This window comes from Tardiphaga sp. 862_B3_N4_1 (assembly GCF_051811085.1).
In the GTDB taxonomy this organism is placed as follows: domain Bacteria; phylum Pseudomonadota; class Alphaproteobacteria; order Rhizobiales; family Xanthobacteraceae; genus Tardiphaga; species Tardiphaga robiniae.
On record NZ_JBPWQB010000001.1, the window covers coordinates 1,308,751 to 1,366,421 of the forward strand.

Sequence of the window (57,671 nt, forward strand, 5' to 3'; positions counted from 1 at the left end):
GCGACTACTTCGATCGTCCAGTGAAAATCTACTCGTCCGGCATGGTCGTCAGGCTTGCTTTCTCGTTTTATGTCAGCCTCAAGCCCGAGATACTGATCGTCGACGAAGCATTGAGTGTTGGTGATTTTTTCTTCCAGCAGAAATGTGCGGCTGCGATGCGTGAGCTCAAGGAGCAGGGCACGACGCTCCTGTTCGTTAGCCATGACATGGCTGCGATCCAGGAAATGTGCGACGAAGTCATCTGGCTCGACCATGGCCGCGCCCTTCTGACGGGCGACGCCAATACGGTTGTCGGCAGCTATTACGTGCGCACGTTGGGGCAGAGCGTCGATGAGGCCGATGCGACGCCTGCGGCCGCGCCGGAGGTCGGAGCAGTATCGGCGGCCCACATGACCGAAAGGGTGGCGGAGATCCAGCGCGACGATGTGCTTGCCGACGTTCCGTCGGTTGGAAGTCAGGGGGCCAGCCTGCTGGGTTTGCGTGTGCGGAGCGCGAACGGGACGCCGACACTTAGTTTTCCATCGGGGGAAACGATGACGATGGAGTGCGCCATACAATTTCATCGCGACGTGCCGTGCGGTAATTTCGGCGTGCTCATGACGGATGATGAAGATCGGACAGTATGGTCGGCTGCGAATTCGAATCAGGGCATATGGCTTGAGCCGAAACGGCAGGGAGACGTTGCCATCTTCACGCTGGAGGTCGTTCTTGCGTTGCCTCCGGGACGCTATCATTTCAACATCGGAACTGCCGAAGTCGATCGCTATGACCCGCTTTTTGCGGTCTGGAATGATACACGGATCAAGGCGTTCTCTATCGATGTGGTTGAATCGGATGCGACACTCGACCGTTCGGGCGTCGCTTATCTCGACATGTCGGTCAGCGTCCTATGAATTTGCCTGGGCCAAATGTGCACGACGATCTGCCTGCTCTGGAAGTCTCAGGCATCGGCAAGCGCTTCGAACTCTTCGATTCGCCCGCACAGCGGTTGCGCAAGCGGATTTTCGCGGCCGGTTCGGCGACTAACACCAAGTGGGCTTTGCGGGGCCTTGATTTCAAGGTCGCTCGTGGTTCTGCCTATGGCATTATCGGCCGAAACGGTTCCGGCAAGAGTACGCTGCTGAAGATCATCTGCGGTGTCATGCGGCCGACGGAAGGGCAGGTCATTACCCGCGGGCGGGTTCTTGGTCTGTTGGAGTTGGGTGCGGGACTCAATATGGATTTGACGGGCCGCCAGAACGTGTTTGCGAGTACGAGCCTTCTGGGTTTTCCGCCGACCTACGCACAGGAGCGTATGGCGGAGATCGAGGCATTCGCCGATATCGGTGAGTTCTTCGACAATCCCGTCAAATTGTACTCGTCGGGAATGCTGATGCGTCTCGCATTCTCGCTTTATCTGTTTATGGAGCCGGACATTCTCATCGTCGACGAGGCGTTGAGTGTTGGTGATCAACAGTTCCAGAAGAAGTGCGCGGCGGCGATGAACGATATCCGCGCGCGCGGGACGACGTTGTTATTCGTCTCGCATAGTCTCGGAACGGTCAAGGCGATCTGCGACAGGGCCTTGCTGCTCGACGGGGGTGTCATCACCTGCGAGGGCGAGGTCGACGAGGTTCTGAATACGTATCTGTATCCGGCGCGTAGAAGTCTGCGTCAGAACCCGGAACATAGCCGGTCGTCCAGCGATGACATTGCTGCGGGACATAAACAGACCGCGGCGCAGCTATTGGAAGAGCTTGTCCCGGACTTGCCCGTGGTTGAGCCGGACAGCTGGCAAATCGTTGCGCAAAGGATCCTCAACGAATTCGGCGCGCCGGCGTCGCTGTTTCAGATGGGGAACGTTCTGCAATACCAGATTGTTGCCATGGGGCCGCAGAACTCCCATTTGGCAGAAATCAAGATCGAGCTTTTCGATCGGTTCGATCGTGTCATTACTGGTCGCCGTGTGGATCTTGCCGCAGCGACCGGAATTTCCTGGGGCGCCGGCACCGCGATTGTCGTTGCCGTGCGCATGCCGATGGACGTGATCGCTGGCGATTACGTGTTCAGGCTGCGCCTGGGCTCTGGAGGCGACGATGCGGAGGCAGGCAGTGCCATGTCGGGCGCTGTCAGCGTTTACAATGCGCTGCCATTTCCGCCATTTTATGGAATCGTGGGACTGCCGGCCAAGTTCCAGATCGAGGGCAGGGCTGCGCCGGATATTGGATCTCACCAAACGGCAGGTGGTCGTACAGGCTAATGACGTCTGGAGCTGCCAGCGTTGGCGCGCCTGTGTCGCAGCAGCTTGATCGCGAAATCGGGAACGAATGGGCGTACAACCGCGCGCCAGTTCGGATTGTGGATCGCCCGCAGCGACAATGGACTGAGCACGCGGGAGATCCACGGCTGAAGGGCTGCTCTGCACAAGGTATTGCGAAGCTGAGCAGCTTCAATCCGTTCGCGCAGCAGTGCATTCTGCAAAGCCGCGATCCGGACCTTGTCCCATTGCGGGCTTCGGTAGAGTGAACTCTTGTCTTGTATGACGAAGACTTCCGGCTGTCCCTTGTGAAGCTGCGAGGAGGCGCCGCCCTCCTGAAAGGAACCGATCGTCGCGTTCAGTTGCCTGACGTCGATTGCATCGTTTGCGAGAATTTTGAGAAACCAGTCGTACTCTGCATGGTAGCGATATTGCAGGTCGAAGCGGCCGGTTTTCTCGAACACTGACGGGCGCGCCAGAGTGGATTGATGCGGCAAGCAACCAAGGATCATGAATTCCGGCGCTGCTTCCGGCGGCGGTGGCCGAAATACATAGGCATTTCCTGCGAGGGGCCGCACTTCCAGGGAGCCGTAATAAACGTCCGCACCAGCGTTCGTCTCGATCTCGGCAACCACCTGGGCAATTGTCGAGGCCGTTGGAAACTTATCGTCGGCATTGAGGAAGAGGACGTAGTCGCCGGAAATGAGCGACAGGCCCTTGTTCATGGCATGATAGAGCCCTGTATCGGGTTCGGAGATGACCTTGGAAACATGAGGGAACCGGCCGACGATTTCCAGCGTACTGTCACTGGATTGACCGTCGACGATCACATGCTCGACATGTGGATAGGTCTGCTCCGCGACGCTTGCAAGAGTTGCATGTATCGTGGCGCTTGCGTTGAAGCAGACCGTGACAATGCTAATCTTCATAAGGTTGTTTTGCTGCCGTGATCGGGTGCAAACCTATATTGTGTTCCGGTGTCAGTTATTTAACAGTTCGTCGAAGTACTTGATCGTCTTCAGCAGGCCCTCGTCAAGCTGAATTGTTGGTTCCCATTTCAGAACCTGTCTTGCCTGGGTGATGTCGGGGCGCCGCTGCTTCGGATCGTCCTGTGGAAGTGGCATCCGGATCAGTTCCGATTTGGAGCCGACCAATCGGATCACTGCTTCCGCGAGCTGCTTGATCGTGAACTCATTGGGATTGCCGATATTGATCGGCCCGGTGACCTCGGCGGACGACGCCATCAGACGCAAGGCACCCTCGATGAGGTCGTCGACATAGCAGAACGACCGGCTCTGCTCGCCGTCGCCGTATATGGTGATCGGTTCGTTCTTCAGCGCCTGAACGATGAAGTTCGATACAACCCGCCCGTCGTTCGGGTGCATACGCGGTCCGTAAGTATTGAAGATCCGCATGACCTTGATGGCCAAGTCGTGCTGCCGATAGTAGTCGAAGAACAACGTTTCTGCGCACCGCTTGCCCTCGTCGTAGCAGGCGCGAGGGCCGATCGGATTGACATGACCCCAGTAATGTTCTGGCTGAGGATGCATCGTCGGATCGCCATACACCTCGCTGGTCGATGCCTGAAGGATGGGGCACTTCAGGCGCTTGGCCAATCCGAGCATGTTGATCGCGCCGTGCACACTCACTTTCGTGGTTGCTACGGGGTCGGACTGATAATGCACCGGCGAAGCCGGGCAGGCGAAGTTGAATATGCCATCAACCTCGACGAACAGCGGGAACGTGACGTCGTGGCGCATCGCTTCGAACAGCGGATTGCCCAGAAGGTGAGCGATGTTGTTGCGTCGACCCGTGAAATAGTTGTCGACGCAAAGAACCTCAGCTCCTTCTTCAAGAAGGCGCTCGCAAAGATGGGACCCTAGAAAACCGGCACCGCCAGTTACAAGGATGCGTCGTCCGCTAAATCTTCCTGCCAAAACCCGTTCCTCTTACGACATCGTCGATCTTCGTGATCGATATATCGATCCAACAGAGATTCGAGCATAGTTGCCTACAAGTTGTGTCGGACAATAGCAAAGATAGGGCGCCGAAGGCACCTCCAGGCCATCCATTAGGCAACGCATAGGGTGCTTACAGCCCGACTGTGGCGGCCCAGCAACAGTACTGAAGTCGGGTGGCGGAACTTTTACGAGAACCGACTATTCCCATGCCCCTGACTTGATCCACTTGTGGCGGCCAGCCGATCGAAATACCCAGTTACGGCAGCATCTTGAGTTGGGAGCCGACACGCCGCCTCTGTCGGATATCCAGAATATTTTCCCTTCACCGACGCGCTGGTCCGCCAAGCCGATATAGGCACCCAGCGAATGGGAGGTTTCACGTTTCATCTAGAGCACCGCAATTCGGATACGGCGTGCTTGAATCTATCGTGCAATTTTGCGGCGATTCATTTGTATCGCCTCTCGCGAGAAGCAGCAGCCGGATGCTTGCTAGCCAAGCTATCTCGGACTGCTTCCGTAGTTCGTCTGTCACGACGTGTATAGTTTCGCGCCTCGTATAGCTTCGTGCTTTAATCAGCGCGAGGCGCATAATGTTTGTTCGACATGGCGTCGGGTCGAAGAAGACGAATAACCCCCATCTTGCTCCACATATAACCCGCGGCGCAAAGCGCCAAACTGTAGAACATGACTAACAGGGCAGCGCCTCCCAAAAATTCCCCGGCGAGGGAGAAGGCGTCACGAGTATTGGTCTTGAACGAAATACAATAGGGCATGCGACCATCCTGCCACTGCTTATATGGCTTTATTGTATAGTTAATTCTTCACGAAAGGCAATGTGAGCGGATGGGTTGGCGCGATATGATATTACCGGAATGTTGTTTATTGATCGGTTTCCGTCCCGATAGGTAAGACGTTATGGAGGGAAGCAGGAAAGCCGATTGTGTCTCTCCAGCGCCATATCGACGATCTGCCCCCGGAGGGCGCCCGGAATGCGATTCCAGACCCGATCCGGGCGCGAGCGATGATCAGCCAGCACTTCGAAGTCGCCCTCGCGGTAACGGTTGGACTAGCGATAGGACGTGGCCCGCGGGATGCCGAGCTCGCCCAGCGTGCGCTTGGCCGGCAGATGTGATTGCTCGACCAGCGCAATGATCTTAGCCTTTTTCGGAGCCGGGATACCTCATGCCTCGTTCTCCTCATTCCCCTTCATGTTTTTTTGAGCAGACGGTTCTCCAGGATGAGATCGGCCACGACTCCTCAAGAGTAGTAGCTTCGTGACGAAGGTCTTCACCTCGCCGGCAAAGTACTGTCGGCGCGTCTGTCGCCGGATGTCCTTCAGTACTTGTTGTGCAGCTACTTTCCCGGTCCGGATTTCTGTTTCATCTTCGCTCCCGGCGGCTACGATGGAACACAAATCCTTCCTTTCGGAAAGTCCCCCTAATTCGTCTCAAGGGCGCTGACGCGAACAATGTTGTTTCACGCCTCTAGCGCAGATGGAGCGCTTCAAAGGCAAAATGCAGGAATTCGTCGATCCAAATTGGACGTCCAATGGGCGCGTTCAATACGATCGAATAGGGCAGAATACTCAGATTGGTCATCGTCATCAGACTTTCGAACGTCGCCAATCTGCATAGTGCGGACTCAATGCCGGATCTGGAAACGGGCAGTTCGGTCATGCTCGATAGTTCGGGCTTTTCTGCAAAAATGCTATGCACCGCAGTATTTCAGTAGGCAGTGATATACTGCTAAGATTATCTTCTTAATGCGAAGTTACTGACGGGGCCATTTCGTGCTAGATTGACGGTAAGGTTGCCGATGGCAAGATCATTGATGGCGAGGAAGACGCGAAGGTGATGAATGCCCTTTAGTGTCAGTCGGGCTCAATGCCGATATTGCAGCGTGTTTCTAATAGAATTCGCCGCCGCAGCGCTTTTGGCTGCATTTAATACGCCTTTTGATCGACCGATCTGGATTGACGAGTTTTTACATTTTTGTTTCGGAGCGATGGTTTCGACTTCTGAAGCGTGGGACACAATCCGGTCGAGCACAAAGGGGATAAACCACGGTCAGACCGGTATTTACATGCTGGTAAACTATTGGACGCTTTCACGGTTCGGCGCTAGCTCTCTTATTCTCCGGTTGCCTTCAGTTCTCAGTGGCGCTGTTCTCTTCACTTCCATTTTGTTCATCTTTCGAACGTTGGGGTATTCCATCGCTTGGCGGACGATCGCCGTCCTTGCGACCCTTGGTCAAGCAACGGTCATTTTCTACGTCGGCGAAGCTCGGCCTTATATGCCTTTGGCTGCCGCAACAGTCGCTATCCTCGCGTATTACTTAGTTCCACCAAGGACGCGGACATTCTGGGTCGGCTTATGCGGTGTTTCTGCAGCCATCTTTGGCGTCGCCATACATCCATACTTTGCGATCTATTGGCCGGCACTCTGCTTGGTTGGCTATGTGCATCACAGGCTAAAAGGGCAGATAAATGTCACTATCAGAAGTGCCGTTGCCTATGCGAATGCACCGTTGTGTGCAGTTGGTCTCATTTTTTTCGCCGTGTTATCGTCCGAAACTTGGCTAGTAGGTGGACCGAAGTTTTCCTTCGATCCTTTCCAATGGATTAGCCAGCCCAGCCTGTGGCATCACTTCTCGACGGAGTCTCATTTCCAATTCCTAGGGGGGCATTTGAGGTCGACTGCGGCCGTCTCTGTTCTGATGGTGGGTGCGTTGATCGTTACCCCGCGAGCCCGTCGTGGTGAATTGCTAGGGCTCCTGACGCCGCTCCTGTTACTTGCGCTCGCTTTGATCATTTCTGTGGGGCTAGCCTACGCCTCCTACGCGCGAAATTACTGGATTCTCCCGAGGCAGTGGGTCGCATCAGCAGTTCTCATTTCGATTTCGGTAGTTTGGTTCTGGGCAGAAGTTGCAAAGGTTGCGTCGCGTCTCTCGGTGCTTCTTGTGCCGGCTGTCTGGATTTTTGCGGCAGTTGCTGTGCTCGGCCAGGCCGCAGCTGTTGAGCGAATGCGGTTGGCCGACTTCGTCGATTCTATCTACTCCACCAGGGCTCGGGTGGATGCCTCGAAATGCGACCCTAGCGTGACGGCTCCGGACACGGTAGACATCGATGAAGGCAATAAATTGTGGGTGCAGTTAGCAAATAACAACATCTCGTGCGGCGACGGTGTCTGGCCAGTCTTCAGAAAATACTACGGCCTGAAATAAGTCGAGGAAGAGCTTTGCAAAGGATCGGGATAATTGTTCCTGTTTTCAATGACTGGGATTCGCTGTCTCAGCTGAGGGCGAAACTAGAAGAGCAAGCGTTAAAATTACACTGTTCTGTAGATTTGATCGTCGTCGATGATGGATCTACATTATTGCTAGATTCAACTCGCGTTCTTGATGGCGCGCCTTCCCTCGACGAAGTCATATTGATCTCCCTGACGTGCAACGTCGGACACCAACGCGCCATTGCGATCGGTTTAGCCTATGCCAGCAATCAGGATCGCTATGATTGCGTAATTGTGATGGATAGCGATGGCGAGGATCGTCCTGAAGACATCAGCGAACTCATAGCCATTCATAGTATCCATCCAGGCGCCGTGATAGCTGCCAAGCGGTCGCAGCGGTCAGAGGGGCGGGGGTTCCGAATATTCTACGTACTCTACAAGCTTTGCTTTCTCGTCCTTACCGGTAAGAAGATCGACTTCGGCAACTTTTGTTTAATCCCGCTGCCGCATATATCGCGCCTCACTCATATGGCAGAACTCTGGAACCATCTCGCCGGGACCATTGTAAGATCCCGCGTGCCGCTGATCCGCCTCGATACACGCCGCGGCACCCGATATGCGGGAGAATCGACTATGAATTTTGTGTCCCTCATCATGCATGGTCTTAGCGCCGTGGCAGTTTTCAGCGACGTCTTATTCGTTCGCTTGCTTATGATAGCAATGGGGATCGTTGCGTTCTCGGCCATCGTGGCAATAGTTGTCCTTTTAGTACGGGTAAATACTACGCTGGCGATCCCCGGTTGGGCGACGACTACGATCGGCTTCGCGGCTACCCTACTCATCCAAGGACTTGCCCTGTCCGCGACAGCTGCCTTTATGACGCTCAACAACCGCTCAAATGTTCCCTTCATACCAGCGCTTCACGCTCTTCAGTTCGTGCGCGACGTCAAAAGGTCCAAAGGCGATGTCTGATCCATATGCGTATGAAGGATCCGAATTGACCTTGTTTGCAAAGGCCACCAACTGGAAGGCGTATTGGGGGCAGGCGATTGAGAAGTACATTGGCACACGGGTTTTGGAGGTGGGTGCAGGTATAGGTGCTACAGCGCAGCGGCTCTGCACGGCGAAGCAGCAGCAATGGGTTGCCTTGGAGCCGGACCCCAAGCTAGCTGAGCAAATAAATTTGCAAATAATGGGCGGAAAGCTGCCGTCGAAATGTGAGGTGCGCGTCGGCACGCTGGCGGATATCGAGGCTCAAGAAAAATTCAACACGATCCTCTACATCGACGTTCTCGAGCATATTAATGATGACCGCTCCGAAGTCCACCGCGCGGCAGCACATCTCGAACGTGGCGGCTATCTAGTAGTCTTGTCGCCGGCCCATCAAATGCTTTTTACTGCCTTCGACTCCGCGATCGGGCATTTCAGGCGCTACAACAAGCGATCATTGCTCTCTCTAGTACCCGCCGGCCTTACATTGGAGAAGGTGTTTTATCTCGACAGTGTCGGTCTCGCGGCGAGCCTTGGGAATCGTTTTGTTCTTAAATCGGCAGCGCCGTCGGAAGGTCAGATACAGCTATGGGACAAGTGTATGGTTCCCATATCCCGGATCGTCGATCCACTCATCGGCAATAGTATTGGTAAGACTGTGATTGGCGTATGGCGCCGCGATAGTTGCGAAGAAACATGAATCCATCTCGGTATTTCGCGCTGGTTAACTGCTTCGTTTTAAGCGCCTGTGCAGCCCCTATTCCAACGCCAGTGGCAGAGTTGGAGCCTATTGCACCGCCCGACGCCGTTGCGATGGCGAAAGCATTCACGGTGGCTGCGAAGGACGCGAAACTCTCCGACCCCTTGGAAGTTTCCGCGGCGCGTCCGGCGGGCCCTTTGGCCCCTGGCGCACCGGGCGCCTTTGTCGCGTGCTTACGGGGTGTTCAGGCGGGCAGTGGCCAAAAAGAATATGCCCTATTCTTCAAGCGAAAAGATCCAGTGGTTCAGAGGCTTGCTCTCAATCCGGATGGCTGTATCGATGATGCGTACGTTCCGTTTCATCGTATGCCGGACGAGGTCAAGAAGCCGTTTTAAACGAGCCTAATGCTAATTGCTGACTGGCGGATCATCTTCCGGCATCTGGAATTTCCACATAAACATGCGGCCACACTCGTGCATCTCAACGATGACGTGACTGGTCAGCTTGTCTCGGACGGCAATGTATTCCGTCGACCCGCCGTGCACCGGTGCGCAAAAGCTCTAGGGCGTTTCAAATGAGATGGTCAGATTGAGTGGCCGGCGGCAAGAGGAGGCTGTGCTATTCCGTTTTGATGATCGAGGTTTTCGAAATATTATTGCTGCTGAGTTTAGTTGGAATGCTCGTCGGAGCGGTTGTTAGATGGATCAGCGGGATACGGCACCGCCGCTACATTTCACGACATGACCAGGGTCCGAAGCCCGATGTAGACTAAGTCGTCTCACCAGGGCAGCGATGGTCGTGATTGATTCTCCGGTACGAAATTTTCAACGCTGGGTTGACCGGGAGGATCGCCTGGTTACGGTAATTACGCGTCGGGATGTTTCCCCGCGCGGAGACCCGACCTTGACCGACAATTCCACGACTGCTTTGCGCCCCATGAACTATCGCCCCGACATTGACGGACTGCGCGCGATCGCAGTTGTGTCTGTGGTCGCGTTCCATTCTTTCGCGGACTTCATGCCGGGCGGCTTTATCGGGGTCGATATATTCTTCGTAATCTCGGGCTATCTGATCACGTCGATTATCTTGCAGCATCTCGACCGCGGAAATTTCAGCTTCTCCGATTTTTATTACAGAAGGATTCGCCGCATTTTTCCGGCGCTCTGTTTCGTGCTGCTCTCCTGCCTCGCATTCGGGAAACTTGTTCTGTTCCCTGATGAACTTCGCCAGCTAAGCACGCATGCATGGGCGGGCGCCGGGTTCGTCTCAAATTTTATCCTTTGGCAGGAAAGCGGGTACTTCGACGCTTCTTCGGACACCAAGCCGTTGCTGCACCTGTGGAGCCTCGGCATTGAAGAACAGTTTTATATCTTCTGGCCGTTGATCCTGTGGGCCTGCATCCGTTTTCGCTGGCGAGCCTTGTCCGTATGCGCGGGCATCGCCGCCGCGTCATTTCTGATCAACATCGCTAATGTAAACTCGGCACCGGTTTCGACATTCTACTCGCCGGTAAGTCGGTGTTGGGAGCTTCTTCTCGGTGCACTGCTGGCAATGCCACACGTTGAGCAGTCGTTCGGCAAGCTGAAGCTAGGGCACCGATCGATCATGTCGGTTGTTGGCCACCTGTTCATTGCGATCGCTCTTACATTCGTTGTCCCCCAATACGCGTTTCCCGGATGGTGGGCGCTGCTCCCAACAGTCGGTGCTGGACTTATTATAGCCTCTGGGCCGACGACGATCCTAAACAAGTACTTTCTTGCCAATACGGCGCTGGTCCGCATTGGCCTAATAAGTTACCCACTCTACTTGTGGCATTGGCCGTTGCTATCGTTCGCTACGATTCTGGAAGGCGCGCGACCGAACGATACGATACGCGGTCTCATGGTGGGGTTATCTTTACTGCTGGCATTGGCCACTTATCGTCTCATCGATCTTCCGATCAGAACGCAGTTCCAAGGTGCACGAATAGCTAAGGGGCTCGCCGCTGCTGTCATATGTGTCGCGTCCTTGGCGGTGCTACAGTCGAAAGCTTTGGTGAACCCGGTCGACCGGGGAGGTCTCGCGCTGTCTCAGCTCTCCAGCACGTCCAATCCTTGGCGCTATGCAAGCAACGAACTTTGCAAAAGCCGGTATCCTTTCGCTGGCGCCGCTAAGTATGAGTGGTGGTTCTGCATGTTGAAACAAGACAGGCCGCCGACGGTAATACTTTTGGGAGACAGTCGAACGAATGATTATTATCCCGGTTTCGCGTCTAACCCCAGCTTCTCCCAAGACAATATTCTATCGATTGGAACTTGTGGAGGCGCATGGGTCGATGACGTTAAGGGCGCCGAAACATCGACGAATTTACCATGCGGCGCAAATAGACCTTTCGAACAGATGGAATTCATCAACGCAATAGTTGATCACAACCCCACCATCCGACTAGCCGTGATAGGAAGTGTGCCCCGCAATCCAACCCCGACGTTCGCTCACCAGCTACTTCGCCGCATCAATTACCTCGAAAGTAAAGGCATACAGGCCGTGGTGTTTTCTCCTACGGTCTCTTTAAATTACAACATTCGTAGTTGTTATGAGCGTTTTGCCGTACAAACGGATGAACTTTGTGTAACTGGAATCGAGCAGTTAGCTTCGCTGAGGACGCATTTCCAAAAGCTTGAACAATCCATCAAGTCATCTAGCCCAAGAACGGTATTCTACGACACCAATTTCTTTTGCGACGAGACACACTGCCGATTTCAGTTGAACGGCATGCCTATCTTTAGGGATGGATTTGAGCACATCTCTGAGTACGCCTCCGATGAACTGATCAAGCGGTTTTCGGGTTGGGCAAAAATCAACGCTCCGCATTTGATAAAACAAAGCGGTGACTTCTAGCGGTCCCTTGTGCATGGGCGCGCCCGGGTCGGCCGCGACTGCTGTCGGGCTCGCACTGCGGAATGACGGTCGGGATGTCCAGGCCGACAGCGACTTCGGCACGGTCACGCAGACTGCCTTGAAGGCTTTCGAGGCGTGCCGGGAGCTGAAGCGGACGCATTGTGGACGTCCGGACGGCTGAGGCCTTGGACAAGATCGCGCCGCCGCCTCGGTGCTGAAGGTTGCGCTTGACTGATCGGTTGGGTGGCTGTCGTCGTGAAGAGCAAGTTCAACATCGATCTCGAGGCCAGGCATCGCGAGGGCTGACGGCGCCGGCAGCGTCAGGCCTCCGGTCTGGTCGAAGCTCGACGGCATCAAGGTCGAGGTGCAGACAGCCGTGCTTGCACCTGATGACCTAGCTAGACTTCAGGTCACATGCTTCGCGACATGTCTCGTTCGAACAAGGCGGTCCTCGGCGGACGCGTACGCCACCGCGGCGGGATGCAGATCAGCGAGAGGTAGCTGCGGGATCTATGTTGCTTGAACTTTTGTCAGTTCGGAGCGCGATGTTAGTTGGCGGCCAAGTGCTATTCCGGGCATCTCGACATATCTCATCGAAAGATATGCAAGAGGGATGGTCGCCATAACCGTAACCACGGAGGCCAGCAGGCCCGCCTCGATGGGATGATTCGCCACCCAGGTGAAGCTCTTGACGTATGCGCAGAGGTTCACGAAAACCACGAAGTTGTAGAGATAGAAGCTATAGCTTATTCGCCCAAGGAATTGTGACCAAGACGCCGATAGCCAAGAGCCAAAACGCCCGGCGCGGTCATAAAAGAGCATCGTAACGAGCAAACCGATCGCAATCTGCTGAAGTGTGGACTTAAAGAATATGACGGTCAGCATGATCGGAATGATCGACCAAGCCGGTAGGAATTTTGCGACAGAACTTCCGGCACCAGTCGGGATGATCATTCCAACAACAAAGTAAAACCAGAAGTATTTAAAGGTGAGTGCGATCGGCATTCCGGCAAACTTGAGGAAGAGCCAGATGCCAGTAACGACCACGCCGAGGCCGATCAAGCCGGCAACACGGTAGCCAAAGTAAGCCAGAAGGACGAAAGCCACGCCCACCATCTCAACGTTCAACGTCCACGTCACCCCATTGATCGGGAAGTCAAAGAGGAAAGCGTTGATTAGTAGATTGGTAAGAATGATGGGGTGGCCCATGAACGCTGAGACTGCCGTCATAAATAGCAAGCAGGCGATCAACGCTGGGTATATTCGAAACGTCCGCCGAACGATGAACCTGCTAGCGGTGACGACCGGCGGGGAGCGATCTCGCATCAAATTCTGGAAAAGGACGGCTCCGCTGAGCACGAAAAATATAAAAACGGCAGTTTCGCCGCTGAAGACCTTGAGAACGATTTTAGCAAGCCAGTCGTAGGGGCCGTTTAGCTCCGAGAACTTGCCATATACGACGCGCTGGATAAGAGATTCGTCCATTCCCAAGATTGTATGGAAAATGGCGACGTTCAGCGCCGCAATGCCCCGCAGCCCGTCGAGTTGAATATTTCGATAGGCTGCACACATGGACGACCTTTATGGCCGCTTCATTCTCTATGAAACGCGGCTGTCCGTCCCCTCCGATCGGGTGGGACTTGTTCTCTGAAATGTTCAACGCTTGAGGTCGATTGCCCTCATGTAACTGTAGACGCTTTTGCGATAGTGTTTCCAAATGCGTCACGCAAGGCAAAAGTGCCATCAACTGGCCGGCGGCTGCTTTGGGCTTGAAACGTCCGCAGGCTCGGAACGGCGTGCCTTGTTCAGTACGGCCTTCAGCCAGACCGCATAAGGTTGCGCCAGCCACCATTTGAGCGGCACTTGACCGTGATGCTTTCTCACCACGGCCATGGCTTCTTGATAGTGGCGTCGCCGAAACGCATTCGTTTTGGTGTCCTCATGGTCCCGATTGAGGGCCACGTACTCGTCGACGAAACCGAGTGCGGCAAAGCGCTTGTAGAGTCTCCACCAGAGATCGTAGTCCATGGCCATGTGCAAGCTCGCATCGACCCCGTCGATGGCCTCCCAGGCCGAGCGTCGGATCAGCGCTCCCGGCTGCGAAACGATGCAGCGCGTTGCCAGGCGCCGTTCAGTGAAAGGTTGCACCCATACTGCGGTTCGAGCGGCTGTTTTCTGATGGTGGTTCCAGACGCGGCCATAGACCGCGGGGGCAGTTGGTTGCCGCTCGAATGCTGCGAGAAGGTGTTTCAGCCCACCCGGCAGCAGGCAGTCGTCGCTATTCAGCCAACTGACATATGGAGCATGGCCCTTGGCAATCGATTCATTGATGGCTGCGGCTTGTCCACCGTCGGGATAGCTTCGCCAACCCGCGAGCAGATGTTCGAATTTCTTGATGATCTCGATGGAGCCATCGTTCGATCCGGCATCAGCGACGAACACCTCCACCGGGACCCCCTGATCGAAGATCGACGTCAGGGCCTCTTCAAGGAAACGCGCTTGATTGAACGATGGCACAGCAATCGTAACCAGCGGCGTGGGATTGAGTTCAGCGCCCGCCATTGGCAAGGAAGTCCTTATAGGCCAGCGCCAATCCCGTACGAAGTGGTACCTTTGGATTCCATCCGAGGCTTTGAGCGCGCTTCACGTCCATGAGTTTTCTCGGTGTGCCGTCTGGCTTCGAGGTGTCGAATGCAATCCTGCCTTTAAAGCCGACCACCTCTCCGATTAGGTCGGCCAGCTCTCCGATGGTCAGGTCTTCTCCTGTCCCGACATTGATATGGGAGAGCATCGTCTTCGTGTTTTCGGCATAGGTCGCGGATGACAACTCCATCATATGGATGCAAGCCTCGGCCATGTCATCGACATAGAGGAATTCGCGCCTCGGTGTGCCAGTGCCCCAGATCACGACCTCGTCGCCGCCGGATTGCTGTACTTCGTGGAAGCGCCGGATCAGCCCCGGGATCACGTGGCTGTTTTCCGGATGATAGTTGTCGCCAGGTCCGTACAGATTGGTTGGCATGACGCTACGATAATCAGTCTGGTATTGTCGGTTATAGGACTCGCAGATTTTGATGCCGGTGATCTTTGCAATGGCATACGGCTCATTGGTTGCCTCCAGGACGCCAGTGAGGAGGGCGTCTTCTGCCATCGGCTGGGACGCCATGCGCGGATAGATACAGCTTGAGCCGAGGAATAGCAGCTTCTGTACGCCGGCCTGCCAAGCCTCGTGTATCACGTTGGTCTCGACCATGAGGTTCTGATAGATGAATTCGGCGGGGTAAGTGTTGTTGGCGAGAATGCCGCCGACTTTTGCAGCGGCGAGATACACTTGATCGATCCGCTCTTCGGCGAAAAACGCGCGGACTTCCGCCTGCTGGACGAGATCAAGCTGGCTGCGATCGCGCGTGACGATATTGGTATGGCCGCGCTCACGTAATTTTCTGACAATCGCCGACCCCACCATTCCGTTGTGGCCGGCGACGAAAATCTTCTCATCTGGACGCATTGCGTTCCTCGTAGGTCAGGCCAAATGGCTCTGAAGCGTGGATGTTTGAAACGAATTAATACGCTTGGGCACTCTGACCGCCTCACGATAGATATCCAGGACCGCCGTGGCGCTCCGGTTCCTGTCGAATTTGCCGGCCCGTTGCCGGGCGGCAGCGGCGTATGTCTGTCTGGTCCCGGTGGAATCTGCAATGGCGCGCATGGAATTTACCCAGTCGCCTACACTTGCCGGCGAAACGAGCATGGCAGCGTCACCCGCTACCTCAGGCAAGGATGTTGTATTCGAACATAGGGTCGGCGCGCCGAACTGCATGCCTTCCAACACGGGAAGCCCGAAGCCTTCGAACACGGAGGGGTAGAGGTGAGCGTAGCAGTTTCTGTACAACCAGATCATTTCGTCATCGGAAACGTAACCGAGCAGGATGACCTTGTCGGCAATGCCCAGGTCCCCGACATACTGGCTGAAATCCTTCATCATCCAGCCCATCCCGCCGGCCAAAACTAACGGCATGGGCCGCCCGCCGGATGCGAGATACTCGGCGTAAGCCTTGACGAGGAGCCGTTGGTTCTTGCGCGGCTCGATGGTGCCGACGCTCAGCCAGAATTCAGCGTTGCCAAGATGCGGGATCTTGTCCGGACGTGTGCCGCTCCGCGTCGTGTCGGTGAAGCGCGAACACGGATACACCACCCGGATGCGGTCGTTGGGAAAGTGCGGGAACGTTTTCAGATAGGATGCGCGCGAATATTCCGAGATCGCGACGATCCAATCTGCGACGAGCGAGGATTTGAAAAGGCCATCGAAACAGCGCAGTCGATTGCGTTCAGTACTCCAACTGGGATCGATCACGAAACCAAGGTCGTAAAGCGTATAGATCAGGCGGCTCGACGTGATTTGTGTGGGAAGCCAGAAATTATTCGAATGGATGATGTCGGGATTGCTCAACTTCGCTTCGAGCTCGTCGCGCGACCAGAATTTTCGCGCGGCTTCGCGGGTGAGGTGGCGCGGTCCATAGTGTGTATTGCTGGCGTGGTAAGGATTGAAGACAGGCATTCGGTAGTCAAAAAACGAATCGCCGAAGGATGAATACAACGAGAACCGATGCTGCGGCGCGATCGAAATCATGGCGCCAGCCATCGCGTCAGCAAAATATCCGCAACCTGCCTTGCCGACCCCCGTCTGCGAAATATCGAAACCGATGTGCACGTAAAGACTCTTCTCTGCCGCCTGCTTTGAAGTGGCGCAACAACCTTCGGCCTAGCGATCGGATCGACGGTTGGCGACCGGCGCGGCACGTTCCAGCGAAAGCTTCAAAATACGGATGCGCTCCGTCACCATCATTTCGACCAGCCCCGCGAAATCGATCTTCGGTTGCCACCCGAGTTGAGACCTGAGCTTCGAAGGGTCCGCCTGCGTGAAGTGGCTATCGACCTTGCGGAGCAAAGTCTCGTCCCTGACCACATATTCGTTCCAGTCGAGTCCGCAAACCTTAAAGGCGATCTCGCAAAATTCTGCAATCGAATGTGCCTGTCCGGTTCCGACGGCGTAATCGGCCGGTGTGTCGTGGCAAACGATCATGTGCATCGCTTCAACGAAGTCACCGGCATAGCCGAAATCCCGCTGGATGGTGATGTCGCCGAGGAACAGCTTGCCATCGAGCAGTATCGGCCGGCCTCGCTCGTCGAGTTCATGTGTCTCGCGAAGCCCGAGCGACGCCGCAGCGGCGGCATGGGCGATCTTCTGGGATACGAAATTGAGCGGACGGTGCGGGCTCTCGTGATTGAACAGAATGCCGCAAGACAGGTGCAAGCCATATTGCCGGCGATACGCACCGACGATCTGGTGTGCGTAGGCCTTCGAAATGCCGTAAGGCGATCCTGGATTGGCACGCGTATCCTCGTCCTGGAGCTCTGCCCTTGTATCTCCGTATATTTCTGACGAAGAGGCCTGGAAGAGGCGACAGGATGGCGCTTCGCGCCGGATGTATTCACAAATGCGGTGAGGAACCAGCGAGTTCAGCAATGCCGTCTCGACTGGAATGTCCCACGAGATCGACGGTCGCGAAACGGCGGCAAGATTGTAGATTTCGTCAGGCGCAGCGCTTGCCAGCAGATCACTCAGGAAGTGTTCGTCGGTCAGGTTGCCAATATGCCAATGAACCTTGCCGTCATGCAGTGTCGGATCGGCGGGGTGCCGCGATTGAGCGAAAACGTCATACCCTTGCTTGAGCAAGAGGTCTGTGAGGTACCAGCCATCTTGGCCCGCGCCCCCGGTCACCAATGCGCGTTTTCTCACGGAAGTCCTCTATGGTCATTCACCGCTAGCGTTTAGGTGACATCATGGGCATTTTCAAGGTTCTTTGCATCCCTTCTCGGGAAAGAGACTGAATTCATTTGCTTTTTTCCCATTCAAGCAAATGGGGCATCCGTTGCATGTCATGCGATTGCCCTGTCGACATGCCATATATTGGTGCGTCAAAGGAGAGCGCAGGGGTTCTGATCTTGTTATGGTCGTGATTGGACGACAGATAGGCAAAGTTTGAAATGATAGAGGCTGTGAGCATGGTGAGCCCGGTGGTGAGCGAAGACGGAATCGTTCCGTCGCTGAGATCGTCTATGATCGAACGTACGCTCCCTCTGTGGTCGACCACCGGCTGGGACTCACATGCAGGCGGCTTTATCGAAAAGCTGGATGCTCGTGGCAATCCGGACGCTGGCGCTCCCCGTCGTGTCCGCGTACAGGCCCGCCAGATCTATTGCTTTGCCAAGGCCGCCCAGCTCGGCTGGTACCCGCAAGGCGCGGACATCGCGCGCAAGGGTCTCGATTACATGCTGGCCAAGGCGAAATCGCCGGATGGCAGGCCGGGCTTCGTGCATATTCTCGCGCCCGATGGTTCGGTGCTGAACCCGTTGCGTGACACCTATGACCACGCTTTCGTCCTGCTGGCGATGGCGACGGTCTATCAGCTGGATCGCGATGCAAAGGTGCGCGCCGAGATCGACGAATTGATGCATTTCATCGATACGCAACTGCGCTCGCCAGATGGCGGTTATCTCGAGGGCGTGCCGGCTTCGATGCCGCGTCGGCAGAATCCGCAGATGCATCTGCTGGAGGCCTTCATTGCGGGTTTTGACGCGACCCATGATCAGGCGTTCCAGGCGCGGGCCGGCGATCTCTTCGGTCTGTTCACGTCGAACCTGTGCGATGCGAAGAAGGGCGTGCTCGGCGAATATTTCGAACAGGACTGGTCGCGGATCGAGCCGGTCAGCGTCGAGCCCGGCCATCAGGCCGAATGGGTCTGGCTGCTCAAGGGCTTCGAACGCATCACCGGCTGTCCGACCGGCAAGCAGCGTGCAGCGTTGCTCGAATCCGCGCTGCGCTATCGCGACGCCACCGGCTGTCTGGTGGACGAAGGCGACGCCCAGGGCAATATCGTCAAGGCAACACGGCGCTGCTGGCCGCAGACCGAGATCATCAAGGCCTTCGTCGCGCAGGCGGAGTCTGGCGTCGAGGGCGCGGCCGACGAGGCACGCGCGGCGCTGATGCGGCTGGACAAGTATTATCTGCAGCATCCCGTCAAAGGCGGCTGGTACGATCAATTCGACGGTGAGGGACGCTCGCTGGTCGATACGATCCCGGCGTCATCCTTCTATCATATTCTATGCGCGGTCGCCGAAGCAGAACGGGTGCTCGGCGCCTGACCGCCTGTGCGATCTAGCGGATGGCTTCGTTCGGATCCGTCGGTTTGGTCCGAAACACCACGAAATGCGACATCGTGAAGTTCACGATGAAGCTGACCAAAATGGCCAGAAGCTTGGCGGCATAGACCGGCATGAAGTGCGACAGCACCACCAGCGTGGTGGTGGTCGCGATCACACCTAATACACCGGAGGCGACGAAGCTGAGATAATCCTTCCGTCGCAATACGCGGCCGGATTCGGCGCGGAACGTGATCATGGTGTTCATCACGTAGGAACACGATACAGCCACCAGCCAGGCTATGACATTGGCGGGCACCAGCGGCAGCTTCAGCACCTGATAGGCGAGGGTGAAGATGGCGAGATCGATGAGGGTGTTGCCGAGGCCGATCACGCCGAAGCTGATGATCTTCGACACCGTGGGGCGCGACAGCCAGGTCTCGACAATTTGTGGTAAAATCAGTCTCACGGCAGCAGGCATCCTCGATCTGGGCGGCTACATAGCAGGATCGCCCGCGGAAGTCCGGCTTTTTATGATGCGCCGCGGCAGTCCTGCGTGGTCAGTTCCCGCGCTCGTCCGCGATGATCTTGCCGTCATTGGGCAGCGAGGCCGGCGCCACCAGTTCCACGGCCCCACCGAGCTTGCTGACGGCCCTGAGCGTGGCTGTGACAGCCTCCAGAAGGCCAGGCTTGTCCAGGGCCGCCGCTTCGGCTTTCAACACCATGGCGTCATTCTCGCCGTCTCGGGACACCACCAGCCGGAGCCGTCCGAGTTCCGGGTGCCGCTTGCCGATTTCGGCGACCTGTTCGGGCCGCACGAACATGCCCTTGACCTTGGTGGCCTGGTCGGCGCGACCCATCCAGCCCCGGATGCGCATATTGCTCCGGCCGCAGGCGCTGGGGCCGGGCAGGGCGGCCGTCAGGTCGCCCAGAGCCAGCCGGATCCAGGGGTGGTGGGGGTCCAGTGAGGTCACCACGATCTCGCCGACATCGCCCTCGGCCACGGGTTCGCCGGTCCCGGGGGTCACGATTTCCAGGATCAGGTCCTCATTGACGATCAGGCCGTCCCGGGCGGTGCTCTCATAGGCGATGAAACCAAGATCAGCTGTGGCGAAGGCCTGATAGGCCTCGACACCGCGCGATGCGATCTCGGCCTGCAGCGAGGGCGGGAAGGCGGCGCCGGACACCATGGCGCGCTTGATCGAGGAAATGTCGCGCTTGGCGGCTTTCGCGACATCGAGCAGGATCTTCAGAAAATCCGGCGTGCCGCTATAGGCTGATGGACGATAGGCTTCGATCAGTTCGAGCTGTTGCTCGGTATTACCTGGGCCGGCGGGGATCACAGCGCAGCCGAGTGCCCGCGCGGCGCCGTCGAAGATGAAGCCGCCGGGGGTCAGGTGATAGCTGAAAGTATTCAGCACCACGTCGCCCGCGCGGAAACCTGCGGCATAGAGCGCCCGCGCGCCGCGCCAGGGATCAGCCTGTTTCGACTCCGGCTCGAAAATGGGCCCCGGCGAGGTGAACAACCGGCCGAACGAGCCGGTCGCGCCTGACACGAAGCCGCCGAACGGTGGGCTGGCCTTGTGCAGGGCCGGCAGGTCGGATTTGCGCAGCACCGGCAATTGCGCCAGCGCGGCGCGGCTGACGATCGCAGCGGGATCGATGCCCTTGAGATGTTCCGCATAAGCGGGCGCCTGCATCGCGTGGCGCAGCACATCCGGCAGGCGCGAAAACAGATTGGCCTGACGCTGCGACGGATCGCAGTTTTCGAGTGTGTCGAAGTGGCGCATCTGGGTGTGTCCTGGTGGTTTGGCGTCGTCGCGGTTATTCCGGTAGCTTGTGGCGCCGTGCTAGTGGGAAATCATGTCGTCAGAACGTATCGTCCAATGGCTCGACAGCTTCGGCCAGCTTGATTTTCCTGCTGCCGTCGTGTTGGCCGCATTGGTGGTTGCCTCTTCGTTTTTGCCGGTCCCGCGAACATTCATCGTGTTCGGTGCCGGTGCTGCGTTCGGCTTGCGCTCTCTCGTCGTCATTGTTCCAGTCGCCGCGGCTGCATCCGCTCTGGCCTTCATGCTGGCGCGCTCTGTTCTGCGCGGTTGGGTGGAGCGGCAGACCGAGAAACGCGCGGCCTGGCGCCTCATTGCCCAGGCCGTCGATGACGAGGGCTGGCGCATCGTCGCACTGATGCGGTTCGGCGGACCATTGCCCAATTCGGTGCAAAATTATCTGTTCGGTTTGACAAATATCGGACTGCTCCCGTTCGCCCTGGTCACTTTCCTGTTCACGCTGCCGCAGATCGTGCTTTACGTGTATCTCGGTGCGTCCGGACGGGCGTTGTTGCTCGATGATGGACCAATGCCGCTCAACCGTGTGCTGATTGCCATGGCCCTGGTCATTGTGTTCGTCATCCTGTTGCTGGTGTCGCGCCGCATTCGCGCGATCCTTGCGTGCAAGACCGGCGTCATGACGGCAGAGGCTGCCAGCAGCTAAAGCCATCGCTTGCGTCGCTTGAAGCTCTTCAGATTCTTGAAGCTCTTGCGCTGGTCGCCGGCGCCACCGAGATAGAACTCCTTCACGTCCTCATTGTCGCGGAGTTCGTCAGCGGTGCCGTCGAGCACCACCTTGCCCTGTTCCATGATGTAGCCGTGGCTTGCCACTGACAGCGCGGCGCGCGCGTTCTGCTCGACCAGCAGAATGGTGACGCCGAGATCACGGTTGATCTTCTTGATGATCGCGAACACCTCTTTCACCAGCAGTGGCGACAGGCCCATGGAGGGTTCGTCCATCAGGATCATCTTCGGCCGCGCCATTAGCGCGCGTCCGATCGCCAGCATCTGCTGCTCGCCGCCCGAGAGATAGCCGGCGAGGCCGGTGCGCTCCTTCAGGCGCGGGAAGTAATCGTAGACCATCTCGATATCGGTGGAGACCTCGTTGTCCCTGCGTGTGAAGGCGCCGAGCCGCAGGTTTTCCAGTGACGTCATGTCGGAGACGATACGGCGGCCTTCCATCACCTGGAAGATGCCGCGGCGGACGATCTTGTCGGGATCGATGCCGTCGATCCGTTCATTGTCGAACAGGATTTCGCCGCGCGTGACTTCGCCGTCTTCCGTTTTCAACAGACCGGAGATCGCCTTCAGCGTGGTCGACTTGCCGGCGCCATTGGCGCCGAGCAGCGCAACGATGGCGCCCTTCGGCACCTCCATGCTCAAGCCGCGCAGTACAAGGATCACGTCGTCATAGACGACCTCGATGTTGCGGATGTCGAGCAGGGGGGCGGTGGCGGGCGCTGTTGAAACTTGCGCGCTGGTGTCGATAGCTGTCTGCATCAATGACGCTCCTGAGATCGGCTGGTGCTAACCTCTCCCCGCCTGCGGGGAGAGGTCGACCCGGCGTAGCGCTGCGAAGCCGGGGCGGGTGAGGGGGACTCGCCATTAGCTCCGAGCCTGCTGAGGCTCCCCCTCATCCGACGCGGACTACGTCCGCGCCACCTTCTCCCCGCAAGCGGGGAGAAGGTAAGAACTACCACCCATGCCATTCCGGCTTGCGCGGCAGCTCGACTGTCTTGACCTTCTCGAGCTTGATCGTGCCCTTGGCCATCAGATCGTTCAGATCGCCATCGGTCGCGCCGGAGACCTTCGAGCGATACAGATCGACCTTGGTGGTCGGGCGGTGATCCTTGTCGGTCCAGGTCGAGGGATTGCAGACGCCCTCCATGCCGGCCGGCACCCAGTCCTTCTTCTGGTAGAAGCCCTTGGCGACGTTCTCGCCGGTAGCACCGCCGTTCTTCGCGGCCCAGTCGAGCGCTTCCTTCATGTAGAGCGAGGTGCAGACCGCCGCGATGTAGTGCACCGGGCGATAGATCTTGCCGGACGGGTCGGAGATCTTGGAAATCTCCTGCACCGTCTTCATGCCCGGCGCGTTGCCGCCCCAGCTCACCGCCGTGCGCAGCGGGAAGATCACGCCATCGGCAGCATCGCCTGCGGCCTTTGCCGCGTTCTCGTCCATGCCCCACACATTGCTCATGAACTGTACGTCGACGCCGGCTGCCTTGCAGGCCTTCATCACCGAGATGTTCGAAGCTGCGGTGTTGCCGAGATAAGCGTAGTTCGCGCCGGCGCTCTTCAGGCTGAGGCACTGTGCGCTGTAATCGCCGGGCGCGAGTGCGAAGACCAATGGCGGCAGGACGTCAAAGCCGAGTTCGGCGGCGAGCGCTTCACCCGCGGCCTTGGGCGCGTTGGGGTAGGGGTGGTTGGCGCCCATGTGGACGTATTTCGGCTTGCCCGACTTACCCTTGGACTTCCAGTCTTCTGCGGCCCAGGTCAGCTCGGCCCGCAGCGCGTCCGAATAGGACGGGCCATAGAAGAAGTTATACGGCGCAGGTTTTGCCTTGCCGCCGGCACCGGTCGGATCGGTCAGCGCAGCCGAGTACGAGCCCGAGATGTCCGGGATCTTGTCCTGTGCGAGGAAACCAGTGAGCGCCTCGGTATCTGCCGTGCCCCAGCCCATGATCGCCGCGACCTTGTCGGCGCCGGACCACTTCTTGTACAGCGCGATGGCGCGCGGCACCTGATAGCCATAGTCGTTGCTATCGAGATTGACCTGCTTGCCGCCGATGCCGCCATTCTTGTTGATCCAGGCATAGGTATCGACCACGCCCTGGCCATAGGGCGTGCCGACGTCGGACGTGCCGCCGGAATAATCGGCGAGGTGGCCGACGGCGATCTGCGCCTGCGCACTGGACGCACCCGCGATGAGAAGGGCAATGGACGCGGACGTTAGAAATGATTTCATCGTCATGAGCATTCTCCCGTTGGATTTTATATTTTGTCGTTTCGTCTAGTCCGTCCCGTTCTCAATGCGAGAACGGGTAGAGTTTCCAGTAGGTCTTGATCTGCCGCCAGCGATGCGCGAGTCCGTCGGGTTCGAACACCAGAAACGCGATGATGATGAGGCCGATGGCAATCTCGCGCAGGAAGGTGAGATTGTTGTTGAGCGCCAGCGCCTTGTCGATGACGCCGCCCTTCAGCTCCATGCTGATCCATTCCATCGCTTCCGGCACCAGCACCACGAAGGCCGTGCCCATCAGCGTGCCCATGATCGAGCCGGTACCGCCGATGATGACCATTGCGAGGAACAGGATCGAGCGCTCGATGCCGAAACCCTCGTTGGAGACCACGAGCTGGTTATGCGCGTACAGCGCGCCGGCGATGCCGGCGAAGAACGCCGCGAGGCCGAAGGACAACGTGCGATATTTGGTGAGATTGATGCCCATGATCTCGGCCGAGAGATAGTGATCACGCACAGCCACCAGCGCGCGGCCGTCACGCGAGCGCATCAGGTTGGTAACCAGCAGATAGCTCGCCACCACATAGGCCAGCACCACATAGAAATACTGCCGGTCGCCGCGCAGCGTATGGTCGAAGATCGAGAACGCTTTGGCCGTCGCCGGCACCGAGCCGCCGCTGAACCAGTCGGCGCGGGAGAAGAAGTCGAGCAGAATGTATTGCGCGGCCAGCGTGGCGATAACGAGGTACAGCCCTTTCAACCGTGCCGCAGGCAGGCCGAAAATGAGTCCCACGATGGCCGTTACTACGCCAGCGATGGGAATCGAGAAAAACACCGGGATCGGATAGTTGTTGGAGATATAGGCCGAGGTGAAAGCGCCGAACAGGAAGAAGGCGGCGTGGCCGATGGAGATCTGGCCGGTAAAACCGACCAGGATATTGAGCCCGAGCGCCGCGATGCCGTAGATGCCGATCATGATCAGCTGGCTAAGCCAGTATTCGCTGAGCAGTTGCGGCGCGAAGCAGATCAGCACCACGCCGAGGATCGCCGCGTTGCGGCTGGTGGTGGTCGGAAAGATTGTGGTGTCGACCGCATAGCTGGTGCGGAAGTCGCCGGCCGGGATGAGGGAGGGGCTGGCCATGTGTTACACCCGCTCGATGTCTTTGGTGCCGAACAGGCCGTAAGGCTTGATCATCAGGATGATGATGAGCACGTAGAACGGCGCGACCTCATAGAGATTGCCCCAGTGCAGATATTCGCTGTCGATGAATTGCGCGAAGTTCTCTAGCAGCCCGATGATGATGCCGCCGACCACCGCGCCGCCGATACTGTCGAGACCGCCGAGGATAACCGCCGGAAACACCTTGATGCCGTAGATCGACAAGCCGGATGACACGCCGTTGACGACGGCGACGACGACGCCGGCGACCGCGGAGACCATGGCCGAGATCGCCCAGGCCATCGCGAATACGGTTTTGACGGAAATGCCCAGCGATTGCGCGACCTGCTGGTTGAACGCGGTGGCGCGCATCGCCAGACCCCACTTGGACACTTTGAAGAACCACGCCATGCCGATCATCATCGCGACGGAGACAACCAGACTCATCACATAGACGGTCTGGATCTGTAGGCTACCGATCGTCACCGACTGGCTGGTGAAGACACGCGGGAATGGCTGCGGGTTGACGCCATAGATCCATTTCAGTGCCGCCTGAAACACGGCGGACAGCGCGATGGTCACCATGATCACCGAGATGACCGGCTCGCCGACCAGCGGCCGCAGGATCACGACCTGGATCAGGATGCCGAAGGCGAACATGAACACCAGCGTTATCGGCATGCCCAGCCAGAACGGCACCTGGTATTTGGTCAGCAGCGTCCAGCACACCCACGCACCGATCAGTAGCAACTCGCCCTGCGCGAAGTTTACGACCTGGGTGGCTTTGTAGATCAGCACGAACGACATCGCGACCACGCCGTAGAGCGTGCCGACCACGAGGCCATTGACCAGAAGCTGGAGGAGGAACTGCGTGTTCATGCGATGGCCGGAGTGCTAACCTCTCCCCGCTTGCGGGGAGAGGTCGGCGCGCAGCGCCGGGTGAGGGGAGCTTCCACATGCGCAAGGCCAATGCGGTCAGAACCACACGTGCCAGAAGGCTGCGGCGAGATTCGACCGATGCCGAGAATGCGCTTTGGTATCGCCTTCGCGCACGTTCCTTGGACGGGCACAAGTTTGTGCGACAAGAGCCGATCGGCAACTACATCGTCGATCTGATCTGCCGGGAGCGGTGCCTGATCGTGGAGGTGGATGGTGGGCAACACGCTGACAATGTGCGCGATGTTGCCCGTGACCAGTGGCTGGTCGAGCATCATTACCGGGTGCTCAGATTCTGGAACCATGATGTCTTGGACAATATCGAGGGTATTCTCGAAGTCATTGCGACGGCGCTTGCGGAAGCTCCCCCTCACCCGGATCGCAAGAGCGATCCGACCTCTCCCCGCAAGCGGGGAGAGGTTAGCTAGAACCGAGACGCCGCAGTTTCTTAACCTCCCCCCGCTTGCGGGGAGAGGTCGGCAGGCGCGCGTTAGCGCGCGTGCCGAGTGAGGGGGGCGCTCAGCGGAGTGCTGACCTATCGAAGCGCGAAGACCCATCATTCCGCCGCCTCCATGCGCGCGCCATCCCGCGCCATGTCCACCACGACCAATCGCGTGCGGATGCGCTGGGAGGTGCCGTCCTGGAAACGGATGGTGGTGTCGACGGGGATATCCCGCGCACCGCCATAGATGCCGTCGATGATATCGGCGTATTTCTCGTTGATGACGCTGCGGCGGACTTTTCGGGTGCGGGTCAGCTCGCCGTCGTCGGCGTCGAGCTCCTTGTACAGCAGCAGGAATTTGGCGATCCGCTGCGCGGGCGGCAGCGTGGCATTGACCGTCTCGACTTCCTTGCGGATCATCTCATAGACCTCGGGGCGTGACGACAGGTCCGTATAGGTCGTGAACGAGATGCGGTTCTTCTCGGCCCATTTCGAGATGATCGAGAAGCGGATGCAGATCATCGCCGCGAGCGCATCGCGGTTGTCGCCAAGCACCACGGTCTCGGCGATGTAGGGGGAGAATTTCAGCTTGTTCTCGATATATTGCGGGGAGAAGCGCTCGCCGCGCGCGGTCTGCGCCAGATCCTTGATGCGGTCGATGACGACGAGTTGCTTGTTATCATTGAAATAGCCGGCGTCGCCGGAATGCATCCAGCCATCGCGCAGATCGGCAGCTGAGGCCTCCGGCGATTTGTAATAGCCGAGGAACATATTGGGGTGCCTGACCACGATCTCGCCGACGCCCTGCACATCGGGATCGCGGACTTCGATCTCGATGCCGCTGCCCATGGCGATGCCGGTGGTGTCGGGATCGACGGCATCCGGCGGATGCAGCGTGAACGCGCCCAGCGTTTCGGTCTGGCCATAGAGCGTGCGTAGCGGCACGCCCATAGCGCGGAAGAATTTGAACGTATCCGGGCCGAGCGCCGCGCCGCCGGTGGCGGCCGAGCGCAAGCGTGTGAAGCCGAGACGATCGCGCAGCGCGCGGAACAACAACGTATCGGCCACGGCCGAGCGCTTGCCGTTGGCAAGTGCGGATAGCCCGGACTTCATGCCGAGCTCATACAGGCTCTGCTTCAGCGGCGACGAATCCATCACCCGTGCGCGCACGTCAGCTGCGATACCTTCCCAGACGCGCGGCGCGAACAGCACGAAGGTCGGCGCGATCTCGCGAAAATCGTTCATCATGGTGTCGGCCTGCTCGACGAAGTTGACCTTCATCCGGCTCAAGAGGCCTTTGCCGAGCGCATAGACCTGTTCCATGATCCAGGGCAGCGGCAGCACCGAAACATATTCATCATCTGGTCCCTTCGGATCGAACGACAGATACACCGCGCAGTGGCCGAGCACGCGGCCCGCCGCGAGCATCGCCAGCTTGGGATTCGACGTGGTGCCTGACGTGGTGCAGAGGATCGCGACATCCTCGCCCTTGGTCGCATCGACCAGTTGATCATAGAGCCCGGGTTCGTGCGCCGCACGGTCGCGGCCCATCTGGGCGAGCCTGTCGGCCTCCAACAGCCGTGGGTCGTCGTATTTCCGCATCCCGCGCGGGTCACTGTAGACGATGTGCTTCAAAGCCGGGACGCGGTCGGCGAGGGTCAGCAGCTTGTCGACCTGTTCTTCATCCTCGGCGAACACGATCTTGGCTTCGCCGTAGTTGAGGAGATAGGCGGCTTCCTCATCCAGTACGTCGCGATAGAGACCGAGGCTCATCCCGCCGATGGCATGCGCGGCGATCTCGGCAGCGACCCAGTCCGGCCGGTTATCGCCGATAATGCCGATGACGTCGCCACGGGCGATACCGAGCTCGACCATGCCGAGCGTGAAATCCTTCACCCGGGAATGGTAGTCATTCCAGGTGAACTCCCGCCACAGGCCAAAATCCTTCTCGCGCAGCGCGATCTCCTGGCCATGTTCTTTGGCATTGAGGCGCAGCAGCTTTGGATAGGTATCTGCCTGTTTGACGCGTCCGGCATAGTCCATCATGCGGCACTCTCCGCAGCGATAGGCGCATGGTCGGGATCGACGAGGGCTTCGTCTTCTTCACCGAGATAGGCGCGCTTGACGTGCGGATCGGCGAGCACGGCAGCCGGATCGCCCTCGGCGATCTTGCGGCCGAAATCCAGCACCATCACGCGATGGGAGATATCCATCACGACGCCCATGTCGTGCTCGATCATCATCACCGTCATCCCGTATTCTTCGTTGAGATCGACGATATAACGCGCCATGTCTTCCTTCTCCTCGAAGTTCATGCCGGCCATCGGCTCGTCGAGGAGGATAAGGTTCGGCTCCAGCGCCATCGCGCGGGCGAGTTCGACGCGTTTGCGCAGACCATAGGGAAGGGTGCCGGCGGTCGCCTTGCGCACGCTCTGCAGATCGAGGAAGTCGATGATCTCCTCCACCTTGCGGCGATGCTCGAGCTCTTCCTTGCGGGCGCCGGTCAGCCAGTACAGCGAGCCGGTGAGGAAGTTGTTCTTCAGGAGGTGATGGCGGCCGACCATGATGTTGTCGAGCACGCTCATATGATGAAACAGCGCGAGGTTCTGAAAGGTGCGGCCGATGCCGAGGCCGGGACGGGCGTTGGGATTGAGCCCGGTGATATCCTTGCCGTGATAGAACAGTTGGCCTTCGGTTGGGCGGTAGCGACCGGAGATGCAGTTGACGATGGAGGTCTTGCCGGCGCCGTTTGGCCCGATGATCGAGAACAGCTCGCCGTCATTGACAGCGAAGCTCACATCGGTGAGCGCGCGAACGCCACCAAAGCGCAGTGACACCCCGCGCACGTCCAGAGCAACCGCCACTCAAATCCTCCCAGATACGGCGCTTGTCGCGCTCTTTATCCACGTTCCTCGGATGGTCCCGAGCCTATATCGCCCGGTCACGCTAAGCCATTCTACTAATGACCTTTCGCGGTGGTCTTCCCTACGTCAAATCGGTATCCTGAAATGTCTCGCGGCGGACAATCTGCCTGCCAATTTGTCGCGCGAGCGTTCTTTTGCGCTGCAACATTCGAAGTGAAGCGGACCCTATGATTGCTGCAGATCATCTCAAGCGCATCGCGGCCTGGGCGCGGGACCTGAACGAGAAGGAGATCGAGGTCGCGCGCGCGGGCATCGTCGAGAAGTCGTTCAAGGCGAATGAATTCGTCTGCATGCGCGGTGACCAGTTCGAATACTGGACCGGCGTGGTGAGCGGTCTGGCGAAGATCGGCACCATCTCGCGCAGCGGCAAGGAAGTCAGCATCACCGGCCTGACGGCCGGTGCGTGGTTCGGCGAGGGCAGCGTGCTGAAGAACGAACCGCGACGTTACGACATTGTCCCGCTACGCGACTCCAAGCTCGCATTCATGGAGCGCCCGGCATTCATGTGGCTGTTCGAGAACAGTGTCGGCTTCAACCGCTTCCTGGTTTCGCTGTTGAACGAACGGCTCGGTCAGTTCATCGCACTGACTGAATATGGCCGCAGGCTCGACGCTACAGGGCGTCTCGCGCGCTGCATTGCCTCGCTGTTCAACCCGATCCTCTATCGCGACGCGACTAGGCATCTGGATATCACCCAGGAAGAGCTCGGTGCCATCAGCGGCATTTCGCGGCAGAGGGCGAACCAGTGCCTGCAGACGCTGGAGAAGGAGGGTCTGCTGCGCCTCGAATATGGTGGCGTGACAGTGGTCGATCTGGAGAAGCTAGGTAGTTACGGCGATTAGGGATTCCCTCGCCCCGCTTGCGGGGAGAGGGTGGCGTGGACGAAGTCCGCGACGGGTGAGGGGGAGCCAGCGAGTGAAACACTGGCTCCCCCTCACCCGAAGCCTCGCTAACGCTCGGCTCCGACCTCTCCCCGCAAGCGGGGCGAGGTAAGGAAGTCGGCGCTTACACTTCCAGCCATTCCCTGCGCACGGCGTCATTGGCCTTGAGTTCGGCCGGCGTTCCCTCGAACACGATGCGGCCGTGGCCCATCACATAGACCCGGTGCGAGATGCGCAGCGCAATGGAGAGCTTCTGCTCGACCAGCAGGATGGCGACGCCGCGGCGTGCGATCTCGGCGATGAGGTCGCCGACCTGCTGCACGATGATGGGCGCGAGGCCTTCGGTGGGCTCGTCGATCATCACGAGTTCAGGATCGCCCATCAGCGTCCGGCAGATCGTCAGCATCTGCTTCTCGCCGCCGGAGAGCACGCCGGCCGCAGTGTCGGCGCGCGCGGCGAGGTTGGGAAACATGCCGAGCATGTCGTCGAGCTTCCACTTGCCGGGATGACGCGGATCCTTGATCCCCAGCATCAGGTTCTGCCGTACCGTGAGGCCCGGAAAGATGTCGCGATGCTCCGGCACGTAGCCGAGGCCGAGATGCGCGATCCTGAAGCTCGGCAGGCCGGCGATATTGGCGCCCTTGAAGGTGATGGTGCCGTGTGGCGGCACTTCACCCATGATGGCCTTCACGGTGGTGGAGCGCCCGACGCCGTTGCGGCCGAGCAGGCTGACGACCTCGCCGGCATCGATATGCAGATCGACGCCCTGCAGGATGTGGCTCTTGCCGTAATAGGCGTGCAAGTCCCGAACTTGGAGCATCACGCCACTTCCTCGCCGAGATAGGCTTCCTTGACCTTGGGATTGCCGCGGATTTCCTCCGGCGTGCCCGAGGCGATGATCTGGCCATAGACCAGAACCGAGATGCGGTCGGCGAGGCCGAACACCACGCTCATGTCGTGCTCGACGATCAGCAGCGTGCGGCCCTCGGTCAGCCGCCGGATCAGCGCCACGGCACGCTCGGTCTCGGCGTGACTCATGCCGGCCGTGGGCTCGTCCAGCAGGATGACGTCGGCGCCCCCCGCAATGGTGATGCCGATTTCGAGCGCGCGCTGTTCGGCATAGGTCAAAAGACCCGCGGGCACATCGCGGCGCGATACCAGGTTGATATCCTGCAGGATCTGCGCGGTGCGGTCGCGCACCTCGGGCAGGTTGTCGACATTCTTCCAGAACGCGTAACGATGGCCGGTCGCCCACAGCACAGCGCAGCGCAGGTTCTCCCAGACGCTCATCTTGGCAAAGACGTTGGTGACCTGGAACGAGCGCGACAATCCGCGCCGGTTGATCTGGAACGGCGGCAGGCCGGAGATCACCTGATCGCGCAGCAGGATGCTGCCGACTGATGGTTTCATGTAGCCGCTGATGAGATTGAACAGCGTCGACTTGCCGGCGCCGTTGGGACCGATCAGCGCATGGCGTTCGCCCTGGGCGACCGTGAGGTTGACGTTGCGGATCACGGAGGTGATGCCGAAGGTCTTCTCGACGCCGCGCAGCTCGATGGCGGTGCTCATGCGGCCACTCCCTTCTCGCGCGCGGCGGTGAGGGCATCGTCCCAACTGCCGGCGACGCGCGCCCAGGTCTTGCGCGCGATGATGAAGCCGCCGATCAGCAGCACGGCGGCAACGGCCCAGATCGCAGGGTTCGCTGCATCGAATGGAATCCCGAAGGCTTTGATATGCGAGTCCTCGCCGGGATTGACGGTAAAGTGGACGGTGGTCTCGATCGCCAGCATGAGGCCGGTGATCATCGCCAGCGTCGGCACGAAGGCGACGAGATAGCTCGGTAGCACACGGCTGAGCGTGCCGCCTTTCAGCAATGGACGATGCATCATCAGGAGGCCGGTGATGCCGCCGGGTGCGAACATCACTACGGCGATGAAAATCAGACCGAAATAGAGCTGCCAGACCTGCGTGAGATCGGAGAGGCCGAGCGACAGCAGCGTGACGAAGATCGCGCCGACGATCGGGCCGATGAAGAAGCCGACGCCGCCGATATAGGTGGCGAACAACACGGTGCCCGATTGCACGGCGCCGAGATAGGCCGAATTGGCGATCTCGAAATTGATCGCGGCTAGCGCGCCCGCTATGCCGGCGAACAGGCCGGAGAAGCAGAAGGCGATATAGCGGATGATATGCGGATCGTAGCCGACGAATTGCACGCGTTCGGGATTGTCGCGCACGGCGTTGCACATGCGCCCCAGCGGCGTGCGGGTGAGGGCATACATCGCGATGACGGCGATCAGCGTCCAGGCCGCGACCAGATAATAGATCTGGATCTGCGGGCCGAAGCTCCAGTCGAACAGACGCAGGACCTTGGTGCGGTTGGCGGAGACGCCGGCTTCGCCGCCGAAGAAGGTGCGCAGGATCAGTGCCGAGGATGCGACGAGTTCTGCGACGCCAAGGGAGATCATCGCAAAGGCCGTACCAGAGCGCCGCGTCGACACCCAGCCGAGCAGCATGGCGAAGACGAGGCCAGCCGCGCCGCCGACCAAAGGCACCAGCGGCAGCGGGATCGCGAACTTGTTCCTGGCGATGATGTTGATGGCGTGGATCGCGAGGAAGCCGCCGAGGCCGTAATAGACCGCGTGGCCGAAGGACAGCATGCCGGTCTGGCCGAGCAGGATATTGTAGGACAGCGAGAAGATGATCGAGATGCCGATCAGGCTGAAGGTGGTCAGCGATCCGCCCGACGAGAACAGTTTCGGCAGCACCAGCAGCGCCAGTGCGGCGGCGATCCAGATGCCGTAGAACTTCAGCCGGTCGGAGGCGGCGGGGCGGGGCGGCGCGATGGTTGCTGGAATTTTGGCGGTGGCGTCGCTCATGTGTCGCGTGTTCCCAGCAGGCCCATCGGGCGGAAGATCAGGATCAGCACCAGCAGCAGATAGGGCATGATCGGTGCGATCTGGGCGACGGTGACGTTCCAGATGTCGGACAGCCAGGTGGCGGCGTAGTCAGGGCTGAGCGGGCCGAAGGCGCCGGCCAGCGAGCCGTTCATCGACACAGCAAAAGTCTGCACGAGGCCGATCAGCAATGATGCGATGAAGGCACCAGGCAGCGAGCCGAGGCCACCAACGACCACGACGACGAACAGGATCGGGCCCAGCAAACCGGCCATGTTGGATTGCGTCACCAGCGCCGGGCCTGCGATCACGCCGGCGACGGCAGCCAGCGCGGTGCCGACGCCGAACACCAGCATGAAGATGCGTCCGACATTGTGTCCGAGATGGCCGACCATGTGCGGATGGGTCAGCGCCGCCTGTACGATCAGGCCGATGCGCGTGCGCTTCAGCACCACCAGCAATCCGATGAAGATCACGATGGAGACGACCAGCATGAAGATCTTGAAGGCCGGGTAGTTGGTGGAGAACAGCGTGAAGGCCGGGAAGTCGAGCAGCGGCGGTACGCGGAAATCGACCGGGCTCTTGCCCCAGATAATCTGCACGATCTCCTCGATGGCGAACGCAAGCCCGAAGGTGAACAGCAGCTCGGCGACGTGGCCGTTTTTGTGGACGTGACGCAGGCCGTAGCGTTCGACGGCGGCGCCGAGCGCGCCGGCGAGCAGCGGCGCAAGGATCAGCGCGGGCCAGAAGCCGAACCAGCGGCTGATCTGGAAGCCGAAGAATGCGCCGAGCATATAGAAACTGGCATGGGCGAAGTTCAGCACGCCGAGCATGCTGAAGATCACCGTCAGGCCAGAGGCCATCAGGAACAGCAGCATGCCGTAGAGGACGCCGTTGAGCGTGGAAATGACGATCAGTTCAAGCACGAAGTATCTGCCTCTCGGGTGAGGAGTGTGCCGGAGTGCGGCGGCGTCTTAACCTCTCCCCGCTTGCGGGGAGAGGTCGGATTGCGCAGCAATCCGGGTGAGGGGGAGGCAGTGAGTGAAACTGAGAGTCCCCCTCATCCGTCCCGAACTTGCTCTGCAAGTTCGGTCCACCTTCTCCCCGCAGGCGGGGAGAAGGCAGGGCTTACGGCCGTTCCATCTTGCAGGTCGTCGGCAGCACCGTCTGCGGCGTGTCGATCTTGGCGGCCAGCTTCCAGCCCCAGCCGGTCTTTTCCTCGTCGAATGGCTCCTTGTCGGTGCGCTCGCCGAACGAGGCGATATACATCGGCTGGAAGAACTGATGGTCGTCCTTGCGCATATTGCCCTTGCCGCCGTCGAACACCTCGAACTCCATGCCTTCGAGCGCAGCAGCCACCTTCACCGGATCGAGCGACTTCGCTTTCTCGGCGGCCGCGGCGAACATGCGCATTTCGTTCACAGCGCGCGGATAGAACAGGCTGAAGTCATACTTGGCGCGCAGTGCCTTTTCGAACACGTCGGCCGAGGCATGGCCGAGATTCGGGATGCCTTCGGCGATCTGGAACACCTGGTGGTTCAGGCCGGCCTGCTTGATCGCGGTCGGGCCACCGGTGCCGCCGGCATAATAGGTGAACCAGCTCACCTTCAGGCCCGCGTCAGCCGCAGCCTTCAGCAAGAGGGCAAAATCCTGGCCCCAGTTGCCGGTGATGACGCTGTCGGCGCCAGATGCCTTGATCTTCGCAATATAGGGCGCGAAGTCGGTGATCTTCAGCAGCGGATGCAGCTCGTCACCGACGATCTTCACGTCGGGCCGCTTGGCGCCGAGCATGGCGCGCGCCTGGCTGCGCACCGACTGACCGAACGAGTAGTCCTGATTGATCAGGTAGACGTTCTTCACCGCAGGCACGGTCTTGATGTAGTTGGTGAGCGCTTCCATCTTGATGTCTGAATTGGCATCCCAGCGGAAATGCCAGAAGCTGCATTTCTCGTTGGTCAGAACCGGATCAACCGCGGCATAGTTGAAGTACAGGACTTCCTTGCCGGGATTGCGGTCATTGAACTTGGTGACGAAATCCGACAGCGCACCGGCGACCGACGAGCCGTTGCCCTGGGTGATGTAGCGAATGCCGCCATCGATCGCCTTCTGTGCCTGGATCAGGCTCTCTTGCGGATTGGTCTTGTTGTCGAGGGGGACGATCTCGACCTTCTTGCCGAGAATGCCGCCCTTGGCGTTCAGCTCGTCGGCGAGAAACTGGAAGGTCTTGAGGCCGACTTCGCCGACGCTGGCGCCGCCGCCGGACAGTGGATCGATATAACCGATCTTCACGGTCTCCTGCGCCATCGCCGAGCCGCCGAGCATAGGCAGCGCAATGGACGCAATGAGGGCTAGTTTGCGCATGGTGTTTCTCCCTGGAAGCATTTGTGCTGGCCGTTGTCGCGACGCCGAATCTTTTGATCCATCCGTCGCTGGCCTTATGCCGGGAGTGTGAGCCATGGCCGCCGAAGCTGCAAGCCTCACTTGCAGCCTCACTTGGTCGTAGGCGCGGCCTTCGCTTTCTTGGATATCGCAGCGTCGCCAATGATTTCCGCGGCGCGCAATTCGTCGATTTCCGCTGCGCTGAGGCCCAGGAGATCGCGCAGGACTTCCTCATTGTGCTGGCCGAGCGTCGGCGCCAGCCGGGTGATCGGGTAGGGCAGTTTCGCACTGCCTTCGCGATAGGCAACGGAGGGCAGCAGATGCGGGCCCATAAATACCTTGGTCACAGGCTGCCAATGTCCGACTGCGAGCAGGTGCGGATCGCCGGCCAGATCCAGCGGCAGTCGCGCGGTACCCGCGGGCACGCCAGCGTCCTGCAGCGTCACCATGGCAAGGTCCGGCCGCACGGTCGTCGTCCAATGCCGGACCGCGACCTCGATACGGTCCTCTTCAGCGCGGCGTCCCTCGGCTGTGGCAAGTGCGGCGTCATCGGCCAGGTCAGTGCGATGCATGACCTTGCACAGCGCCCGCCATTCGTCGTCGCTGCGCACGGCAATGGTGATCCACTGATCTTCGCCGAGACACGGGAAGCAACCATTCGGCACGAAGCGCGGATGCCGGTTGCCGATGCGCGGGCCGGATTTGCCGGTGGCTGATTGCTCGATGACAGAGGGTGCGACAAGAGGCAGCAGGGCTTCCGTCGCACTGAGATCGATGTGTTGGCCGAGGCCGGTATTCTTCTGATGCATGAAGCCGAGCATCAATGCCGCCGCAGCACTGACGCCGCCGAAGGGATCACCGAGCGCGGCATGCAGCATGGTCGGCGGATCGCCTTCGCGGCCGGTGACAGATGGTAGGCCTGAGGCCTGCTCCAGCGTCGAACCATAGGCGCGCACGCCGCTCCATGGGCCGGTCATGCCGAAGGCGGGCATGGTTACCACGACGAGACGCGGATTGATCTTGTGCATGGCTGCGGCATCGAGGCCCATGCGCGGCAGCACGTCGGCGGCATAATTGTCGATCACCGCATCGGCGTCGGCGAGCAGTTGTTTCAGCAGCTCCTTGCCGCGGGGATTGGTGAGATCCAGCGTGATGCCGCGCTTGTTGCGGTTCATCTGCTGAAACCAGTAGATCTTCTCGTAGGTGCGTTCCGGAAAATACGGTCCGCGCGGATCGGTGCCGCGAAACCAGTCCGGATATTGGCAGGACTCGACCTTGATGACGTCGGCGCCGAGATCGCCCATCTGCCGTGTTGCCGATGGACCGGCCCAGCCCATGGTGAGATCGATGATGCGCAGGCCTTTCAACGGCTGCGGATCGTCAGGTGTTGCCTGCCGCGTGGCCACGCGCTGATGCGCAAGCAGGGCGTCGATTGTGTCATCGCCGGCAAATGGCGCGCGGCCATTCAGTTTCGGCCGCGAGCCGGTGAGCGTTTGCGGCAGCACCGGCGCATCGAATGATGCCGTTCCAATCTTGACTTTCGCGAAGGCGCCGCGATCGCGGTAGTATTGCTGCTTCAGCAGCGTCTCCATGTCCGGCACGACAGCGAGCGGAAGACGCAGCTTGATGCCCATCTCGAACCATTCGTTTGCGCTCTTGTGCATCAGGATGGGCTGGAAGATATCGAACAGCGCCTTCGAATTATTGGTGCGCGCGAGACCGTCGTTGAACTGCGGCTCTGTCTCCAGTTCGGGAAGGCCGAGCATCACGCAGAATGCAGCCCATTGCGCCGGTGTCACGACGGTGATGCCGAGCCAGCCGTCCTTGGTTGGAAAATTGCCGACGGGATAGCCGCGGCCGAACCGGTTGATGGCCATGCGGGGCCGCGTGAAGCCGACTTCCAGCGCGAGTCCTGTGTCGAACTCGCTGATCTGCAGCATCGCCTCATGCGCGCTGACCGCGAAACGTCGTGCGCCGGTGTTGCGACCATACATGCCGGCCAGCGTCGGAATGAAAGCGGTGAGGCCGGCCATGACGGCGATCTGTCCGTCGCGCGGCAGTACCGGCGGGCCTTCCTGCGCACCGACCAGCTTCACGCTGCCGGACAGACTGCGACAGACAGAGTCCGTCGTCTGATAATTGCTGTAGAGGCCGTGTTCGCCGAACCACGAGATCGCGGTGATCGCGAGGCCCGGTTGCTCCTTGCGCAGATCATCATGCGTCAGGAGTGAGTTCGGAATCTCCGAAGGCGCGCGCGCGTCGATCAGCAGGTCGCATGTCGCAAGTAATGCGCGGACACGCGCGACATCATCGGCCTTATCGAGATCGGCAATGACACTGCGCTTGTTGGTATTCAGCCAGGCGAAATATCCGCTCTCGCGGCGGCCATCGCCGGCATCGACGAGCGGCGGATAGTGCCGCGCAGGATCGCCGCGAGGCGGTTCGATCTTGATGACCTCGGCGCCGAAATCGGAAAACAGTTTGCCGCAGTAATCCAGCGTGTCGCCGGATCCGATTTCCGCGACACGCAAATCCGATAATGGCAAGTTTGGCATTTCCGCCCGATCATTTTTTTATGTGTCGGGGCATCATGTCGAGATGTGTGCGGGCGTCAAGTCATTCGGCGCGCGCTGCAGCCTTGTCGAGCGCAATCGACATCGCCGAGATCAGCGGCTTCATGAAGAACGCATCATTGGCCGGATAGATGTCGGCTTCGAGGCCGTATGATTTCAATTCGTCTGACACGACAGGGCCGACCGACGCGATCGGTGTCTTTGCAAGTGCACTGCGCAATTGATCCTCGCGGTCATGCGCCTTCGCAGCATCGACGAGGCGACGCACCTGACCCGAACTCGTCAGCGCGATGGCATCGACGCGGCCGGCTTCCATTTCGTCGATGGCCGAGAGGATGTTCGTTTCAGCAGCCTTGGAGTCGTAGACGTAAGGCAGCACCGTATCGACCTCGGCGCCGCAGGCGGTGATCGCTGATATCAGAACGCTGTGGTCCTTCTCGGGATAGAGCTGCAGGCCGAGGCGATGGCCTTTGAGATCGAGCCGCGACAGCATTTCGGCGACGCCTTCGGAGGTCGGCTTCTCGGTGGTGATGTCAGCCTCGAGGCCGATCTCGCGCAAGGCGCGCCCGGGCTTCGGTCCGCGGGCGAATTTGCGGGATTTACCGACTGCGGCGACGAACTCTTTTTCGATGCCGCGTTGACGCACGATTTTCATCATCCGGCGAAGCCCTTCGCCGGTCATTAAAACGAGGTCGTCGAACGGGTTAGCAATGAATCGGCCGATCCAGGCCTCGACCGGGGCGGAATCCGGCGCGTCCTCGATGGTGAACATCGGGCATTGCAGCACATTGGCGCCCTGTTCGGTCAGCAGCCGGGAGAATTGCGCTTCCTCGCGGGTCTCCAGGATCAGGATGCGATAACCGTTGAGCTTGTCAGCCATCTCTGTTTTCTGCCTGTTTTCGCACGTTAATTCGCTGGCAATGACGTCCATATTGCAGCGCGCAATTGGATTGGCGCAAGGCCGCCGCGGATGATAGAGCAGGGCCTCGATTTCCGGTTCACTTGAAGCAGATCAGCCCGTCCCATGTCCCATCAATTCGTCCTGACCCTGTCCTGTCCAGATCGCCCCGGCATCGTGTCCGCTGTATCGACCTTCCTGGCCCATAATGGCCAGAATATTCTCGATGCCCAGCAGTTCAACGATGTCGAAACCGGGCACTTCTTCATGCGCGTGGTGTTCAACGCCGCCGACGTGAATGTCGGTCTGGCGGCGCTGCAGACCGGCTTCGGGGCCATTGCAGAGCGCTTCAAGATGGACTGGCAGATGCGGGACCGGGCGACGCGTCGCCGCGTCATGCTGCTGGTGTCGAAGTCCGATCACTGCCTCGTCGATATCCTGTATCGCTGGCGTACCGGCGATCTCGACATGATCCCGACCGCGATCGTCTCGAACCATCCGCGCGACGCCTTCAAGGATCTCGATTTCGGCGACATCCCGTTCCACCACATGCCGATCACCAAGGAGACCAAGCGCGAGCAGGAGCAGGCGATCTGGGATCTGGTCGGCACGACCGAGACCGAGCTCGTGGTGCTGGCGCGTTACATGCAGATCCTGTCCGACGAGATGTCGGCGAAACTGTCCGGCAAGTGCATCAACATCCACCACTCGTTCCTGCCGGGCTTCAAGGGCGCACGGCCCTATCACCAGGCGCACGCGCGCGGCGTCAAGCTGATCGGCGCCACCGCGCATTACGTGACCAGCGATCTCGACGAAGGTCCGATCATCGATCAGGACGTCGAGCGCATCAGCCATCGCGACACGCCGGAAGAACTCGTGGCCAAGGGCCGCGACATCGAGCGCCGCGTGCTGGCGCGCGCCATGCGCTATCACCTTGAGGATCGGGTGATCCTCAACGGCATGAAGACCGTCGTTTTCATGAACTGACCGACGCCGTCGCGGCGTCGGTGACACCGCGATCAGCGAACAGCCTCTGCCGAGGGCGATGTGGCGGGGTCCGGCCCCGTCATGGCGCCGGACTGCTGCTGCTCATGCCGCTTCGCATAGGCTTCGTATTCCGGGCTGCCCGGACGCGGCGGCGCGTCTGCTGGCAGGCCGCCAGCCCATGCCGGGATCAGGTCGGCCATGCCGCCGGCCATGAATGAACTGATCGAGCCGCAACCGCCAAGGCTGCAGGACAGCAGCACAACACAGACGAGGGCGGGAACGCGGCGGGATACTGGCATGGTGGCAACATCATTTGAGGCGGTCTGCGGAATATAGCAGATCTGCGACGGGTTTTGCCGACAATTGAAGGCAAATCAATGGTCGAATATTACCGAGCGTGGCCGGGCGGCCTCATTGCGCCGGCAATCTCGCTGCCAAAAAGCCGGCCAGCTCGTCCAGTCGCTTGCGGTGAGAAATAATGAGGCGACGACGCGGTAGCATCATGCCATATTGGATTCGAGTGCATGAACTCACCGCGCTCTCTGCGTTAAATTGCAACGGGTGGCGGGTAGGATGCGGGTTTTGAATCAACGAGTGGCGCGCTGCTGGCTCGCCCGCCTTGTCACCGCAACGGCGCTGGTCCTGACGACGCTGCCGGTGGCAGCGCAGGACGCCACATGGCTGAACGCCCCCGGCAGCGGCGACTTCAACACGGCAGCGAACTGGGGCCCGGCCGCGGTGCCGACCGGCACCGCGTTCTTCGGCACGTCCGGCGTCGCCGCGCTGTCGTTTTCGGCCTCTACGACCCTCGGCGGCTGGACCTTCAATGCCGGTGCTTCGGCTTACAGCTTCACCGTCGGCAGCAGTCTCTTTTTCGTCGGCGCCGGCATCGTCGTCAACGGCGGCTCAGTCGACATCACCAACAACAGCGTCATGACTTTCGCCAACTCCAGCACGGCCGGCAGTGCCACCATCGCCAACAACTTCCAACTGCAATTCATCAACACCAGCACGGCCGGCAACGCGGCTATCACCAATGGCGCGGCGGGTACCACGGATTTCGGCGGATCGACCGGCCCCCTTGGCGACAACAAGCTCAGCGCCGGCTCGATCAACGGCGGCGGCACTTTCAGACTGGGCCAAAACGAGTTGACGGTCGGTGGCAACAACTTCTCCACCAACGTCACCGGCGTCATCGCCGACGGCGGCACCGGCGGCTCGCTGGTGAAGACCGGCGCCGGCACGATGATCCTGTCCGGGATCAACACCTACACCGGCGGCACGACCTTTGCCGGCGGCACCATCAGCGTCGCGCAGGATGCCAACCTCGGCGCTGCAGCGGGTGCGCTGACCTTCACCGGCGGCACGCTGCAGACGACTGCCGGCTTTTCATCGGCGCGCAGCATTGCTTTGGGCACTGGCGGCGGCACCCTGCAGGTCGATACCGGCACTCTCGAACTGTCCGGCAATATCGCGGACAGCGGCGGGACGCCTGGCGCATTGACCAAGACCGGCGCCGGTACACTGTCGCTCACCGGCAACAGCATTTATACGGGCGCCACCAATATTCTTGCCGGCACGCTGCTCGCGAGCGGCTCGCTCAGCCCGGACAGCGCCTATACGATCGCGGCCGGCGCCACGCTGGCCCTCGACAGCCCGTTCCAGTTCATCGGCTCGCTGGCCGGCGCCGGCAGCGTGACCAATGCCAACGCCGCCGATGCGGTTCTGGTCGTCGGCCTCAACAACAGCAGCACGACCTTTGCCGGTGTGATCAAGGATGGCGCGGCGGCGAAGATGTCGCTGTGGATCGACGGCACCGGCGTCACGACACTGACCGGCGCCAACACCTATACCGGCGGCACCGCGATCTGCTTCTGCTCGACGCTGCAGATCGGCAATGGCGGCACCACCGGTTCGATTGTCGGAGATGTCACCAACGGCGGCACGCTGATCTTCAATCGCTCGAACTTCTACAGCTTCGACGGAGTCATTTCCGACAGCGGCGCCGACCAGGGCAAACTGGTGAAGACCGGTGCGGGCAACACCGTGCTGAGCGGGATCAACACCTATACCGGCACGACGACGGTCGACGTCGGCACGCTCAGCGTCAACGGTTCGATCGCATCGTCGTCGCTGACCACGGTGAATTCAGGCGGCACGCTCGGCGGCAACGGTTTTGTCGGCGACACGCTGATCAATGGCGGCACGCTGGCGCCCGGCAACTCGATCGGCACGCTCAATGTCACTGGCAGCCTGACCATGACGGCGGCATCGACCTATCTGGTGCAGATCTCCGGAGCATCATCGGACAAGACCATCGTCACCGGCACCGCGACGCTGGCCGGCAAACTCGCAGTCGATCCGCTGGCGCGCATCGCCGCGACGACGACCTATACGATCCTCAATGCCGGCACGATCAGCGGCAGCTTCGACACGACAACCCTGCTCAACAGCTTCGCGCGCAATGCGCGGCTGAGCTATGTGGGCAACGACGTGTTGCTGACCGTCGATCCCGGCCTGCTCAGCCCGAACCTGCCGGACAGTGCCGGCCGCAATCAGAAGGCCGTCGCAACCGCCATCGACAATGCGCTCATGAGCGGCGGCACGATGCCGGACCAGTTCAACGCGCTGTTTGCGCTCACCGGCGATGCACTGCGCAACGCGCTGACCCAGGCCTCGGGCGAGACGGCGACGGGATCGCAGCAGACGACCTTCAACGCCATGACGCAGTTCATGGGCATGATGACCGATCCGTTCAGCGCGGGCAGGGGATTCGATGCGCCGGGCGCGATGGGATATGCGGATGCGCGCAAGCCGCGTGATGCCTTCGCGATGTTGACCAAGGCGCCTCCGCGCGCGCCGTCCTTTGAGACGCGCTGGAGCGTCTGGGCCTCCGGCTTCGGCGGATCGCAGACCACCGACGGCAATGCGGCGATGGGATCGAACACCGCGCGCAGCAGCATCGGCGGCACCGCCGTCGGCGCCGATGTGCTGTTGTCGCCGACCACGGTGGCCGGATTCTCGCTCGCGGGCGCCGGCACGAATTTCTCCGTGGCCAATGGCGGCAGCGGTCATTCGGACATGTTCCAGGCCGGTGCCTTCGTGCGCCACAGCGTGTCGTCTGCCTATATCACCGCCGCGGCCGCCTATGGCTGGCAGGACATCACCACCGATCGCATCCTGACCGTCGCAGGTCTCGATCGCCTGCATGCGCAATTCACTGCGAATTCCTATTCGGCGCGGGTCGAAGGCGGCAACCGTACTGTGAGTTCATGGCTCGGCGGCGTCGGCGTGACGCCCTATGTCGCCGCGCAGGTGATCGCATTCGACCTGCCGTCCTATGCGGAAACCGTCAATGGCGGCGCCAGCACCTTTGCGCTGAACTACGCCGGCAAGACAGTGACATCGACCCGCAGCGAGCTCGGCCTGCGTACCGACAAGTCCTTCGCCGTGGCCGATGCAATCCTCACGCTGCGCGGCCGCGCCGCATGGGCGCACGACTACAACAGCGATCGCAGCGTGGCCGCCACGTTCCAGTCACTGCCCGGCGCATCGTTCACGGTGTCCGGCGCAGCGCCGGCACGCGATGCGGCGCTGACAACCGCCTCGGCCGAACTGGCATGGAGTAACGGCCTTTCCGTCGCTGCCACATTCGAGGGCGAGTTCTCGGATGTCACGCGCAGCTATGCCGGCAAGGGCGTTGCGCGTTATACGTGGTAACAGGTGCCGAGGGCGCGGTGCGCTGCGCGCATTCGTTCGGCAGAAATCTGAAAATAATCCTTGACGTCATTCCAGTGCAGATTATATTCCCTTGCATCCCGTCCCACTTTGAGGGGCGTTGCCAGGGACGCTTGTTAGCGCGGGGCGGGATGTGGCGCCTGCGGGCGGGAGGAAGACGTTTCCTCACGCACTCGGGAGGCCTTGGGTCACCGTCCGGCCCCACTACGGGGGTCTGCCACTCATGCTGGCTGGACGTGGCATTGGTGAACGGCGGGAAACCGTCGGGATAAGCGGACTGCGGAGGTCTGCGCCTTTGCCCGGAAGAACGGTCCCGGGGACAGAAATCGCCACGATGGAGCGTCGAAAGGCGTTTCCGCGGCCTCTGCTGTCCGGCGATCCGGACACTACGCTGCGGCACTGTACCCAAGTCGCGCCTTTCGGCGCTTCATCTCCCTCAGTCTTGAGGGAGAGCACCGGGACCGCCACTCACGCGCTCAGGCGCGGGCAAGGACGGCGCGTGGCCGCACTCAGCCATGTCGTCTCACGCCGTGGTCTTGCGCTTCGATGCAGCGGGTTTGCGAACCTGTACCGCGTTGACCGCCGGTGCCTGTGCCAGCAGGCGGCCCAGCATGTCGATCAGCTTTTCGACTTCCTTCTCATCGAGGCAATCCAGCAGGACCCGTTCGCGGTCCAGCGCCAGTTCGATGATCCGGTCGTGCAGCGCGCGCCCGGATTTGGTCAGGATGACGACGCGCCTGTTGTCGCCGGCCAGATCGGTCACTGTCACGCTGCCGTTATCGACCAGAGATTTAAGGGTGCGACTGACGAGACCCTTGTCGAGGTCGAAATACTGGCAAATCTGTTGTGCGGTGCACGCGTCCTCGCTGGCAAGCTTCGAGAGGATCCGCCATTCCGTGACGCCGACGCCGAATTCGCGCCGATAGGCACTCGAAGCACCCGCGGCGAGCTTGTTGCCCAGGAAATTGATGAGCGCCGGTACATATCGTCCATGGTTGATCACCGGCTTTGTCATCTGGATACGATCTGCAATCTGAAATGAACGGAAATCGAGTGGCCCGTGAATGCTTGGCTAGACTTTAGCAGCATGCCACGATGCGTCGGAATTACGCAGTTCAACAGACCGCGTTGTGTTGTCAACCCAGCCGTTGACAGGTCAACATGGCTCCGTTATCGCGGGCGATCATCATCGCGGGCGACAGCGTATGGGGACTATGACTTCACGGCCTTGAAGAGCCGGCATCACCTACAGAGGAGGAATTAATGCTGAGGAATTTCATTTCCGCGACCGTGGCTGCTGTCGGCGTGCTGTCCATCGGCGGGCTCGCGCAGGCGCAGGAGACCGTCAAGATCGGTCTGATCGTGCCGATGACCGGCGGCCAGGCTTCGACCGGCCAGCAGATCAACAACGCGATCAAGCTCTATCAGCAGAAGAACGGCGACACCGTTGCCGGCAAGAAGGTCGAAATCATCCTCAAGGATGACGCGGCGCTGCCTGACAATACCAAGCGCCTCGCGCAGGAACTGATCGTCAACGAGAAGGTCAACATCATCGCCGGCTTCGGCGTCACGCCGGCTGCACTGGCCGCTGCGCCGCTCGCGACGCAGGCGAAGGTGCCCGAGATCATCATGGCCGCTGGCACCTCGATCATCACCGAACGCTCGCCCTATATCGTGCGCACCTCGTTCACGCTGGCGCAGTCCTCCACCATCATCGGTGACTGGGCCGCCAAGAATGGCATCAAGAAGGTCGCGACGCTGACCTCCGACTACGCACCGGGTAACGACGCGCTGCAATTCTTCAAGGAGCACTTCACCGCCGGTGGCGGCGAGATTGTCGAAGAGGTCAAGGTGCCGCTCGCCAATCCCGATTTCGCGCCGTTCCTGCAGCGCATGAAGGACAGCAAGCCCGACGCGGTGTTCGTGTTCGTGCCGGCCGGGCAGGGCGGCAACTTCATGAAGCAGTATGCCGAGCGTGGCCTCGACAAGTCCGGCATCAAGGTGATCGGACCCGGCGACGTGATGGACGACGATCTGCTGAACAATATGGGCGATGCAGCGCTTGGCGCCGTGACCGCGCATCTGTATTCGGCAGCGCATCCCTCCGCGATGAACAAGGAGTTCGTTGCGGCCTACAAGAAGGCCTACAACACCCGTCCGGGCTTCATGGCCGTCGGCGGCTGGGACGGCATCCATCTCGTCTATGAGGCGCTGAAGAAGACCGGCGGCAAGGCCGATGGCGACAGCCTGATCGCGGCGATGAAGGGCATGAAGTGGGAGAGCCCGCGCGGCCCGATCTCCATCGATCCGGAGACCCGCGACATCGTGCAGAACATCTATATCCGCAAGGTCGAGAAGGTGGACGGCGAACTCTACAACATCGAATTCGCGACCTTCGAGGCGGTGAAGGATCCCGGCAAGACGAAGAAGTAAGTATCAAGCTTGACGTGACGCGACGTCGCTAATGGTCTCCCTCCCCCCTGCGGGGAGGGTCGGCCGAGCGAAGCGGAGGCCGGGGTGGGGGTGCCCCGAGCTCTGCAGAGTATGCGGCACCCCCACCCGACCGGCCTTGCGGCCGGCCACCCTCCCCGCAAGGGGGAGGGACAAGAAAGTGCTCACCATCCCATGACCCTTCTCACCATTCTGTTCGACGGCGTCGCCTACGGCATGTTGCTGTTCGTGCTGGCGTGCGGACTGGCGGTGACGCTGGGCCTGATGAACTTCGTCAACCTCGCGCACGGCGCCTTCGCCATGGCAGGCGGCTATGCCTGCGCGATCCTGGTCAATCGCGCCGGCCTGCCATTCTTCGCGGCTTTGCCGATTGCTTTCGTGGTGAGCGCGGCGATCGGCGCCGTGCTGGAGCGATCGCTATATCGCCACCTCTATACGCGCAGCCATCTGGATCAGGTGCTGTTCACCATCGGCCTCGTCTTCATGTCCGTGACGGCGATGGACTACTTCATGGGCTCAGCGCAGACCTTTATCCATTTGCCGGATTATCTGCAGGGTCAGATCAATCTGTTCGGCCTTGGCGTCGGCCGCTATCGCCTGATGATCATCGTGATCTGCGGATTGCTCACCATCGCATTGCAGATGATCCTGTCGAAGACGCGCTTCGGCAGCCGGCTGCGCGCCGCGGTCGACGATCCGCGGGCTGCGTCAGGTTTGGGCATCAACGTTCCGCAAGTCTTCGCGCTGACCTTCGCGTTCGGCTGCGGATTGGCTGGCATGGGCGGTGCACTTGGCGCCGAAATCCTCGGCCTCGATCCGTATTTCCCGCTGAAGTTCATGATCTACTTCCTGATCGTGGTGACGGTCGGCGGTTCGTCCAGCATCACCGGGCCGTTCCTGGCCTCGCTACTGCTGGGCATCGGCGATGTCGCCGGCAAATATTACGTGCCGAAGCTCGGCGCCTTCGTGATCTACACCATGATGATCGTGATCCTGATCTGGCGCCCGAACGGCCTGTTCGGCCGCACCGCGGCGCGGTGAGGGCATCATGACAGCGAATAGCACCACCCATCCGGAAGTCGGCACCTTCGCTATGGCGCGTGCGCAATGGCGCTGGCCTGAAGTCGTGTTCTGGCTCGCCGCCGCAGGCTGCATCCTGCTGTTTCCGAACCGCTACCTGATCCTCACCGAAATCGCGTGGCTGGCCCTGTTTGCGCTCTCGCTCGATCTCATCCTCGGCTATGCCGGCATCGTTTCGCTCGGCCACGCCGCCTTCTTCGGCTTCGGCGGCTATGCTGCGGGGTTGTTGGCACTGCACGGCATCGTCACCGAACCGGTGATTGCATTGGTTGTTGCCGGTCTTGCCGCGATGGCGCTTGGCTTCGTGACGAGCTTCCTCGTCATGCGCGGGTCAGATCTGACGCGGCTGATGGTGACGCTCGGTATTGCGCTGTTGCTGCGCGAGCTCGCCAACCGCTTTTCAAATATCACCGGTGGCTCCGATGGCCTTCAGGGCATCGAGATGGCGCCGATTCTCGGCCAGTTCTCGTTCGACATCTTCGGCAAGGTCGGCTTCATCTATTGTCTCTGCGTGCTGTTCGTCTTGTTCCTGTTGGCGCGACGCATCGTGCATTCGCCATTCGGCCTGTCGCTGCGAGCGATCCGCAACAATCCGCTGCGCGCCTCGGCGATCGGTATTCCAGTCAATCGCCGACTGATCGCGATCTATACCATAGCTGCCTTCTATGCGGGCGTTGCCGGTGCACTCTCGACGCAGACGACGGCGCTGGCCTCGCTCGACGGTTTTGCCTTCGACCGCTCGGCGGACCTGATGCTGGTGCTAATCATTGGCGGCACCGGCTATCTCTATGGCGGGTTGATCGGTGCCGTGATCTTCAAATTGCTGCAGGAACTGTTCTCGACGATCACGCCGCAATACTGGCAGTTCTGGATTGGTGCCGTGCTGGTTGTCATCGTGCTGATCGGCCGCGACCGGATGCATCGCTGGGCGCTGTTTCTGCCGCGGCTGATCGCGAGCAAGTTCGGCCGTGCCAAGACGCCGGTCGTTGCGCCGGAAGGTGAGGCGCCATGACCATCGCGCTGGAAACCGTCAATCTCGAAAAATCCTTCGGTGGGCTCCGGGTCACGCGCGATCTGTCGCTGAAGATCGAGGCCGGTGCGCGCCACGCGCTGATCGGCCCGAACGGTGCCGGCAAGACAACCGTGATCAATCTTCTGACCGGCGTGCTCAAGCCCAATTCCGGCCGCATCTTGCTCGAGGGCAACGACATCACCGGGCTGCCGGTGCACAAGCGCGTGTTGCGCGGGCTGTCGCGAACCTTCCAGATCAATCAGCTCTATCCCGACATGACACCGCTGGAGACGGTTGGTCTCGCTGCGTCCGAACATCTCGGCCATGGCAGCGACTGGTGGCGTCGCATGGGCACCCGCAGTGACGTCAATGACGCGATCGCGGAAAACCTCGCGCGCTTTCACCTGCTCGACGTCATGAACGAGCCGACGGCGACATTGCCCTATGGCAAGCAGCGCCTTCTTGAGATCGCCGTCGCCATCGCCACCAAGCCGCGTGTGCTGCTGCTCGACGAGCCGGCTGCGGGTGTGCCGGAAAGCGAGCGCCACGATATTCTCTCGGCCGTCGCCAGCCTGCCGCGCGACGTCACCGTGTTGCTGATCGAGCACGACATGGATCTGGTATTCTCCTTTGCCGATCGTATCTCCGTGCTGGTCGCGGGCGCCATGCTGGTGGAAGGCCCGCCGGACGAAGTGGCGCGCGATCCGCGCGTCAAGGCCGTGTATCTGGGCGAGGGCGCCGATGTCTGATCTTCTCGACATCAATGACCTGCGCGCGGGCTATGGCGAAGCCGTGGTCATTCCGAAGATGACGCTGCAACTCGGCGAAAGCCAGGTGCTGGCACTGCTCGGGCGCAATGGCACCGGCAAGACCACGCTGATCAATTCCATTGTCGGCGTTACCCGCCGCTTCAGCGGCACGCTGAAGCTCGGCGGGAAAGACATCACGTCGCTGCGGCCGGACCAGCGTGCGCGAGCCGGTATTGGCTGGGTGCCGCAGGAGCGCAATATCTTCCGCTCGCTCACCGTGGAAGAAAACATGACCGCCGTGGCGCAGCCTGGGCCATGGGACGTCAAGAAGATCTACGAGATGTTTCCGCGGCTCGAAGAGCGCAAGAACAATTTCGGCAATCAACTCTCCGGCGGTGAACAGCAGATGCTGGCGATTGGCCGTGCGCTGACGCTCAATCCGCAGGTGCTGCTGCTGGACGAACCGACCGAAGGCCTTGCACCGATCATCGTCGATGAGTTGCTGGCAGCGCTGGGCAAGATCACACGCGCCGGCGGCATCTGTTCCATCATCGTGGAACAGAATGCCCAAAAAATACTCGGGCTTGCCGATCGTGTCGTGATATTGGAACGCGGCACCATCGTGCATGATGCAACGAGTGCTGCTTTGAAATCCGATCCCGCCGTGCTGGAGCATTTCCTCGGCGTCGCCGGCGCGGCCGGCAGCAAGAATAAACACGCGGCCGGTACACCCGGCTGATCTGCAAACCGAGCATTCTGGAGTAACGACTATGCAGAGAATCAAAGCCCCGTTTCGTGCCGACGAAGTCGGCAGCCTGTTGCGGCCCGCATCGATCAAGGAAGCGCGCGCTAAGCTGGAGAAGGGCGAGATTTCGGCCGACGACCTGCGCAAGGTCGAAGACATCGAGATCGAGAAGGTTGTGCATCGCCAGGCCTCGACCGGCCTCAAGCTCGCCACCGACGGCGAGTTCCGTCGTTCGTGGTGGCACTTCGACTTCCTCGCCAAGCTGACTGGCTGCGAACTCTATCATCCTGACACCGGCATCCAGTTCACCGGCGTCGAGACCCGTCATGACTCGGTGCGCGTGATCGGCAAGGTGGATTTCCCCGACGATCATCCGATGCTGGCGCACTTCAAGTTCCTGAAGAAGCATTGCGACACGGCGGGCGTCACCGCGAAAATGACCATCCCGTCGCCGGCAGTTCTGCATTTCCGCGGTGGTCGCAAGGCGATCTCGAAGGAGGTCTATCCGGATATCGAAGTGTTCTTCGAGGATCTCGCCAAGGCCTATCGCAAGGCGGTGAAGGCGTTCTACGACGCCGGCTGCCGCTACCTGCAGTTCGACGACACGGTCTGGGCCTATCTCTGCTCGGAAGATGAACTGAACAAGGTCCGCGCGCGCGGCGAGGATGCCGACAATCTGCAGCAGATCTATTCGCGCATCATCAATTACGCGATCGCCGAGCGTCCTGCGGATATGGTGATCACCACGCATGTCTGCCGCGGCAACTTCCGCTCCACCTGGATTTCGTCGGGCGGCTACGAGCCCGTGGCTGAAACACTGCTCGCTGGTACCAATTACGACGGCTACTTCCTCGAATACGATTCGGATCGTGCCGGCGGTTTCGAACCGCTGCGCTTCCTGCCGAAGGGCAACAAGGTCGTCGTGGTCGGTGTCATCACCTCGAAGTTCGGTGAGCTCGAGAAGAAGGAAGACATCAAGGCGCGTCTACAAGAGGCTTCGAAGTTCGCGCCGCTCGAGCAGTTGGCCGTGTCGCCGCAATGTGGCTTCGCCTCCACCGAGGAAGGCAACATCCTCAGCGAAGAAGAGCAGTGGGCCAAGCTCAAGCTCGCGGTCGATGTCGCGAACGAGCTTTGGGGCAAGTAAGCCCGTTGTCGCCTGACCGGCGGCTCGCCAACAAAAATGCCCGGCTTTTGCCGGGCATTTGCATTTAGTCTCCTGACGATGAGCTCTCAGGACTTTCCACGCCCGACGCTTTCATAGGTGAAGCCGGCCTTCTCCATCTCCTCGGGGCGGTAGATGTTGCGCAGGTCCACGATTACCGGCTGCTTCATCTTCTGCTTCACTTGCGCGAGGTCGAGCGCGCGGAATTGTTCCCACTCGGTCACGATCACCAGCGCGTCGGCGCCAGTCGCGCATGCATAGGCATCGTCGCAATAGGTGATATCCGGCAGTTCGTGCCTGGCCTGTTCCATGCCGACGGGATCGTAGGCCTGCACGGTCGCGCCGAGATCCTGAAGCGCGGTGATCAAGGGGATCGACGGCGCCTCGCGCATGTCGTCGGTGTTGGGCTTGAATGTCAGTCCGAGCACGCCGACGGTCTTGCCGCGCAGATTGCCGCCAAGCGCGGCAGACACCTTCCGGGCCATGGCGCGCTTGCGGTTATCGTTGACGGTGAGGACTGCCTCGACGATCCGCAACGGCGCGTCGTAGTCCTGACCGGTCTTGACCAGTGCGCGGGTATCCTTCGGAAAACACGAGCCGCCGAAGCCGGGGCCTGCATGCAGGAACTTGGCGCCGATGCGGTTATCGAGGCCGATGCCGCGCGCGACGTCCTGGACATCCGCGCCGGTCCGCTCCGCCAGATCGGCGATTTCATTGATGAACGTGATCTTGGTCGCGAGAAATGCGTTGGCGGCGTATTTGATCAGCTCGGCGGTGCGCCGACCCGTATACATGATGGGCGCCTGATTGAGATAAAGCGGGCGATAGATCTCCGAGATCACCGTGCGTGCGCGCTCGTCGTCGGTGCCGACAACGATCCGGTCCGGATGCTTGAAGTCGCGGATCGCGGCGCCCTCGCGCAGGAATTCCGGGTTTGACGCCACGGCGACGTCGGCGTCGGGATTGGCTTCCTTGATGATGCGTTCCACATCGTCGCCGGTGCCGACAGGCACGGTCGACTTGGTGATGACCACGGTAAAATCGCGCAGGTTGGCGGCGATCTCCCGCGCGGCGGCATGCACGTAGCTGAGATCAGCGTGGCCATCGCCGCGGCGGGACGGGGTGCCGACCGCGATGAACACGGCATCCGCCGTCTTCACGGCTTCACTGAGGTCGAGACTGAAGCCGAGCCGGCCGCTTTTCACATTGCTGGCCACCAGCGCGTCCAGGCCGGGCTCGAAGATCGGGATCTCGCCACGGAGCAGGGCGTCGATCTTGCTGCTGTCCTTGTCCACGCAGATCACGTGGTGCCCGAAATCGGCGAAGCAAGCGCCGGATACGAGGCCGACATAACCAGTGCCAATCATGGCGATATGCATGGGAGATTGCCTTTGTCTTGAAGATCATTCTGAAGAGCGCTTCGCGGCTGTGTTTTAGCAGAACACCGTGACTTGCACACCGCAGCGGCGATGCCGGATCACGTATATCATCTGTGGGCAGATCGTGCTAAAGAGTGGGCCAAGCATAATTCTGCCCACTTCCAGTCACATCCCCGCACATGAAGAACGATCAGATCCTCGGAATCATCTCGGATTTCTGCCGACAGGCGGAGATGGCGGAGTCGACCTTCGGTCGCCGGGCCGTCAACGACGGCAAGCTGGTGAATCGCCTGCGTGAGGGAAAGCGCATCACCATCGACACGCTGGAGCGGATTCAGGCCTTCATTGCCCAATCGATGCCAGAGGGCGTGCCGCCGCCACGCGGGCTGGAGCCGCCAATCGAACGGCGCGATCCGCGCAGCAATTTCCGCTTCTTCGAGAACCGGCAGAAATACCTGCTGTTCGTCCATACCTGCTCGGAAAAGCGGGTGATTGCCGATCGCGTCGGGCTCGAATTGGCCAGCATTCATCCGCGCCCGCCAGCGCTGCGGGTGTTTGATGCCGGCGTTGGTGACGGCACGGTGCTGGCGCGGGTGATGCGCTCGATGCACGGCCGTTTTCCGCATATGCCGTTCTACATCGCGGGCAAGGAGCTCAGCCTGGAGGACGTGCGACTGACCCTCGACAAGGTGCCGGACCGGTTGTTCGAGCATCCGGCCACGGTCTTCGTCCTGACCAACATGCACTATGCCGAGGCGCCCACGCTCACCCCGGCATCGCCGGCCGCTGCCGCCGCCATGATCTGGCACGAGGTTCCGCTGCGGGGGGCTTCGTCCGGCGAATTCGCCGACCAGATCGCCGGACTTGGAGCTTTTCTTGAGGACAACTGGCGGGCCAGCATCAACCCCCGATCAGGCATGCCGACCTATGAACGGCCTGTGGCGTTGGTGGTTTATCGCGAGGATCACCGGTTCCTGCTGGATTCGATTATCCCCCGCGCAGGGCGCACGGAGGCCAATTTTGACCTGATTATCGCGTCCCAGCCCTATCGGGCGAAGTCTTCGGTACAATTTCGGGCCAAACGGATCATGGCGCCGCTGGCCCGGGCGCTGCGGGCAGGTGGGCGACTGATCGGTATCCACTCGCATGGGCAGGACCCCGGTATGGAGATCGTTCAAGCCGTCTGGCCCAAAGAAAATCCTTTCGCCGTGAGCCGGCATGAGCTATTGCGGGCGGTGAAATATGAGCTGGGCTCAGCCGGCCGCGATCTGAACTTCAATGCCTATTCCGACCAGCGGTCGATCTTTCGCTACGCCATGGAGGCGCTGCCGAACGAGGTGACCGGATCGATCGGAACTTCGACGGCTTTTGCAGCGTGGAACGCGGCGGTTTACGTGGCTCAAATCGAGGATGACCGTTTGACGGAAGTGACGGAGAGCGGCCGTTACCTGGATGCCACCCGAGAGGTTCTGCGCAAGCACAACGGTCTCTGGTTTTACGACGAATCCTACGTCATCTCGCGGCGTCGCGACTGACATTTCCGGAACAATGTGACGAAGGCTGCCGGGCTCCGGCGCAACCTAGAGGACCAGTTGATGCGCGCGTCTTATCTCTTCACCAGTGAATCGGTTTCCGAAGGCCATCCCGACAAGGTCTGCGACCGTATCTCCGACGAGATCGTCGACCTGTTCTTCCGCGAAGGCCCGAAGGCGGGCATCGATCCCTGGGATATTCGCGCTGCTTGCGAAACCCTCGCCACGACCAACAAGGTTGTGATCGCCGGCGAGACCCGCGGTCCATCCACCGTCACCAACGACCACATCGAAGCTGTCGTTCGGGCCGCCATCAAGGACATCGGCTACGAGCAGGACGGTTTCCACTGGAAGACCGCTGACGTCGAGATTTTGCTGCATCCGCAGTCGGCCGATATCGCACAGGGCGTCGATGCCAAGCAGCCGACCAATGCCGAAGAAGGCGCTGGCGACCAGGGCATCATGTTCGGCTATGCCACCAACGAAACGCCCGAGCTGATGCCGGCACCGATCTTCTACGCGCACAAGATCCTGCGCCTGATCTCGGAAGCCCGTCATGCCGGTACCGAAAAGGTGCTCGGCCCCGACTCCAAGAGCCAGGTCACCGTGCAATACGAAAACGGCAAGCCGGTCGGCGTGCGCGAAATCGTCGTCTCGCATCAGCATCTCGTCGAGGACATGACCTCGAACCAGGTGCGCGAACGCGTCGAGCCCTACGTCCGCAAGGCGCTGCCGGATGGCTGGATCAGCGACAAGACGATCTGGCACATCAATCCGACCGGGAAGTTCTTTATCGGCGGTCCCGATGGCGACGCAGGTCTCACCGGCCGCAAGATCATCGTCGATACCTACGGCGGCGCAGCCCCGCATGGTGGCGGTGCATTCTCGGGCAAGGACTCCACCAAGGTGGACCGTTCGGCCGCTTACGCCGCGCGCTACGTCGCCAAGAACATCGTTGCCGCAGGCCTCGCCGACAAGGCGACGTTGCAGCTCGCTTACGCCATCGGCGTGGCGCGCCCGCTGTCGATCTATGTCGACACCCACGGCACCGGCAAGGTCGCTGACGATGCCATCGAGAAGGCCGTTGCTGCCGCGATGGACCTGACGCCGCGCGGCATCCGCAAGCATCTCGACCTCAACAAGCCGATCTACGCCCGCACGTCGGCCTACGGTCATTTCGGTCGCACGCCGGACGCCGACGGCGGCTTCTCCTGGGAGAAGACCGACCTCGTCGATGCGCTGAAGCGCAACGTCTAACCACAAATTCGTCGTTCCGGGGCGTGTGCGCATCTTCGCGCATACGAACCCGGAACCCAGAAGTGACTATCACATCGAGATTCCGTGTTCGCTCGCGAAGGCGCGAGCGCTGCGGCATCGCTCTCTCATCAAGGATAAAAGCATGACCGCCCCCAACGGTTTCACGGACTACATCGTCAAGGATATCAATCTCGCGCCATTCGGCCGCAAGGAGCTCTCGATCGCTGAGACCGAGATGCCCGGCCTGATGGCCACTCGCGAGGAATTCGGCCCGAAGCAGGTTCTGAAGGGCGCGCGTATTGCCGGTTCGCTGCACATGACCATTCAGACCGGAGTGCTGATCGAGACGCTGAAGGCGCTCGGCGCCGACATCCGCTGGGTCTCCTGCAACATCTATTCGACCCAGGATCATGCCGCTGCCGCGATCGCAGCCGCCGGCATTCCGGTGTTCGCCATCAAAGGCGAAAGCCTCACTGAATATTGGGACTACACCGCCAAGCTGTTCGACTGGCATGGCGGCGGTCATCCCAACATGATCCTCGACGACGGCGGCGACGCCACCATGTATGTCCATCTCGGCCTCAAGGCCGAGAACGGCGACACGGCGTTCCTGGACAAGCCGGGTTCGGAAGAAGAGGAAGTGTTCTTCGCGCTGCTCAAGAAGCAGCTCAAGGAGAAGCCGAAGGGCTACTTCAAGGCGATCGCCGACAGCATCAAGGGCGTCTCGGAAGAGACCACCACAGGTGTGCATCGTCTGTACGACATGCAGAAGGCTGGCACGCTGTTGTGGCCCGCGATCAACGTCAATGATTCCGTGACCAAGTCGAAGTTCGACAACCTCTATGGCTGCCGTGAATCGCTGGTCGACGGCATCCGTCGCGGCACCGACGTCATGATGTCCGGCAAGGTCGCCATGGTTGCCGGCTTCGGCGACGTCGGCAAGGGCTCGGCCGCTTCGCTGCGCCAGGCTGGTTGCCGCGTGCTGGTGTCCGAAATCGATCCGATCTGCGCATTGCAGGCGGCGATGGAAGGCTATGAAGTCGTGACCATGGAAGACGCCGCACCGCGCGCCGACATCTTCGTCACCGCGACCGGCAACAAGGACATCATCACCATCGAGCACATGCGCGCGATGAAGGATCGTGCCATTGTCTGCAACATCGGTCACTTCGACAACGAGATCCAGATCGCCACGTTGAAGAACCTGAAGTGGGACAACATCAAGCCGCAGGTCGACGAAATCACCTTCCCAGACGGCAAGCGCATGATCCTGCTTTCCGAAGGCCGCCTGGTGAACCTCGGCAACGCGACCGGACATCCGTCCTTCGTGATGTCGGCCTCGTTCACCAACCAGACGCTGGCGCAGATCGAACTCTATGCCAACAACAAGGACGGCAAGTACAAGAAGGAGGTCTACGTTCTTCCGAAGTCGCTCGACGAGAAGGTAGCCCGTCTGCATCTCGCCAAGATAGGCGTCAAGTTGAGCACGCTCAGCAAGGAACAGGCTGCTTATATCGGTGTGAAGACCGAAGGCCCGTTCAAGGCGGACCACTACCGCTACTGAGTTTGTTTTGACGATGAAGAAGAAAAGCCCCGGAGTGATCCGGGGCTTTTTGTTATTTGAGCATCTCTCGGACCATCGGAATGACCTTTGTTCCATATAGCTCGATACACGTCATTAGCTTCTCGTGTGGCAATGGTCCCGCGCTGTATTTCAGATCGAAGCGCGAAATTCCGAGCGTCTCTGCTGTCTTCGCAATCTTCTTTGCGACTGTTTCGGGCGATCCCACATAGAGCGAGCCGTGTTCGGCTTCCTGATCAAATTCGCGGCGCTGCATCGGCGGCCAGCCGCGCTCCTTGCCGATGCGATCGCGCATCTGCTTGTAGTCGGACCACAGTTCCTCGCGGGCCTGCTCGTCGCTGGCAGCGACATAGCCAGGTGAATGCACGCCTATCGGCTTCACCGGCCGATCAATCTGCGCATAGGCGCGATGATAGAGATCGACATAGGGTTTGAATCGCTCGGGCTCGCCGCCGATGATCGCCAGCATCAAGGGCATGTCATAGCGCACCGCGCGAACAACCGACTCGGGGCTGCCACCGACGCCAATCCAGGTCATCAGCCTGCCGGCATCGATCGGTGGATAGACGCGCTGATTGGTGAGGGGCGGTCGGGTCGTGCCACTCCATGTCACTTCCGGCTCGGATGCCAACGCTGCGAACAGATCGAGCTTATCCTCGAACAGCGTCTCGTACTGGTCGAGTTTGAAGCCGAACAGCGGGAAGGATTCTGTGAACGAGCCGCGGCCGAGAATGACCTCGGCGCGGCCATTGGAGACCGCGTCTACTGTGGCAAAGCGCTGGAAGACGCGGATTGGATCGTCGGAGCTCAGCACGGTCACAGCGGAACCGAGGCGAATGCGCTTGGTGCGCGTCGCGATGGCCGCGAGCACGACTTCGGGCGCCGATACGGCAAAGTCTGCGCGGTGATGCTCACCGACGCCAAAGAAG

49 protein-coding genes and 1 pseudogene (2 of these 50 only partly in view) are annotated in these 57,671 nt (G+C 60.1%); 22 read left to right on the top strand and 28 right to left on the bottom strand.

Going from position 1 to position 57,671, the window contains the following annotated elements:
• Together AB8B02_RS06140 and AB8B02_RS06145 are read left to right on the top strand one after the other, a co-directional pair.
• Positions 1-893: the 3' portion of an ABC transporter ATP-binding protein gene (locus tag AB8B02_RS06140; RefSeq protein ID WP_439063427.1), read on the top strand. The gene continues 409 nt to the left of window position 1, outside the view; only the last 893 of its 1,302 coding nucleotides appear in the window; its start codon lies off the left edge, out of view; it ends in the stop codon at positions 891-893.
• A gap of 17 nt (positions 894-910) precedes the next feature.
• Positions 911-2,239: an ABC transporter ATP-binding protein gene (locus AB8B02_RS06145; RefSeq protein ID WP_439063428.1), complete on the top strand. Its 1,329-nt coding sequence runs from the start codon at positions 911-913 to the stop codon at positions 2,237-2,239.
• Here AB8B02_RS06145 and AB8B02_RS06150 read toward each other — a convergent pair.
• The 4 genes and pseudogenes from AB8B02_RS06150 to AB8B02_RS06165 all read right to left on the bottom strand — a co-directional run bounded on the left by AB8B02_RS06150 (position 2,236) and on the right by AB8B02_RS06165 (position 5,873).
• The gene (locus tag AB8B02_RS06150; RefSeq protein WP_439063429.1) at positions 2,236-3,165 is read right to left on the bottom strand and encodes a glycosyltransferase family 2 protein; all 930 of its coding nucleotides are present in this window, start codon (positions 3,163-3,165) and stop codon (positions 2,236-2,238) included. The genes AB8B02_RS06145 and AB8B02_RS06150 overlap by 4 nt on opposite strands.
• A gap of 51 nt (positions 3,166-3,216) precedes the next feature.
• Positions 3,217-4,173, bottom strand: coding sequence for a UDP-glucuronic acid decarboxylase family protein (locus AB8B02_RS06155; RefSeq protein WP_439063430.1), 957 nt, complete (start codon positions 4,171-4,173; stop codon positions 3,217-3,219).
• A gap of 967 nt (positions 4,174-5,140) precedes the next feature.
• Positions 5,141-5,486: pseudogene (locus tag AB8B02_RS06160) on the bottom strand (IS3 family transposase); the annotation flags it as partial.
• Positions 5,487-5,681: 195 nt separating this feature from the next.
• A complete protein-coding gene (locus tag AB8B02_RS06165; protein ID WP_439063431.1) occupies positions 5,682-5,873 on the bottom strand; it encodes a hypothetical protein in 192 nt (63 codons plus the stop codon).
• Between the two features lie 223 nt (positions 5,874-6,096).
• Between AB8B02_RS06165 and AB8B02_RS06170 the strand changes: the two genes are divergently transcribed.
• From AB8B02_RS06170 to AB8B02_RS06190, 5 genes are all read left to right on the top strand, one after another.
• Entirely contained in the window at positions 6,097-7,419 is a 1,323-nt protein-coding gene (locus AB8B02_RS06170; protein ID WP_439063432.1) for a hypothetical protein, read from the top strand.
• A gap of 14 nt (positions 7,420-7,433) precedes the next feature.
• Positions 7,434-8,396, top strand: coding sequence for a glycosyltransferase (locus AB8B02_RS06175; RefSeq protein WP_439063433.1), 963 nt, complete (start codon positions 7,434-7,436; stop codon positions 8,394-8,396).
• Between the two features lie 25 nt (positions 8,397-8,421).
• Positions 8,422-9,114, top strand: a complete 693-nt coding sequence (locus tag AB8B02_RS06180) for a class I SAM-dependent methyltransferase (RefSeq protein ID WP_439063434.1) — start codon at positions 8,422-8,424, stop codon at positions 9,112-9,114.
• A complete protein-coding gene (locus AB8B02_RS06185) occupies positions 9,111-9,509 on the top strand; it encodes a hypothetical protein (RefSeq protein WP_439063435.1) in 399 nt (132 codons plus the stop codon). The genes AB8B02_RS06180 and AB8B02_RS06185 overlap by 4 nt, the downstream gene beginning before the upstream one ends.
• A gap of 508 nt (positions 9,510-10,017) precedes the next feature.
• Complete coding sequence (locus tag AB8B02_RS06190; RefSeq protein ID WP_439063436.1) at positions 10,018-11,991, top strand: acyltransferase family protein; 1,974 nt, start codon at positions 10,018-10,020, stop codon at positions 11,989-11,991.
• Between the two features lie 510 nt (positions 11,992-12,501).
• Here the strand turns inward: AB8B02_RS06190 and AB8B02_RS06195 are convergent.
• The 5 genes from AB8B02_RS06195 to AB8B02_RS06215 form a co-directional block, all read right to left on the bottom strand.
• Entirely contained in the window at positions 12,502-13,563 is a 1,062-nt protein-coding gene (locus AB8B02_RS06195) for an acyltransferase family protein (protein ID WP_439063437.1), read from the bottom strand.
• 171 nt (positions 13,564-13,734) lie between these two features.
• Positions 13,735-14,553 (bottom strand): glycosyltransferase, encoded by an 819-nt coding sequence (locus tag AB8B02_RS06200; protein WP_439063438.1) that lies wholly within the window; start codon positions 14,551-14,553, stop codon positions 13,735-13,737.
• Positions 14,540-15,499: a GDP-L-fucose synthase gene (gene fcl, locus AB8B02_RS06205; protein ID WP_439063439.1), complete on the bottom strand. Its 960-nt coding sequence runs from the start codon at positions 15,497-15,499 to the stop codon at positions 14,540-14,542. The genes AB8B02_RS06200 and fcl overlap by 14 nt, the downstream gene beginning before the upstream one ends.
• Before the next feature lie 15 nt (positions 15,500-15,514).
• Positions 15,515-16,702, bottom strand: coding sequence for a glycosyltransferase family 4 protein (locus AB8B02_RS06210; protein WP_439063440.1), 1,188 nt, complete (start codon positions 16,700-16,702; stop codon positions 15,515-15,517).
• Between the two features lie 51 nt (positions 16,703-16,753).
• The gene (locus AB8B02_RS06215) at positions 16,754-17,791 is read right to left on the bottom strand and encodes a GDP-mannose 4,6-dehydratase (protein WP_439063441.1); all 1,038 of its coding nucleotides are present in this window, start codon (positions 17,789-17,791) and stop codon (positions 16,754-16,756) included.
• A gap of 320 nt (positions 17,792-18,111) precedes the next feature.
• On the opposite strand from AB8B02_RS06215, the gene AB8B02_RS06220 reads away from it, so the two are divergent.
• On the top strand, positions 18,112-19,197 hold the full coding sequence (locus AB8B02_RS06220; RefSeq protein WP_439063442.1) for an AGE family epimerase/isomerase: 1,086 nt from the start codon (positions 18,112-18,114) through the stop codon (positions 19,195-19,197).
• A gap of 13 nt (positions 19,198-19,210) precedes the next feature.
• Here the strand turns inward: AB8B02_RS06220 and AB8B02_RS06225 are convergent, their stop codons facing one another.
• Together AB8B02_RS06225 and AB8B02_RS06230 are read right to left on the bottom strand one after the other, a co-directional pair.
• Positions 19,211-19,663 carry a GtrA family protein gene (locus AB8B02_RS06225; protein WP_089268162.1) on the bottom strand — a complete coding sequence of 151 codons (453 nt, stop codon included), beginning with the start codon at positions 19,661-19,663 and terminating at the stop codon, positions 19,211-19,213.
• 91 nt (positions 19,664-19,754) lie between these two features.
• Complete coding sequence (locus AB8B02_RS06230) at positions 19,755-20,984, bottom strand: phenylacetate--CoA ligase family protein (protein ID WP_439063443.1); 1,230 nt, start codon at positions 20,982-20,984, stop codon at positions 19,755-19,757.
• A 73-nt stretch (positions 20,985-21,057) separates the two neighbouring features.
• On the opposite strand from AB8B02_RS06230, the gene AB8B02_RS06235 reads away from it, so the two are divergent.
• Entirely contained in the window at positions 21,058-21,684 is a 627-nt protein-coding gene (locus AB8B02_RS06235; RefSeq protein ID WP_439063444.1) for a TVP38/TMEM64 family protein, read from the top strand.
• Here the strand turns inward: AB8B02_RS06235 and AB8B02_RS06240 are convergent.
• The 4 genes from AB8B02_RS06240 to AB8B02_RS06255 form a co-directional block, all read right to left on the bottom strand.
• Positions 21,681-22,520, bottom strand: a complete 840-nt coding sequence (locus AB8B02_RS06240; protein WP_439063445.1) for an ABC transporter ATP-binding protein — start codon at positions 22,518-22,520, stop codon at positions 21,681-21,683. The two genes, AB8B02_RS06235 and AB8B02_RS06240, sit on opposite strands and share 4 nt — an antisense overlap.
• Positions 22,521-22,713: 193 nt before the next feature.
• Entirely contained in the window at positions 22,714-23,991 is a 1,278-nt protein-coding gene (locus AB8B02_RS06245; protein ID WP_439063446.1) for an ABC transporter substrate-binding protein, read from the bottom strand.
• Positions 23,992-24,046: 55 nt separating this feature from the next.
• A complete protein-coding gene (locus tag AB8B02_RS06250; RefSeq protein ID WP_231077463.1) occupies positions 24,047-25,120 on the bottom strand; it encodes a branched-chain amino acid ABC transporter permease in 1,074 nt (357 codons plus the stop codon).
• A gap of 3 nt (positions 25,121-25,123) precedes the next feature.
• Entirely contained in the window at positions 25,124-26,017 is an 894-nt protein-coding gene (locus AB8B02_RS06255) for a branched-chain amino acid ABC transporter permease (protein ID WP_439063447.1), read from the bottom strand.
• Between the two features lie 77 nt (positions 26,018-26,094).
• On the opposite strand from AB8B02_RS06255, the gene AB8B02_RS06260 reads away from it, so the two are divergent.
• Entirely contained in the window at positions 26,095-26,502 is a 408-nt protein-coding gene (locus AB8B02_RS06260; protein WP_439063448.1) for an endonuclease domain-containing protein, read from the top strand.
• Positions 26,503-26,630: 128 nt separating this feature from the next.
• On the opposite strand, the gene AB8B02_RS06265 is transcribed toward AB8B02_RS06260, so the two are convergent.
• Positions 26,631-28,562: a long-chain fatty acid--CoA ligase gene (locus AB8B02_RS06265; RefSeq protein ID WP_439063449.1), complete on the bottom strand. Its 1,932-nt coding sequence runs from the start codon at positions 28,560-28,562 to the stop codon at positions 26,631-26,633.
• Positions 28,559-29,380, bottom strand: coding sequence for an ABC transporter ATP-binding protein (locus tag AB8B02_RS06270; RefSeq protein WP_093760123.1), 822 nt, complete (start codon positions 29,378-29,380; stop codon positions 28,559-28,561). The genes AB8B02_RS06265 and AB8B02_RS06270 overlap by 4 nt, the downstream gene beginning before the upstream one ends.
• A gap of 227 nt (positions 29,381-29,607) precedes the next feature.
• On the opposite strand from AB8B02_RS06270, the gene AB8B02_RS06275 reads away from it, so the two are divergent.
• The gene (locus AB8B02_RS06275) at positions 29,608-30,282 is read left to right on the top strand and encodes a Crp/Fnr family transcriptional regulator (protein WP_093760121.1); all 675 of its coding nucleotides are present in this window, start codon (positions 29,608-29,610) and stop codon (positions 30,280-30,282) included.
• A 163-nt stretch (positions 30,283-30,445) separates the two neighbouring features.
• Here AB8B02_RS06275 and AB8B02_RS06280 read toward each other — a convergent pair whose 3' ends face one another.
• From AB8B02_RS06280 to AB8B02_RS06310, 7 genes are all read right to left on the bottom strand, one after another.
• Positions 30,446-31,141, bottom strand: coding sequence for an ABC transporter ATP-binding protein (locus tag AB8B02_RS06280; protein WP_439063450.1), 696 nt, complete (start codon positions 31,139-31,141; stop codon positions 30,446-30,448).
• The gene (locus AB8B02_RS06285) at positions 31,141-31,890 is read right to left on the bottom strand and encodes an ABC transporter ATP-binding protein (protein ID WP_231077459.1); all 750 of its coding nucleotides are present in this window, start codon (positions 31,888-31,890) and stop codon (positions 31,141-31,143) included. Before AB8B02_RS06285 ends, AB8B02_RS06280 begins: the two co-directional genes overlap by 1 nt.
• Positions 31,887-33,200, bottom strand: a complete 1,314-nt coding sequence (locus AB8B02_RS06290) for a branched-chain amino acid ABC transporter permease (protein ID WP_309946332.1) — start codon at positions 33,198-33,200, stop codon at positions 31,887-31,889. The genes AB8B02_RS06285 and AB8B02_RS06290 overlap by 4 nt, the downstream gene beginning before the upstream one ends.
• The gene (locus AB8B02_RS06295) at positions 33,197-34,144 is read right to left on the bottom strand and encodes a branched-chain amino acid ABC transporter permease (protein ID WP_068738207.1); all 948 of its coding nucleotides are present in this window, start codon (positions 34,142-34,144) and stop codon (positions 33,197-33,199) included. The genes AB8B02_RS06290 and AB8B02_RS06295 overlap by 4 nt, the downstream gene beginning before the upstream one ends.
• Before the next feature lie 202 nt (positions 34,145-34,346).
• Positions 34,347-35,579, bottom strand: a complete 1,233-nt coding sequence (locus AB8B02_RS06300; protein ID WP_093760115.1) for a branched-chain amino acid ABC transporter substrate-binding protein — start codon at positions 35,577-35,579, stop codon at positions 34,347-34,349.
• A 128-nt stretch (positions 35,580-35,707) separates the two neighbouring features.
• Positions 35,708-38,152: a CoA transferase gene (locus tag AB8B02_RS06305; protein WP_439063451.1), complete on the bottom strand. Its 2,445-nt coding sequence runs from the start codon at positions 38,150-38,152 to the stop codon at positions 35,708-35,710.
• Between the two features lie 61 nt (positions 38,153-38,213).
• Positions 38,214-39,050 (bottom strand): uroporphyrinogen-III synthase, encoded by an 837-nt coding sequence (locus tag AB8B02_RS06310; protein WP_439063452.1) that lies wholly within the window; start codon positions 39,048-39,050, stop codon positions 38,214-38,216.
• Positions 39,051-39,194: 144 nt separating this feature from the next.
• Here AB8B02_RS06310 and purU point away from each other — a divergent pair, with 144 nt between their 5' ends.
• Entirely contained in the window at positions 39,195-40,055 is an 861-nt protein-coding gene (purU, locus tag AB8B02_RS06315) for a formyltetrahydrofolate deformylase (RefSeq protein WP_120290631.1), read from the top strand.
• 32 nt (positions 40,056-40,087) lie between these two features.
• Here the strand turns inward: purU and AB8B02_RS06320 are convergent, their stop codons facing one another.
• Positions 40,088-40,354 carry a hypothetical protein gene (locus AB8B02_RS06320; protein ID WP_439061305.1) on the bottom strand — a complete coding sequence of 89 codons (267 nt, stop codon included), beginning with the start codon at positions 40,352-40,354 and terminating at the stop codon, positions 40,088-40,090.
• A 283-nt stretch (positions 40,355-40,637) separates the two neighbouring features.
• On the opposite strand from AB8B02_RS06320, the gene AB8B02_RS06325 reads away from it, so the two are divergent.
• Positions 40,638-43,775, top strand: coding sequence for an autotransporter outer membrane beta-barrel domain-containing protein (locus tag AB8B02_RS06325; RefSeq protein WP_439063453.1), 3,138 nt, complete (start codon positions 40,638-40,640; stop codon positions 43,773-43,775).
• 541 nt (positions 43,776-44,316) lie between these two features.
• Here the strand turns inward: AB8B02_RS06325 and AB8B02_RS06330 are convergent.
• Positions 44,317-44,808, bottom strand: coding sequence for a MarR family winged helix-turn-helix transcriptional regulator (locus AB8B02_RS06330; protein ID WP_068738189.1), 492 nt, complete (start codon positions 44,806-44,808; stop codon positions 44,317-44,319).
• A 248-nt stretch (positions 44,809-45,056) separates the two neighbouring features.
• On the opposite strand from AB8B02_RS06330, the gene AB8B02_RS06335 reads away from it, so the two are divergent.
• From AB8B02_RS06335 to AB8B02_RS06360, 6 genes are all read left to right on the top strand, one after another.
• A complete protein-coding gene (locus tag AB8B02_RS06335; protein WP_439063454.1) occupies positions 45,057-46,226 on the top strand; it encodes an ABC transporter substrate-binding protein in 1,170 nt (389 codons plus the stop codon).
• 192 nt (positions 46,227-46,418) lie between these two features.
• The gene (locus AB8B02_RS06340) at positions 46,419-47,285 is read left to right on the top strand and encodes a branched-chain amino acid ABC transporter permease (protein ID WP_068738185.1); all 867 of its coding nucleotides are present in this window, start codon (positions 46,419-46,421) and stop codon (positions 47,283-47,285) included.
• A 7-nt stretch (positions 47,286-47,292) separates the two neighbouring features.
• Positions 47,293-48,336 carry a branched-chain amino acid ABC transporter permease gene (locus AB8B02_RS06345; protein ID WP_439061313.1) on the top strand — a complete coding sequence of 348 codons (1,044 nt, stop codon included), beginning with the start codon at positions 47,293-47,295 and terminating at the stop codon, positions 48,334-48,336.
• On the top strand, positions 48,333-49,085 hold the full coding sequence (locus tag AB8B02_RS06350; RefSeq protein WP_089268231.1) for an ABC transporter ATP-binding protein: 753 nt from the start codon (positions 48,333-48,335) through the stop codon (positions 49,083-49,085). The genes AB8B02_RS06345 and AB8B02_RS06350 overlap by 4 nt, the downstream gene beginning before the upstream one ends.
• Positions 49,078-49,824, top strand: a complete 747-nt coding sequence (locus AB8B02_RS06355) for an ABC transporter ATP-binding protein (RefSeq protein ID WP_068738179.1) — start codon at positions 49,078-49,080, stop codon at positions 49,822-49,824. Before AB8B02_RS06350 ends, AB8B02_RS06355 begins: the two co-directional genes overlap by 8 nt.
• A gap of 31 nt (positions 49,825-49,855) precedes the next feature.
• Positions 49,856-50,974 carry a cobalamin-independent methionine synthase II family protein gene (locus tag AB8B02_RS06360; RefSeq protein WP_439063455.1) on the top strand — a complete coding sequence of 373 codons (1,119 nt, stop codon included), beginning with the start codon at positions 49,856-49,858 and terminating at the stop codon, positions 50,972-50,974.
• Between the two features lie 86 nt (positions 50,975-51,060).
• Here AB8B02_RS06360 and AB8B02_RS06365 read toward each other — a convergent pair whose 3' ends face one another.
• A complete protein-coding gene (locus AB8B02_RS06365) occupies positions 51,061-52,371 on the bottom strand; it encodes a UDP-glucose dehydrogenase family protein (RefSeq protein ID WP_439063456.1) in 1,311 nt (436 codons plus the stop codon).
• Positions 52,372-52,550: 179 nt separating this feature from the next.
• On the opposite strand from AB8B02_RS06365, the gene AB8B02_RS06370 reads away from it, so the two are divergent.
• The 3 genes from AB8B02_RS06370 to ahcY all read left to right on the top strand — a co-directional run bounded on the left by AB8B02_RS06370 (position 52,551) and on the right by ahcY (position 56,724).
• Positions 52,551-53,906, top strand: coding sequence for a hypothetical protein (locus AB8B02_RS06370; RefSeq protein ID WP_089268228.1), 1,356 nt, complete (start codon positions 52,551-52,553; stop codon positions 53,904-53,906).
• Positions 53,907-53,966: 60 nt separating this feature from the next.
• Entirely contained in the window at positions 53,967-55,160 is a 1,194-nt protein-coding gene (metK, locus tag AB8B02_RS06375) for a methionine adenosyltransferase (protein WP_089268239.1), read from the top strand.
• A gap of 142 nt (positions 55,161-55,302) precedes the next feature.
• Positions 55,303-56,724: an adenosylhomocysteinase gene (gene ahcY, locus AB8B02_RS06380; RefSeq protein ID WP_089268227.1), complete on the top strand. Its 1,422-nt coding sequence runs from the start codon at positions 55,303-55,305 to the stop codon at positions 56,722-56,724.
• 52 nt (positions 56,725-56,776) lie between these two features.
• On the opposite strand, the gene AB8B02_RS06385 is transcribed toward ahcY, so the two are convergent.
• Positions 56,777-57,671: the 3' portion of an LLM class flavin-dependent oxidoreductase gene (locus tag AB8B02_RS06385; protein WP_439063457.1), read on the bottom strand. It continues 131 nt past the right edge of the window; 895 of the gene's 1,026 nt are visible here — the last part of the coding sequence; the start codon falls outside the window, past its right edge; the stop codon is at positions 56,777-56,779.

Coding starts and splice junctions, on each gene's coding strand:
- metK (WP_089268239.1), top strand. CDS start 53,967: ATGCGCGCGTCTTATCTCTTCACCAGTGAATCGGTTTCCGAAGGCCAT.
- AB8B02_RS06300 (WP_093760115.1), bottom strand. CDS start 35,579: ATGCGCAAACTAGCCCTCATTGCGTCCATTGCGCTGCCTATGCTCGGC.
- AB8B02_RS06310 (WP_439063452.1), bottom strand. CDS start 39,050: ATGGCTGACAAGCTCAACGGTTATCGCATCCTGATCCTGGAGACCCGC.
- AB8B02_RS06335 (WP_439063454.1), top strand. CDS start 45,057: ATGCTGAGGAATTTCATTTCCGCGACCGTGGCTGCTGTCGGCGTGCTG.
- AB8B02_RS06360 (WP_439063455.1), top strand. CDS start 49,856: ATGCAGAGAATCAAAGCCCCGTTTCGTGCCGACGAAGTCGGCAGCCTG.
- AB8B02_RS06255 (WP_439063447.1), bottom strand. CDS start 26,017: ATGAACACGCAGTTCCTCCTCCAGCTTCTGGTCAATGGCCTCGTGGTC.
- AB8B02_RS06250 (WP_231077463.1), bottom strand. CDS start 25,120: ATGGCCAGCCCCTCCCTCATCCCGGCCGGCGACTTCCGCACCAGCTAT.
- AB8B02_RS06245 (WP_439063446.1), bottom strand. CDS start 23,991: ATGACGATGAAATCATTTCTAACGTCCGCGTCCATTGCCCTTCTCATC.
- AB8B02_RS06150 (WP_439063429.1), bottom strand. CDS start 3,165: ATGAAGATTAGCATTGTCACGGTCTGCTTCAACGCAAGCGCCACGATA.
- AB8B02_RS06230 (WP_439063443.1), bottom strand. CDS start 20,984: ATGCGCCACTTCGACACACTCGAAAACTGCGATCCGTCGCAGCGTCAG.
- AB8B02_RS06355 (WP_068738179.1), top strand. CDS start 49,078: ATGTCTGATCTTCTCGACATCAATGACCTGCGCGCGGGCTATGGCGAA.
- fcl (WP_439063439.1), bottom strand. CDS start 15,499: ATGCGTCCAGATGAGAAGATTTTCGTCGCCGGCCACAACGGAATGGTG.
- AB8B02_RS06220 (WP_439063442.1), top strand. CDS start 18,112: ATGATCGAACGTACGCTCCCTCTGTGGTCGACCACCGGCTGGGACTCA.
- AB8B02_RS06345 (WP_439061313.1), top strand. CDS start 47,293: ATGACAGCGAATAGCACCACCCATCCGGAAGTCGGCACCTTCGCTATG.
- AB8B02_RS06240 (WP_439063445.1), bottom strand. CDS start 22,520: ATGCAGACAGCTATCGACACCAGCGCGCAAGTTTCAACAGCGCCCGCC.
- ahcY (WP_089268227.1), top strand. CDS start 55,303: ATGACCGCCCCCAACGGTTTCACGGACTACATCGTCAAGGATATCAAT.
- AB8B02_RS06285 (WP_231077459.1), bottom strand. CDS start 31,890: ATGAGCACCGCCATCGAGCTGCGCGGCGTCGAGAAGACCTTCGGCATC.
- AB8B02_RS06280 (WP_439063450.1), bottom strand. CDS start 31,141: ATGCTCCAAGTTCGGGACTTGCACGCCTATTACGGCAAGAGCCACATC.
- AB8B02_RS06165 (WP_439063431.1), bottom strand. CDS start 5,873: ATGACCGAACTGCCCGTTTCCAGATCCGGCATTGAGTCCGCACTATGC.
- AB8B02_RS06275 (WP_093760121.1), top strand. CDS start 29,608: ATGATTGCTGCAGATCATCTCAAGCGCATCGCGGCCTGGGCGCGGGAC.
- AB8B02_RS06260 (WP_439063448.1), top strand. CDS start 26,095: ATGCGCAAGGCCAATGCGGTCAGAACCACACGTGCCAGAAGGCTGCGG.
- AB8B02_RS06350 (WP_089268231.1), top strand. CDS start 48,333: ATGACCATCGCGCTGGAAACCGTCAATCTCGAAAAATCCTTCGGTGGG.
- AB8B02_RS06340 (WP_068738185.1), top strand. CDS start 46,419: ATGACCCTTCTCACCATTCTGTTCGACGGCGTCGCCTACGGCATGTTG.
- AB8B02_RS06185 (WP_439063435.1), top strand. CDS start 9,111: ATGAATCCATCTCGGTATTTCGCGCTGGTTAACTGCTTCGTTTTAAGC.
- AB8B02_RS06290 (WP_309946332.1), bottom strand. CDS start 33,200: ATGAGCGACGCCACCGCCAAAATTCCAGCAACCATCGCGCCGCCCCGC.
- AB8B02_RS06235 (WP_439063444.1), top strand. CDS start 21,058: ATGTCGTCAGAACGTATCGTCCAATGGCTCGACAGCTTCGGCCAGCTT.
- AB8B02_RS06305 (WP_439063451.1), bottom strand. CDS start 38,152: ATGCCAAACTTGCCATTATCGGATTTGCGTGTCGCGGAAATCGGATCC.
- AB8B02_RS06320 (WP_439061305.1), bottom strand. CDS start 40,354: ATGCCAGTATCCCGCCGCGTTCCCGCCCTCGTCTGTGTTGTGCTGCTG.
- AB8B02_RS06330 (WP_068738189.1), bottom strand. CDS start 44,808: ATGACAAAGCCGGTGATCAACCATGGACGATATGTACCGGCGCTCATC.
- AB8B02_RS06365 (WP_439063456.1), bottom strand. CDS start 52,371: ATGCATATCGCCATGATTGGCACTGGTTATGTCGGCCTCGTATCCGGC.
- purU (WP_120290631.1), top strand. CDS start 39,195: ATGTCCCATCAATTCGTCCTGACCCTGTCCTGTCCAGATCGCCCCGGC.
- AB8B02_RS06200 (WP_439063438.1), bottom strand. CDS start 14,553: ATGGCGGGCGCTGAACTCAATCCCACGCCGCTGGTTACGATTGCTGTG.
- AB8B02_RS06195 (WP_439063437.1), bottom strand. CDS start 13,563: ATGTGTGCAGCCTATCGAAATATTCAACTCGACGGGCTGCGGGGCATT.
- AB8B02_RS06370 (WP_089268228.1), top strand. CDS start 52,551: ATGAAGAACGATCAGATCCTCGGAATCATCTCGGATTTCTGCCGACAG.
- AB8B02_RS06265 (WP_439063449.1), bottom strand. CDS start 28,562: ATGATGGACTATGCCGGACGCGTCAAACAGGCAGATACCTATCCAAAG.